Origin of the sequence: Curtobacterium sp. MCPF17_011, assembly GCF_003234145.1 — a bacterium.
GTDB lineage: Bacteria > Actinomycetota > Actinomycetes > Actinomycetales > Microbacteriaceae > Curtobacterium.
The window spans coordinates 276,368-332,924 of record NZ_QKSK01000003.1 but is presented as its reverse complement, the minus strand read 5'-3'; the positions used below and the strand labels follow the sequence as shown (position 1 = coordinate 332,924).

At 71.0% G+C, this 56,557-nt stretch carries 51 protein-coding genes (1 of these 51 only partly in view); 25 read left to right on the top strand and 26 right to left on the bottom strand.

Annotated elements, in window-relative coordinates; all coding sequences use genetic code 11:
- The first annotated feature begins 43 nt into the window (after positions 1–43).
- From DEJ25_RS05990 to DEJ25_RS05970, 5 genes are all read left to right on the top strand, one after another.
- Entirely contained in the window at positions 44–1,849 is a 1,806-nt protein-coding gene (locus tag DEJ25_RS05990) for a dihydroxyacetone kinase family protein (protein ID WP_111044081.1), read from the top strand.
- Positions 1,846–2,307 (top strand): ribose-5-phosphate isomerase, encoded by a 462-nt coding sequence (locus DEJ25_RS05985; RefSeq protein ID WP_110904378.1) that lies wholly within the window; start codon positions 1,846–1,848, stop codon positions 2,305–2,307. The genes DEJ25_RS05990 and DEJ25_RS05985 overlap by 4 nt, the downstream gene beginning before the upstream one ends.
- A 127-nt stretch (positions 2,308–2,434) precedes the next feature.
- Positions 2,435–3,502 carry an outer membrane lipoprotein carrier protein LolA gene (locus tag DEJ25_RS05980; RefSeq protein WP_181421631.1) on the top strand — a complete coding sequence of 356 codons (1,068 nt, stop codon included), beginning with the start codon at positions 2,435–2,437 and terminating at the stop codon, positions 3,500–3,502.
- A complete protein-coding gene (locus tag DEJ25_RS05975; protein WP_111044080.1) occupies positions 3,499–4,506 on the top strand; it encodes an ABC transporter ATP-binding protein in 1,008 nt (335 codons plus the stop codon). The genes DEJ25_RS05980 and DEJ25_RS05975 overlap by 4 nt, the downstream gene beginning before the upstream one ends.
- Positions 4,493–5,389 carry an ABC transporter permease gene (locus DEJ25_RS05970; RefSeq protein ID WP_258366432.1) on the top strand — a complete coding sequence of 299 codons (897 nt, stop codon included), beginning with the start codon at positions 4,493–4,495 and terminating at the stop codon, positions 5,387–5,389. Before DEJ25_RS05975 ends, DEJ25_RS05970 begins: the two co-directional genes overlap by 14 nt.
- A 67-nt stretch (positions 5,390–5,456) precedes the next feature.
- Here DEJ25_RS05970 and DEJ25_RS05965 read toward each other — a convergent pair whose 3' ends face one another.
- The gene (locus DEJ25_RS05965) at positions 5,457–6,536 is read right to left on the bottom strand and encodes an NADP-dependent oxidoreductase (protein ID WP_111044079.1); all 1,080 of its coding nucleotides are present in this window, start codon (positions 6,534–6,536) and stop codon (positions 5,457–5,459) included.
- Positions 6,537–6,766: 230 nt separating this feature from the next.
- On the bottom strand, positions 6,767–7,678 hold the full coding sequence (locus DEJ25_RS05960; protein ID WP_111044078.1) for a metallophosphoesterase: 912 nt from the start codon (positions 7,676–7,678) through the stop codon (positions 6,767–6,769).
- A 59-nt stretch (positions 7,679–7,737) separates the two neighbouring features.
- Between DEJ25_RS05960 and DEJ25_RS05955 the strand changes: the two genes are divergently transcribed.
- The 3 genes from DEJ25_RS05955 (at position 7,738) to DEJ25_RS05945 (ending at position 11,019) form a co-directional block, all read left to right on the top strand.
- Complete coding sequence (locus tag DEJ25_RS05955; RefSeq protein ID WP_111044077.1) at positions 7,738–8,736, top strand: low specificity L-threonine aldolase; 999 nt, start codon at positions 7,738–7,740, stop codon at positions 8,734–8,736.
- Between the two features lie 91 nt (positions 8,737–8,827).
- Positions 8,828–9,802: an ABC transporter ATP-binding protein gene (locus tag DEJ25_RS05950; RefSeq protein ID WP_375334538.1), complete on the top strand. Its 975-nt coding sequence runs from the start codon at positions 8,828–8,830 to the stop codon at positions 9,800–9,802.
- Positions 9,799–11,019, top strand: coding sequence for an ABC transporter permease (locus DEJ25_RS05945; protein WP_111044076.1), 1,221 nt, complete (start codon positions 9,799–9,801; stop codon positions 11,017–11,019). The genes DEJ25_RS05950 and DEJ25_RS05945 overlap by 4 nt, the downstream gene beginning before the upstream one ends.
- Positions 11,020–11,053: 34 nt before the next feature.
- Here DEJ25_RS05945 and pnuC read toward each other — a convergent pair whose 3' ends face one another.
- Positions 11,054–11,719 (bottom strand): nicotinamide riboside transporter PnuC, encoded by a 666-nt coding sequence (pnuC, locus tag DEJ25_RS05940; protein WP_110904371.1) that lies wholly within the window; start codon positions 11,717–11,719, stop codon positions 11,054–11,056.
- 400 nt (positions 11,720–12,119) lie between these two features.
- On the opposite strand from pnuC, the gene DEJ25_RS05935 reads away from it, so the two are divergent.
- From DEJ25_RS05935 to DEJ25_RS05920, 4 genes are all read left to right on the top strand, one after another.
- A complete protein-coding gene (locus DEJ25_RS05935; protein ID WP_110904370.1) occupies positions 12,120–12,680 on the top strand; it encodes an alternate-type signal peptide domain-containing protein in 561 nt (186 codons plus the stop codon).
- Between the two features lie 115 nt (positions 12,681–12,795).
- A complete protein-coding gene (locus tag DEJ25_RS05930) occupies positions 12,796–13,389 on the top strand; it encodes a TasA family protein (RefSeq protein WP_111044075.1) in 594 nt (197 codons plus the stop codon).
- Positions 13,386–14,273 (top strand): hypothetical protein, encoded by an 888-nt coding sequence (locus DEJ25_RS05925; RefSeq protein ID WP_110904368.1) that lies wholly within the window; start codon positions 13,386–13,388, stop codon positions 14,271–14,273. Before DEJ25_RS05930 ends, DEJ25_RS05925 begins: the two co-directional genes overlap by 4 nt.
- Positions 14,270–14,971 (top strand): signal peptidase I, encoded by a 702-nt coding sequence (locus DEJ25_RS05920; RefSeq protein WP_258366431.1) that lies wholly within the window; start codon positions 14,270–14,272, stop codon positions 14,969–14,971. Before DEJ25_RS05925 ends, DEJ25_RS05920 begins: the two co-directional genes overlap by 4 nt.
- Here the strand turns inward: DEJ25_RS05920 and DEJ25_RS05915 are convergent.
- Positions 14,938–16,548: a Mur ligase family protein gene (locus DEJ25_RS05915; protein ID WP_111044074.1), complete on the bottom strand. Its 1,611-nt coding sequence runs from the start codon at positions 16,546–16,548 to the stop codon at positions 14,938–14,940. The genes DEJ25_RS05920 and DEJ25_RS05915 overlap by 34 nt on opposite strands.
- 200 nt (positions 16,549–16,748) lie before the next feature.
- On the opposite strand from DEJ25_RS05915, the gene DEJ25_RS05910 reads away from it, so the two are divergent.
- The gene (locus DEJ25_RS05910; protein ID WP_111044073.1) at positions 16,749–17,288 is read left to right on the top strand and encodes a hypothetical protein; all 540 of its coding nucleotides are present in this window, start codon (positions 16,749–16,751) and stop codon (positions 17,286–17,288) included.
- A gap of 177 nt (positions 17,289–17,465) precedes the next feature.
- Here DEJ25_RS05910 and DEJ25_RS05905 read toward each other — a convergent pair whose 3' ends face one another.
- The gene (locus tag DEJ25_RS05905) at positions 17,466–18,512 is read right to left on the bottom strand and encodes an NAD(P)-dependent alcohol dehydrogenase (RefSeq protein ID WP_111044072.1); all 1,047 of its coding nucleotides are present in this window, start codon (positions 18,510–18,512) and stop codon (positions 17,466–17,468) included.
- A 201-nt stretch (positions 18,513–18,713) separates the two neighbouring features.
- Between DEJ25_RS05905 and DEJ25_RS05900 the strand changes: the two genes are divergently transcribed.
- Positions 18,714–20,042, top strand: a complete 1,329-nt coding sequence (locus tag DEJ25_RS05900; protein ID WP_110904364.1) for a GNAT family N-acetyltransferase — start codon at positions 18,714–18,716, stop codon at positions 20,040–20,042.
- Positions 20,043–20,231: 189 nt separating this feature from the next.
- Here the strand turns inward: DEJ25_RS05900 and DEJ25_RS05895 are convergent, their stop codons facing one another.
- From DEJ25_RS05895 to DEJ25_RS05850, 11 genes are all read right to left on the bottom strand, one after another.
- Positions 20,232–21,230 carry an ABC transporter permease gene (locus tag DEJ25_RS05895; protein WP_111044071.1) on the bottom strand — a complete coding sequence of 333 codons (999 nt, stop codon included), beginning with the start codon at positions 21,228–21,230 and terminating at the stop codon, positions 20,232–20,234.
- On the bottom strand, positions 21,227–22,165 hold the full coding sequence (locus tag DEJ25_RS05890; RefSeq protein ID WP_110904362.1) for an ABC transporter permease: 939 nt from the start codon (positions 22,163–22,165) through the stop codon (positions 21,227–21,229). Before DEJ25_RS05890 ends, DEJ25_RS05895 begins: the two co-directional genes overlap by 4 nt.
- Positions 22,162–23,961, bottom strand: coding sequence for an ABC transporter ATP-binding protein (locus tag DEJ25_RS05885; RefSeq protein ID WP_111044070.1), 1,800 nt, complete (start codon positions 23,959–23,961; stop codon positions 22,162–22,164). The genes DEJ25_RS05890 and DEJ25_RS05885 overlap by 4 nt, the downstream gene beginning before the upstream one ends.
- Positions 23,958–25,625, bottom strand: a complete 1,668-nt coding sequence (locus DEJ25_RS05880) for an ABC transporter substrate-binding protein (protein ID WP_111044069.1) — start codon at positions 25,623–25,625, stop codon at positions 23,958–23,960. The genes DEJ25_RS05885 and DEJ25_RS05880 overlap by 4 nt, the downstream gene beginning before the upstream one ends.
- 184 nt (positions 25,626–25,809) lie before the next feature.
- The gene (locus tag DEJ25_RS05875) at positions 25,810–26,697 is read right to left on the bottom strand and encodes a cation-transporting ATPase (RefSeq protein ID WP_111044068.1); all 888 of its coding nucleotides are present in this window, start codon (positions 26,695–26,697) and stop codon (positions 25,810–25,812) included.
- A gap of 112 nt (positions 26,698–26,809) precedes the next feature.
- Positions 26,810–26,980 (bottom strand): hypothetical protein, encoded by a 171-nt coding sequence (locus DEJ25_RS16600; RefSeq protein ID WP_181427357.1) that lies wholly within the window; start codon positions 26,978–26,980, stop codon positions 26,810–26,812.
- Positions 26,981–27,429: 449 nt separating this feature from the next.
- Positions 27,430–28,707 carry an FAD-binding protein gene (locus DEJ25_RS05870; protein WP_258366430.1) on the bottom strand — a complete coding sequence of 426 codons (1,278 nt, stop codon included), beginning with the start codon at positions 28,705–28,707 and terminating at the stop codon, positions 27,430–27,432.
- A gap of 28 nt (positions 28,708–28,735) precedes the next feature.
- Positions 28,736–30,265 carry an L-arabinose isomerase gene (gene araA / locus DEJ25_RS05865; protein WP_111044066.1) on the bottom strand — a complete coding sequence of 510 codons (1,530 nt, stop codon included), beginning with the start codon at positions 30,263–30,265 and terminating at the stop codon, positions 28,736–28,738.
- Positions 30,262–30,963, bottom strand: coding sequence for an L-ribulose-5-phosphate 4-epimerase (locus DEJ25_RS05860; RefSeq protein ID WP_111044065.1), 702 nt, complete (start codon positions 30,961–30,963; stop codon positions 30,262–30,264). Before DEJ25_RS05860 ends, araA begins: the two co-directional genes overlap by 4 nt.
- Entirely contained in the window at positions 30,960–32,633 is a 1,674-nt protein-coding gene (locus tag DEJ25_RS05855; protein WP_111044064.1) for a xylulokinase, read from the bottom strand. Before DEJ25_RS05855 ends, DEJ25_RS05860 begins: the two co-directional genes overlap by 4 nt.
- A gap of 102 nt (positions 32,634–32,735) precedes the next feature.
- Complete coding sequence (locus DEJ25_RS05850) at positions 32,736–34,649, bottom strand: glycoside hydrolase family 127 protein (protein WP_111044063.1); 1,914 nt, start codon at positions 34,647–34,649, stop codon at positions 32,736–32,738.
- Between the two features lie 156 nt (positions 34,650–34,805).
- Between DEJ25_RS05850 and DEJ25_RS05845 the strand changes: the two genes are divergently transcribed.
- On the top strand, positions 34,806–35,249 hold the full coding sequence (locus tag DEJ25_RS05845; protein WP_111044062.1) for a helix-turn-helix domain-containing protein: 444 nt from the start codon (positions 34,806–34,808) through the stop codon (positions 35,247–35,249).
- A gap of 27 nt (positions 35,250–35,276) precedes the next feature.
- Positions 35,277–35,876: a PIN domain-containing protein gene (locus DEJ25_RS05840; RefSeq protein WP_111044061.1), complete on the top strand. Its 600-nt coding sequence runs from the start codon at positions 35,277–35,279 to the stop codon at positions 35,874–35,876.
- Positions 35,877–35,882: 6 nt separating this feature from the next.
- Here DEJ25_RS05840 and DEJ25_RS05835 read toward each other — a convergent pair whose 3' ends face one another.
- Positions 35,883–36,941, bottom strand: a complete 1,059-nt coding sequence (locus tag DEJ25_RS05835) for a substrate-binding domain-containing protein (protein WP_146240622.1) — start codon at positions 36,939–36,941, stop codon at positions 35,883–35,885.
- Positions 36,942–37,126: 185 nt separating this feature from the next.
- Between DEJ25_RS05835 and chvE the strand changes: the two genes are divergently transcribed.
- The 3 genes from chvE to mmsB all read left to right on the top strand — a co-directional run bounded on the left by chvE (position 37,127) and on the right by mmsB (position 41,086).
- The gene (chvE, locus tag DEJ25_RS05830) at positions 37,127–38,257 is read left to right on the top strand and encodes a multiple monosaccharide ABC transporter substrate-binding protein (RefSeq protein WP_181427356.1); all 1,131 of its coding nucleotides are present in this window, start codon (positions 37,127–37,129) and stop codon (positions 38,255–38,257) included.
- Positions 38,258–38,367: 110 nt separating this feature from the next.
- Positions 38,368–39,918: a multiple monosaccharide ABC transporter ATP-binding protein gene (mmsA, locus tag DEJ25_RS05825; RefSeq protein WP_111044059.1), complete on the top strand. Its 1,551-nt coding sequence runs from the start codon at positions 38,368–38,370 to the stop codon at positions 39,916–39,918.
- The gene (gene mmsB, locus DEJ25_RS05820) at positions 39,905–41,086 is read left to right on the top strand and encodes a multiple monosaccharide ABC transporter permease (protein ID WP_111044058.1); all 1,182 of its coding nucleotides are present in this window, start codon (positions 39,905–39,907) and stop codon (positions 41,084–41,086) included. Before mmsA ends, mmsB begins: the two co-directional genes overlap by 14 nt.
- Positions 41,087–41,230: 144 nt before the next feature.
- Here mmsB and DEJ25_RS05815 read toward each other — a convergent pair whose 3' ends face one another.
- Complete coding sequence (locus DEJ25_RS05815) at positions 41,231–42,607, bottom strand: alpha-amylase family glycosyl hydrolase (protein WP_111044057.1); 1,377 nt, start codon at positions 42,605–42,607, stop codon at positions 41,231–41,233.
- Between the two features lie 92 nt (positions 42,608–42,699).
- Here DEJ25_RS05815 and DEJ25_RS05810 point away from each other — a divergent pair, with 92 nt between their 5' ends.
- Positions 42,700–43,098 (top strand): DUF3253 domain-containing protein, encoded by a 399-nt coding sequence (locus DEJ25_RS05810; RefSeq protein ID WP_111044056.1) that lies wholly within the window; start codon positions 42,700–42,702, stop codon positions 43,096–43,098.
- An 87-nt stretch (positions 43,099–43,185) separates the two neighbouring features.
- Here DEJ25_RS05810 and DEJ25_RS05805 read toward each other — a convergent pair whose 3' ends face one another.
- From DEJ25_RS05805 to DEJ25_RS05795, 3 genes are read right to left on the bottom strand one after another with little or no spacing between them, the layout of a single operon-like run.
- Positions 43,186–43,554 carry a hypothetical protein gene (locus DEJ25_RS05805; protein WP_111044055.1) on the bottom strand — a complete coding sequence of 123 codons (369 nt, stop codon included), beginning with the start codon at positions 43,552–43,554 and terminating at the stop codon, positions 43,186–43,188.
- A 41-nt stretch (positions 43,555–43,595) separates the two neighbouring features.
- Positions 43,596–44,189, bottom strand: a complete 594-nt coding sequence (locus DEJ25_RS05800) for a nucleotidyltransferase domain-containing protein (protein ID WP_110904348.1) — start codon at positions 44,187–44,189, stop codon at positions 43,596–43,598.
- Positions 44,190–44,239: 50 nt separating this feature from the next.
- Complete coding sequence (locus tag DEJ25_RS05795; protein ID WP_111044054.1) at positions 44,240–45,313, bottom strand: spore photoproduct lyase family protein; 1,074 nt, start codon at positions 45,311–45,313, stop codon at positions 44,240–44,242.
- 60 nt (positions 45,314–45,373) lie between these two features.
- Between DEJ25_RS05795 and DEJ25_RS05790 the strand changes: the two genes are divergently transcribed.
- Both DEJ25_RS05790 and DEJ25_RS05785 read left to right on the top strand, forming a co-directional pair.
- On the top strand, positions 45,374–45,685 hold the full coding sequence (locus DEJ25_RS05790; RefSeq protein ID WP_111044053.1) for a biopolymer transporter Tol: 312 nt from the start codon (positions 45,374–45,376) through the stop codon (positions 45,683–45,685).
- Positions 45,686–45,855: 170 nt separating this feature from the next.
- Entirely contained in the window at positions 45,856–46,161 is a 306-nt protein-coding gene (locus DEJ25_RS05785; protein WP_110904345.1) for a hypothetical protein, read from the top strand.
- Between the two features lie 70 nt (positions 46,162–46,231).
- Here DEJ25_RS05785 and DEJ25_RS05780 read toward each other — a convergent pair whose 3' ends face one another.
- The 4 genes from DEJ25_RS05780 to DEJ25_RS05765 form a co-directional block, all read right to left on the bottom strand.
- Positions 46,232–48,064 carry a beta-galactosidase family protein gene (locus DEJ25_RS05780; RefSeq protein ID WP_111044052.1) on the bottom strand — a complete coding sequence of 611 codons (1,833 nt, stop codon included), beginning with the start codon at positions 48,062–48,064 and terminating at the stop codon, positions 46,232–46,234.
- A 96-nt stretch (positions 48,065–48,160) separates the two neighbouring features.
- On the bottom strand, positions 48,161–49,495 hold the full coding sequence (locus tag DEJ25_RS05775; RefSeq protein WP_111044051.1) for a sugar ABC transporter substrate-binding protein: 1,335 nt from the start codon (positions 49,493–49,495) through the stop codon (positions 48,161–48,163).
- A 139-nt stretch (positions 49,496–49,634) separates the two neighbouring features.
- Positions 49,635–50,612: a carbohydrate ABC transporter permease gene (locus DEJ25_RS05770; RefSeq protein WP_110904342.1), complete on the bottom strand. Its 978-nt coding sequence runs from the start codon at positions 50,610–50,612 to the stop codon at positions 49,635–49,637.
- Positions 50,609–51,556 carry a carbohydrate ABC transporter permease gene (locus DEJ25_RS05765; RefSeq protein WP_111044050.1) on the bottom strand — a complete coding sequence of 316 codons (948 nt, stop codon included), beginning with the start codon at positions 51,554–51,556 and terminating at the stop codon, positions 50,609–50,611. Before DEJ25_RS05765 ends, DEJ25_RS05770 begins: the two co-directional genes overlap by 4 nt.
- A gap of 197 nt (positions 51,557–51,753) precedes the next feature.
- Here DEJ25_RS05765 and DEJ25_RS05760 point away from each other — a divergent pair, with 197 nt between their 5' ends.
- On the top strand, positions 51,754–52,791 hold the full coding sequence (locus DEJ25_RS05760; protein WP_375334540.1) for a LacI family DNA-binding transcriptional regulator: 1,038 nt from the start codon (positions 51,754–51,756) through the stop codon (positions 52,789–52,791).
- 349 nt (positions 52,792–53,140) lie between these two features.
- On the opposite strand, the gene DEJ25_RS05755 is transcribed toward DEJ25_RS05760, so the two are convergent.
- Positions 53,141–54,643 (bottom strand): alpha-N-arabinofuranosidase, encoded by a 1,503-nt coding sequence (locus DEJ25_RS05755; protein ID WP_111044049.1) that lies wholly within the window; start codon positions 54,641–54,643, stop codon positions 53,141–53,143.
- A 228-nt stretch (positions 54,644–54,871) separates the two neighbouring features.
- Here DEJ25_RS05755 and DEJ25_RS05750 point away from each other — a divergent pair, with 228 nt between their 5' ends.
- Together DEJ25_RS05750 and DEJ25_RS05745 are read left to right on the top strand one after the other, a co-directional pair.
- The gene (locus DEJ25_RS05750; RefSeq protein WP_111044048.1) at positions 54,872–56,233 is read left to right on the top strand and encodes an extracellular solute-binding protein; all 1,362 of its coding nucleotides are present in this window, start codon (positions 54,872–54,874) and stop codon (positions 56,231–56,233) included.
- A gap of 69 nt (positions 56,234–56,302) precedes the next feature.
- On the top strand, positions 56,303–56,557 hold the 5' portion of the coding sequence (locus tag DEJ25_RS05745) for a carbohydrate ABC transporter permease (protein ID WP_110904337.1). The gene runs 711 nt beyond the window's last position; the window shows 255 of its 966 coding nt (coding positions 1–255); it begins with the start codon at positions 56,303–56,305; the stop codon falls past the right edge of the window.

Below are 56,557 nucleotides of genomic sequence, written 5' to 3'. Positions count from 1 at the left end.
GATGTGTATAAGAGACAGACGCGTCCCCGAGGAGGACCCCACCATGACCACGATCTGCGACGACCCCGAGGACTTCGCCGAGGACCAACTCAGAGGCTGGCTCGCCCTGTACGCCGACCGGGTGCGCGGCGTCACCGGCGGGGTGGTGACCCTGCCGACCGCCGGTGCGTCACCACAGGTCGCAGTCGTCGTGGGCGGAGGCTCGGGGCACTACCCGGCGTTCAGCGGGCTGGTCGGACCCGGGCTCGCGACCGGCGCCGTCGTCGGCAACGTGTTCACCTCGCCGTCGGCCGCGCAGGTGTACTCGGTCGCGAGGGCCGCCGACCAGGGCCGCGGGGTCGTGCTGTCCTTCGGCAACTACGCCGGAGACACGATGAACTTCGGGCTCGCTGCGGAGCGGCTCCGTGCGGCCGGCATCGACACCCGGATCGTCGTCGTCACCGACGACGTCGCCTCGGCCGACGAGGCCGACCGTCGCCGCGGCATCGCGGGCGACTTCGCGGTGTTCAAGGCGATGGGTGCCGCCGCGGCCGCGGGCGCGTCCCTCGACGAGGTCGAGCGGATCGGTCGGCACGCGAACGGACGGACCCGAACCATCGGCGTCGCCTTCTCCGGGTGCACCCTGCCGGGTTCGGCCGGGCCGCTCTTCACCGTGCCGGCCGGACACCTCGGCCTCGGGCTCGGCATCCACGGCGAGCCGGGCATCCGGGACGTCCCGTTGCTCCCGGCACGAGCCCTGGCCGAGTTGCTCGTCGAGCGTCTGCTGGTGGAGTCCCCGCTCGACGCAGCGGTACGTGACTCGACGGCGCCCCGTCGGGTCGCAGCCGTCCTCAACGGCCTGGGGGACACGAAGTACGAGGAGCTGTTCCTGCTGTGGGGCCGGATCGCTCCGCTCCTGACGGCCGCGGGGGTCGAGGTCGTCGAACCCGAGGTGGGCGAACTCGTGACGAGCCTGGACATGGGCGGCTGCTCGCTCACCCTGCAGTGGCTCGACGACGAACTCGAGCGCCTCTGGCGGGCCGATGCCCACACGCCGGCGTACCGCAAGTCCGCCGCACCGGTCGCGGCGCTGGTCCCGGCGGACGTCGCGACCGAGGCGGCGACCACCGCGTCCGTCGTCCCGGACGCGACCCCGGCCTCCCGTCGAGCGGGCGAAGCAGCACGCGCCGTGGTCCGGGCGATGGACGGACTGCTCCGCGAGCAGGAACACGAACTGGGTCGCATCGACGCGGTGGCCGGTGACGGGGACCACGGACGCGGGATGGTGAAGGGCGCCGGCGCCGCTCGCCGGGCAGTCGAGGGCATCGACGGGTCCGCCGGGGTCGGCTTCCTGCTCGGACGCGCGGGAGAGGCCTGGGCGGCCGAGGCCGGCGGGACGTCCGGCGTCCTGTGGGGTGCGGCGCTCGAAGCGTTCGGCGCGTCGATCGGAGACGACGCCGACGAGGTCACCCCACCGATGGTGGTCGACGCCGCGGCGGCGTTCGCGGAGGCGATCGTCCAGCTCGGGCGGGCGCAGCGCGGGGACAAGACGCTCCTCGACGCACTGTTGCCGTTCGTCGACGTGCTCGACGAAGCGGTCGCGGCTGGACGACCGCTCCCCGATGCCTGGGCCGCCGCCGCCGAGGTCGCCGTCCGGCAGGCGGTGGCGACCGCTGCACTCACTCCGCGGGTCGGCCGCGCCCGCCCGCTCGCCGAGAAGAGCCTCGGGACGCCCGATGCCGGTGCCGTCTCGATGGGGATGGTCCTCACCCGGATCGGCGAGGTCCTGACCAGCCGGGTCGAGCAGCCCGACACCACCGCCAGCACCACCACCACCACCACCACCACGAACAGAGGAGTGCACGCATGACGTTCCGCATCGCGATCGGGTCCGACGACGCCGGCTTCACGCTGAAGGAGGTGCTGCGCGCCGACCTCGCCGCCGACCCGCGCGTGGCCGAGCTCACCGATGTCGGGGTCGACGCCGACGGCCACACCGCGTACCCGCACGTCGCCGTCGAGGCGGCCCGCCTCGTCGCCGCGGGCCACGCCGACCGGGCCCTGCTGGTCTGCGGCACGGGCCTCGGCGTGGCGATCAGCGCGAACAAGGTGCCGGGCATCCGAGCGGTCACCGCACACGACCCGTTCAGCATCGAGCGCTCGGTGCTGTCCAACGACGCCCAGGTGCTCTGCCTCGGGCAACGCGTGATCGGGTCCGAACTCGCCCGACGCCTGGTCCGGGAGTGGCTCGGGTACACGTTCGACCCCACCTCGGCGAGCGCCGGGAAGGTCGACGCGATCCGGTCCTACGAGCGCTCGGACGACTGAGACCACGGACGCTGTGCTCCGGCCGCAGGGGCGGCCGGAGCACAGCGTTCTGTCGGCTGTCGGACGTACGGTTCTGCCGACTCCGATGCTCCACCGAGGTCTGCCGTTCCACCGAGGGGATCGACCCATGAAGAAGTCCGCCTGGCTGCCAGCCCTGATCGCACCCGTCGTCGTGGCCGGTGCCGTCGCCGCTCCCGTCATCGCGCAGGCCGCGTCCACCCCGATCGCCGGCGACGACCCGACCGCGGCGGCCGTCATCGCCAGCATCGCGAAGTCGTCCGACGCGCAGTACTCGGGCAAGCTCGCACAGACGAGCGACCTGGGACTGCCGGAACTCCCCGCCGGTGCCGGCGGCTCCTCGCTCGAGGGCGATGCCTCGGACGCCCTCAGCCTGCTCACGGCATCGCACACCGCCCGCGTCTACGTCGACGGACCGAGCAAGCAGCGCGTGCAGGTCACCGAGCAGCTCGCCGAGCAGGACCTGATCCGCAACGGCAGTACCGTGTGGACGTGGGACTCGAAGGAGCGCGCGGCGACGAAGACCACGCTGCCCAGCCGGTCGGCCGAGTCCCCCGCCAGCGGCACGGCCACTCCGACGGACGTCGCCGAGCAGGCCATCGACGCGATCACGCCGACCACGACCGTCTCGAAGCCCGTCGTGGTCTCGGTTGCGGGGCACGACGCCTGGTTGCTCACCCTCACCCCGAAGTCCGCGGACACCCTGGTCGGTTCGGTCCAGCTCGCGGTCGACCAGCAGACCGGGCTCCCGCTCCGCGCGGCCGTCACGGCCACCGGCGCGGACGAACCGGCGTTCCAGGTCGGGTTCACCAGTCTCGAGTACGGTGCACCGGCAGCGCGACTGTTCGACTTCACCCCGCCGACCGGTGCCGACGTCCACTCGAAGGACTTGTCCGACGCCCGCCCGGGCTCTGGTGCGCGCCACCACGGGTCTGACGGCGCCGATCGCCCGACCGTCTCCGGCAGCGGCTGGGACACCGTCGTGGCGCTGCCCGCGGGGAGCGCCGACCAGGCCGGCCTCGGGTCGGACGCGTCGGGCCTCCTCGACCAGCTGACGACCGCGGTGGCCGGCGGTCGAGCTGTCCAGACCTCGCTCGTGTCGGTCTACCTGACCGACGACGGCCGGGTCCTGGCAGGCGCGGTGCCGGTCACGGCCCTGGTCGCCGCGGCGAAGTGACGACGGGTACGGACGCAGCCGCGGCGCCGCAGACCGGCTCGGCAGCGGCGGCGGGACCGGAGACCGTCACCGACCTCGCGATCCGCACCGACGGACTCCGCAAGGTGTTCCACAAGCAGCGGGCGGTGGACGGCATCGACCTGGCCGTCCCCCGCGGTTCGGTCTTCGGGTTCCTCGGGCCGAACGGCTCCGGCAAGACCACCACGATCCGGATGCTCCTCGGGCTCTCCAGCGCGACCGGAGGCACGATCGAGGTGCTCGGCGAGTCGATGCCCGCGGCGCTCCGCTCGGTGCTCCCCCGCGTCGGTGCGCTCGTCGAGGGTCCGGCCTTCTACCCCTACCTGTCGGGCCGCGCGAACCTGTCCCGGTTCGACGCCGCCGACCCGACCTCGGACCCGCGCAGCCGGAAGGACCGGGTCGCGCACGCACTGGACCGCGTCGGCCTGACGCATGCCGCCGACAAGAAGGCGCATGCGTACTCACTCGGCATGAAGCAGCGCCTGGGTCTGGCGAACGCCCTGCTCACCCCCCGCGAACTCCTGGTCCTCGACGAGCCGACGAACGGGCTCGACCCGCAGGGCACGCGCGAGGTCCGCAACCTGATCCGTTCCCTTGCCGACGACGGCACCACGGTGTTCGTGTCGAGCCACCTGCTGGCGGAGATCGAGCAGGTCTGCACGCACGCCGCCGTGATGCGGACCGGGCAGCTCGTCGCGCAGGGCACGCTCGACGACCTCCGCTCCGCCGGTGCCCGCACCGTCACGGTCCGCACCCCGGACGCCGGACAGGCAGCGGTCGTCCTGGGGCGCCTCGGTCTGGCACCGCGACGGGACGGCGGGTCGGACGTCCTCGTCGCCGACCTGGTCGCCGACGTCGCACCCGAGACCATCACCGCGGAACTCGTCCGCGCCGACGTCCGGGTCCGGGGCCTCGCCGTGGGTGGCGGGACGCTCGAGGACCTGTTCGTCGCGCTCACCGGAGAGGGATTCGATGTCGCTGGCTGACCCCACCCCGACCACGGCCGAGCGACCGTCGACGGCCGGCGGCGTCTCCGCTCCCGCCCCCGTGCGACGGACGCGTGCCTTCGCCCTGCTCGGCTCCGAGCTCGCGCTCGTCTTCCGACGCCGCCGTAGCTGGGCGATGCTCGGTGCGCTGGCGGCCGTGCCGATCCTGATCGCCGTCGCCGTCCGCCTGACCACCGGCGAGGACAGCGGCGGCCCGGCGTTCCTCGGCGACATCACGAACAACGGCCTGTTCGTCGCCTTCACCGCCCTGACCGTGTCGATCCCGCTGTTCCTGCCGCTCACCGTCGGCGTCGTCGCGGGCGACACCGTGGCGGGCGAGGCGAGCCACGGCACCCTGCGGTACCTGCTCGTCGCGCCGACCGGCCGGGTGCGTTTCATCCTGGTGAAGACCGCCGGCGCGATCGCGTTCTGCCTCGCCGCGACCCTGCTCGTCGTGCTCGTCGGTGCGGCGATCGGAGCGGTGCTGTTCCCGATCGGTCCGGTGACGCTGCTGTCAGGCACGCAGGTCGGCGGCTGGTCGTACTCCGCACGCGCCCTGCTCCTCGCGCTCTACGTCACCCTGTCGATGCTCGGACTGGTCGCGATCGGGCTGTTCGCCTCGACGCTGACGAACGTGCCGGTCGGGGCGATGGCGGCGACCGTGGTGTTGGCCGGCGTCTCGCAGGTGCTCGACCAGCTGCCGCAGCTGGACTGGCTGCACCCGTACCTGTTCTCGCACCTGTGGCTCGGGTTCGGCGACCTGCTCCGCGACCCGATCTCGTTCGACTCGTTCGGCAGCAACGCGCTGCTGCAGCTCGGCTACCTGGTCGTGTTCGGCGCGCTGGCGTACGGCCGCTTCGCCAGCAAGGACATCCTCAGCTAGGCGCCCGAGTACGGAGGCGCCCGAGGACGCCCTCCGCTCCACGGCGAGGGCGTCCTCGATCGGCACGTCAGCTGGTCGAGACCGCGCCTTCGGCCCCGCGGGACGCCGGCGAGCCGCTCTCGAGCGTGCCGTCGGACTTCTCCTCGGCGTACCGGTCGCGCAGATCGCGGGCCTTCTCGGACCGGTACCAGTCCTGACGGGCTCCGGTCTCGACCGGCTGCATGCCGACGACGACCTTGCCGCGGGAGTGCATCTCGGCGAGGTCCTCGTACGCGTCCACGATGTACTCGAACGGGTAGAAGCCCGAGATGAGGATCTGCACGCGGCGGTCCTCGACGGCCTTCGCCAGGAACAGGATGAGCTCCTTCGCCTCCGGGTCGGACGCGGGAGCGCGGAGGAACCGCAGCTCGGCGTCTCGCCGGGCCTCGGACGAGACGAAGCGCTTCTCGTCCACGCCCAGGCGGAGGGCCAGTTCGTGCGCGGCGTCGTCACCGTGGTTGTCGATGAACGCGGTGATGGGTCGGCCGTTCGCGATCTCGGCGATCCGGGCCTCCTCACCGTCCCCGTAGGCGACGGGCAGGATGCCGATCTGGCGGAGGTAGTCGTGGTTGCGCGGGCTGCCGAGTCCGATCACAGTCGCGCCGGCGTCGCGGGCGAGCTGGCACTGGATGTGGCCGACACCACCGGCGGCGGCGCTGATGACGACGGTGTCGTCCGGGCCCAGGCGGAGCTTCCGGACCACGTCGACGGCGGTGCAGCCCGCCAGGTAGAGCCCGCCGGCGACCTCCCACCCGACGTGTGTGGGCTTGATGACGACCGCTTCACGGGGCACCACGACCCATGTCGCGTGCGAACCGCCCTCGGGTGCGTGGCCCATGACCTCGTCGCCGACACGCAGGTCCTTCACGCCGTCGCCCCGGGCGCGGACGATGCCGGCCAGGTCGACGCCCTGTCGCGCGGGGAAGTCGACCTGGACGTGGTCCTGCAACCTGCCCTCGCGGAGGAACCGCTCGATGTGGTTGAGGCCGGCGGCGATGACCTCGACGACGACCTCTCCGGGTCCGGGCTCCGGCCGTTCCTGTGACACGACCTCGACCACGTCGAAGTCGCCGTACCGCTGGTACTGCACTGCGCTACCGGTTCGCATGAGACCCTCCTCGGGACGTCGTGCGTTCCGTCCTACTCGCCTCAGCCACGGCTCCGTCCGCGGATGTGGGGTACTCGCAGGGACCGGCCCGGATCCGGGGACCGGCCGTGGACGGCGGGACGTCGGGAAGGCGGACGGGACGACCGGGAGGCGGACGGGACGGCCGGGAGGCGCCGGGCGGGGCCACCACGTGCCTCCCGGCCGTCAGGTGGTTCGTCCGGACCTGCCGGTCACGACAGGCCGAACGCCTCCGCGATCCGGGTCGCGGCGGCCGCGTCGAGGTGCAGAGCCCGCTGGTCTGCGTCGGCGCGGGGCACGCGGACGGGCGTCGACCAGAGCGAGCCGTCGGCTGCCAGGTCGACCACGAGCGCACCGGTGCCGATGAGCGCGGTCTCCTGCTCGTACGGTCCGGCGACGTCGTTGTCGTTCGCGACACCCGGCGCCACGAGCACCGGCACCCCGCCGATCGACCCGGCGAAGTGGTGGTGGTAGTGACCGCCGAGCACGACGCGGACGTCGGTCCCCCGCAACACGTCGGCGAGGTCCTGCGGGTTCCGGAGCTTCAGGGCGTCGTGCAGCGCGGTCGGCGCGGGCAGTGGTGGGTGGTGCAGGACGACGACGGAACCGTGGTCGGACGGCTCGGCGAGCGCGGTGCGCAGGTGCTCGAGGACGGAAGCGTCGAGTTCACCGTAGCCCGCCCCCGGCACGCTGGTGTCGACGGTGACGACGCGCCGACCGGCGACGATCGACCGACCCCGCACCGGCACCGACGGGTCGTGGTGCTCCATGGTGTGCATGAGCGGCTGTCCGCCCTCGCCGAGGACGTGGCCGTCCACCAGGACCTGCCGGAAGCCGACGCGCTGGTCGTGGTTGCCGGGCACGGTGACGAACGCGGCACCGTGCCGTTCGGCCCAGCTGCCCACCGTCTGCCGGACCGTCTCGTAGGACTGGGGCGAACCGTCCTCGGACACGTCGCCCGAGATCACCACCAGGCCGACGCCCGGAACGGTGTCCAGGTGCTCGAGCAGCGCACGGAGCGCCGCCGTCGTGTCGACCGTGCCCTGGTGCAGGGTGCCGTCGCCCGTCAGGTGCGTGTCCGACAGGTGCAGGATGCGGAGTGTTCCGGGTGCGGGAGGCTGCATGTCGCACACCGTAGCCGGGCCGTGCACCAGCGGACCGTCGGCAGGGTTACCGTTGTCCGGTGATCGACCTGCGCTCCGACACCGTCACCCGTCCGACCCCGGCGATGCGCCGTGCGATGGCGGAGGCCGAGGTCGGCGACGACGTGTTCGGCGAGGACCCCGAGACCACCCTGCTCGAGCAGGAGGTCGCGGAGCTCCTCGGGCACGAGGCCGGCCTGTTCACCCCGTCCGGCTCGATGGCGAACCAGCTCGGTCTGCGGCTGCTCGTCGGTCCGGGTGAGGAACTGCTCGCCGACGTCCAGGCCCACGTCGTCCGCGCCGAACTCGGGGCGGCGGCGGTGTTCTCCGGCATCACGACCCGGACCTGGGCCTCGGAGCGGGGCCGGCTGGTCGCCGAGTCCGTGCAGGAGATCGCCGAACCGAACGCGGGCGCCTACTCGGTGTCCACCACGGCGATCGCGGTCGAGAACACCCACAACTTCGGTGGCGGCACCGTCCAGCCGCAGCTCGAGGTGCGTGCCGTGCAGGACTTCGGTCGCGCGCACGGCATCGGGCTGCACCTGGACGGCGCCCGGCTGTGGAACGCCCACGTCGCATCGGGCACCTCGTTCCGTGAGCTCGCCAGCGGCTTCGACACCGTGTCGGTCTGCATGTCGAAGGGTCTCGGCGCGCCGGTCGGGTCGGTGCTCGTCAGCACGGCCGAACGGATCGCGGCTGCCCGCATCTGGCGGAAGCGCTACGGCGGGGGCATGCGGCAGACCGGCATCCTGGCCGCCGGTGCCCGGTACGCCCTGCACGAGCACGTCGACCGCCTGGCCGAGGACCACGCGAACGCCCGGACGATCGCGGCAGCGCTCGACGTCGACCCGGCCACGGTGGACACGAACATCGTCTTCGCCGAGGTGTCCGACCCGGCGGCCTTCGTCGCGGCTGCAGCGGCGGCCGGTGCCCGGGTGATGCAGCTCGGGCGGACGACGGTGCGGATCGTGACACACCTCGACGTCTCGGCCGAGGACGCCGAGCAGGCGGCCCGGGTGCTGGCCGCACTCCCCCGCTGAGGCGCGACCGCGTACCGCTCGCGGTCAGCGACGCCGGCGGCCGGTCCGTCAGACGGCCTCGGTAGGGTCGGCACGTCGGAAGGGGTCCACCGTGGCCGGAGCAGGCATCAGCGTCCGCGACTTCGTCATGCGCTTCGGCGACCGCAACGTCGTCGACGGGCTGACGTTCGACATCGCCCCCGGTGAGACGTTCGGCCTCCTCGGCAGCAACGGCTCCGGCAAGACCACGACGATCCGCGCGCTCCTCGGCATCACCGCCCCGACCGCCGGCACCCTGACGATCGACGGCGAACCCTACCGGCCTGCGACGGGCGGCATCGGGTACCTGCCGGAGGAGCGCGGGCTCTACCGGAAGGAGACGGTCATCGACGTCATGACGTACTTCGCGGCCCTCCGCGGCATGCCCCGCGGCCCGGCGACCCGGTGGTCGACGGACTACCTGGAGCGCGTCGGTCTGGCGGACAAGGCGAAGGTCCGCATCGACAAGCTCTCCGGCGGGCAGCAGCAGAAGGTGCAGCTCGGCATCACGATCATGGACCGGCCGCGGCTGCTGATCCTCGACGAGCCGACGAAGGGCCTGGATCCGGTGAACCGCCGGCTGCTCCTGGACCTGGTCGACGAGCGGAAGGCCGACGGCGCGACGGTCGTCCTCGTCACCCACCACATGGACGAGGTCGAGCGGCTCTGCGACCGGATCCTGCTCCTCAAGGACGGGGTCGCCGCCGCGTACGGCACGATCCCCGAGGTACAGGACGCCTTCGGCGGCGCCGTCGCGAAGGTCGCCCTCAGCGGGCCGGTCCCGCGGTCCGACCGCTACCGGCTCGCCCGCCACGAGGGCCACGTCGCGTACCTGGTGCCCACCGCGGCGGCGGCGGCCGACGGGTCGGACATCCTCGCCGAACTCGTGGCCGCCGACGTCCACGTGACCGGCTTCGAGATGCGCCGGATCCCGCTCGACGAGATCTTCGTGCAGCTGTACGGGCACGACGCCGACGCGGACGCTGCCCGCGCCGACGGCCGGACCGGCGGGGCCGCCCGAGCCGTCCCGGTCGGAGCAGCGCGTTGAACCGCCTGGGCACGGTCGTCCGGTTCGAGTTCGTCCGCGCGGTGAAGAAGCCGGCGTTCTGGATCGGCACCCTCGCCCTGCCGCTCGTCGTCATCGTCGTGTCGCTGCTCGTCGGCGTCGGGCAGGCCGCCGGCACGGACTCCGCGATCTCCAGCGGCTCCGCCGCCCGTACACCGTTCCACTACCTCGACCGGTCCGGGCTGGTGTCCGAGACGGTCGCGGCGAAGTGGGGCGGAACCCCGTCCACCGATCCCGCTGGGGACCGGGCAGCCGTCCGCGCCGGACACCTCGACGCGTTCATCGAGTTCCCGACGCGGCCGTCCACCACCCCCGTCACCGTGCTCGGAGCAGACCGTGGGCTGTTCGCCAACACCGGGTACGCGGCCCTGGCGGAGCGGGTGCTCGAGCAGAGCGTCGCCGCGCAGGTCGACGACGCCGAGGCCGTGCACATCCTCCGGTCGCCACCGGACGCGACGGTCACCACCTACGCCGACGGGCGGGTCGCGCCGGGCTGGCTGTCGATCGTGCCGCCGCTGCTCTACGTGGCGGCGTTCTTCGGGCTGGTGATCCTGCTCGCCGCCCGCATGGTCACCGTCGTGGTCGAGGAGAAGGAGAACCGGATCTCCGAGATGATCCTGACCACCGTCACGGCTGGCACGCTGATCCGCGGCAAGGTCATCGCGATGCTGCTCGTGGGCCTCGTGCAGGTCGGCGTGTTCCTGGTGCCCGGGCTGCTGTCGCTGGCCGTCGTGCTGCCGTTGGTCGCCGGTCGGGTCGGCACCGTCGCGCTGGACCCCTGGCGGATGGTCGCGGGGGCGCTGCTGCTCGTCGGCGGGGTGCTGCTGGCGTCGGCGCTGTTCGTGGCGGTCGGCGCGTCGGTGCCGACGATCAAGGACGCGTCGACGCTGCAGTCGGCGGCGCTGTTCGCGGTGATCATCCCGCTCTACGCGGCGTTCTTCGTGATGACGACACCCTCGTCGCCCGTCGCCGCGTTCTTCACGTACTTCCCGACGTTCACGCCGGTGACGGCCATGGTGCGGAACGCCGTGGGGTCCCTGTCGGTCGTCGAGACCATCGCGTGCATCGTCGAGGTGTTCGTCGTCGCGGGCGTGCTGCTCTGGTTCGCGGAGTACCTGTTCCGGCACTCGGTCGCCCAGTACGGGTCGAAGGTCAGCCTGAAGCAGATCGCGGGCTGGCGGCGGACCCGCGCACGCTGACGCCCGTCTCCGTGAGGCGCCCCCGGGCCTCCCGTCAGCCGACGGTGACGGGAGCGGCGGAGGGCTTTCGGCCCTGTGCCATCCAGACGAAGAACCCGGCCAGGGTGAAGGCGCCGTAGACGACGTACATCAGGCCCGAGGCGTAGTACCCGGCGGAGAACAGCAGCGGCACGCCGACCAGGTCGACCGCGACCCAGATGAGCCAGAACTCGACCCAGCCCTTCGCCATGCCGTAGGTGGCCAGGAGTGATCCGACGAAGATCCACGCGTCGCTCCACACCGGCTCGTACGAGCCGAGGGCGCGGAACACCGGGGTCAGGACCGCGGTGCCGCCGACCAGCGCGACGACGAGCAGTGCGCGGGACCGCCAGGAGGCCCACTTCGGCTCGAGCACGGTGGTCGCCTCGTCCGCGCGGTGCGTCCAGCGGTACCAGCCGTAGACACTGACCAGGATGAACATGACCTGGCGCCCGGCCTGGCCGAGCAGGTTGACGGGGTTCGGGGTGTCGAAGAGCGCGCCCATGAAGACGGTGAAGAGGAGCGCGTTGCCCGCGATGCCGACCGGCCAGGCCCACACCTTGCGGCGCATCCCGCCCAGGGCGCTGAGCAGCCCGAAGACGTTGCCGATCACCTCGCGCCAGAGCACCGTCTGGTCGCCGATGACGAGCTGCGCGTCGAACAACCACCGCACGATGCCCATGTGACCTCCTCGATCCGACTCGATGCAACTGCACAGACCTCGTCGGCATTCCGGCACAGACCTCGGCGGCATTCCGGCACAGACCTCGGCGGCATTCCGGCACAGACCTCTTCGGAAGCGGGGTACAGGAGTGTCCGCCGCGCGGAGGACCGAGAACCCCCTCGTTCTGGGGTGGATGCTTTCGTACATTCTCCTGTCCGCAGTTTGGGGGACCCGGTACGTTCGTCCACAGGACAACCCAGCCCGAGCATCCCTCACTCCTGGGCACACGGGTCGTCCTCCGGCACCGGTCAGCCGCGTCCTCCCGCCAGCACGGGAGGTCGGTGACAACCGTCCCGTCGGGCTCTCCCGAACGCCCGAGACGACTGCAGCGCTGCCCAGCGCAGGAACGGACAGAACAATGCACAAGATCGTGACCGGCACCATCGCGAGCGCCGCGGGTGTCGCACTGCTGCTCGGCGGAGCGGGCTCCTTCGCCCTGTGGAACGCGAGCGCCAGCAGTGCCGCCACGGCCGTGTCCTCCGGCACCCTGACCCTGACGGCGAACGACGACGGTGCGTGGACGGACGTCACCAACGGCCGCTCGGACGCCATCGACCCCGCCTCGGTCCTCATGGTCCCGGGCAACACCTACCGGTTCACGCAGACGCTCGTGATCGAGGCGACCGGCAAGGACCTCCGCGCGGAGCTCACCTACGCGAAGCAGAGCATCACCGGGGACGCCGATCTGGTCGCCGCGACCGAGAAGACCCTCGACGTCACGTCGTCGACCGCGTCGGTCGCCGAGACCGCGGACCCGACCGTCTTCACCGTGACGCCGTCGGCGAGCACCTCGACGGTCCGTGTGACCTTCACGATCACCCTGCCCGAGTCCGCCACCACCGGCCAGGACGGCACCGTCGACGTGGGCGCCCTCGCGTTCACCCTGACGCAGACGGCCATCGGCTCGACGGGTTCCTGACCCGGCTCCGACCGACGGACGGCGGGCCCCTGATCCGCTCGTCGTCCGTCACCACGCGCCCGGCACCGGGGCACCGGGGCACCGAACGAGGACCACGACGTCCAGGGGGACGCGCATGACGAGGACCACGCCGACGACGGGACGCCACCGCGCGCCCCGTCGACGGCGCTGGGCCTGGCCACTCGGTCTCGGACTGGTGCTCGCCGTCGCGGCCGCGGTCGTCGGGAGCGGCGGCACCTACGCGCTCTGGAACAGCACCTCCGAGACGCCGGCATCGACGGTCCGCTCCGGCACGGCCGCACTCGCCGTGGCTCCCCTGACCGCGATGTACAGGACTCCCCTGGCCCCGGGACGGAGCACGACCGGCACCTTCTCGGTCCGGAACAGCGGGTCGGTGCCGCTCGCCATCCGGATGCAGGTGACGACGCTGCACGTCGCCTACGCCTCGGTCCCGGACAGCGCGGTCCTCGACGAGCTGACGCTCCGTCTGGCCCCGGTGGCACGCGCGGCGGACTGTCGGCCAGGCCTCGGCGGCTACGCCGCCCGCCCGGCCGCGTTCGACACCGGCAGCGGGCACTTCACGCTCCCCATCGGTGCCTCGGCGACCGGTTGCCTCGAGATGGTGCTCGACGCCGACGCACCCCAGACCGTGTCCGGCGCGGTGACCGACTTCACCGTCACGATCACCGGGACGCAGGTGGCACCGTGAACGCGCGCGTCCGGTCCCTGCTGGCCGTGCTGCTCGTCGCCGTGTTCGTCGGCGGAGGGTCCTCGGTCGCCTGGGCACTGTGGACCACGACCGGGACCGCCGCGTCGAGCGCCACCAACGGCAAACTCGCGGCGGCGATCTCGGGCACCACGGCGATCACGACGACGTTCACCGCCGGGGCCCCGACGGTCACCCGGCCGGTGACCCTCACCAACGCGGGCAACATCCCCGGCACCACCGCGACGACCGCCGTCGTCGCCGACGGTTCGACGGCGCTCGCCCGGGCCGTCGACGTCGCGGCCTGGCCCGTCCCGACGACCGCCGACTGCACGGACTCGGCCGCCGTCGGCCCCGGGGGCGTCAGCGGCACCTGGGCCGCACTGCCGAGCCTGACGTCGGCGCTCGCGCCTCGGACGGCCGCCGTCTGGTGCATCCGGTCGACCCTCGTCGCCGGCGCCCCGACCTCGGCCACCACGAACATGCACCTCGCCCTCACCACGACGAACGCCAGCTGGGTGTCGTCGACGGTCTGGGGCGGGTTCTACCTCAACTCCGGCCAGGACCTGCCGTCCCTGACGTGCACCGACCCGACGCAGGGCTCCAACTACGTCGAACTCACGTGGGACCAGGGTGACCGCGCGGTGGGCACGGTCTACGCCGCCTTCGTCGGCGACGAGCAGGTGGGTGACCGGCAGACCGGGGACTACCCGCACATCACCCTGGCTCCGGAGCAGGTCACCCCGAGCGCTCGGGGCGCTGCCACCGTCACCGTCGTCGTCCGCGCGCTCGACGCAGCCGGGCAACCGACCGCGGACGTCGTCGGCAGCGGTCAGGTGACCCTGTTCACGCTGGACACCGGCCCGAAGATCCGGTGCGGCGCATGACCATGCTGACCTCGGACGCCCCCCGCCGGACGGGAGGCACGTCCCACTCCCGCCACGCGGCCCGCCCGGTCGCGCCACCCGCCCGGAGCGGCCTGCTCGCGGCCCTCCGCGCGCTCGGGATCGGAGTCACCACGGGCCTGGTGCTGCTGGTCGCGGGGCTCGCCGTCGTGCTCGTGGTGCTGCCGAAGGCAACCGGTTCGGTGCCGCTGTCGGTGCTCACCCGGTCGATGGAACCGACCCTGCCGCCCGGCACCCTCGTCGTCGTCCGACCGGTCGCCGCCGCGGACGTGCGGATCGGCGACGTCGTCACCTACCAGATCGAGTCCGGTCGGCCCGAGGTCGTGACGCACCGGGTCGTCGCGATCGGCTCCTCGTCCGACGGCACCCGACGGTTCGTGCTCCGCGGCGACGCGAACGACGCCGTGGACCCTGCCCCCGTCATCCCGGCGCAGATCCGCGGCGAGGTCTGGTACAGCGTGCCGTGGCTCGGGACGGTCAACCAGGTGGTGAACGGCTCGCGGACCTGGCTCCTGCCGACCGTCGCCGGGCTGCTCCTGGCGTACGGCGTCGTCATGATCGCGACCGGCACGGTGTCGGTGGCGCGCCGACGACGCCGTCGGGCGCGCCGTCGGGAGCGCGGGGTGGACCACGTCCGCCGTCACGATCAGCAGGCGGAGACGGCCTCCCGCGCCGGATGACCCGCCTCGGCGAGCGCCGCCTGCGCGTCCCGGAAGGACGAGTACGGCACGTGCACGCCGCGGACGTCCCGGTAGTCGGTCAGTCCTGGTCCCGCCCAGTAGACGACGCCGTCATCCCCGACCGCGGCCAGGGCATGGCGGATCGCCTGCGCCGGGTCCGGCAGTTCCACGACCCGTGCCGTTCCCGGGACACCGCGCGCGCCGCGGAGGATCGCGGCACGGATGCCGTCCGGGTCCTCGAACCGCGGGTGGTGGTCGGCGACCACGACGACGTCCGCCAGTGACGCTGCCGCCGTGCCCATGGCCTCCCGTTTGCTCGGGTCACGGTCGCCGTCGGCGCCGAGGACGATGCCGACCGGCCCGGTGGTGAAGGCACGGATCGCCTCCAGGCTCTTCGCGAAGGCGTCCGGGGTGTGGGCGAAGTCGACGAAGACCCGCGGTCCGGTCGGGCTCGACGCGTCGGCCATCCGCCCTGGGACGACGACGTCGAGCGAGCCACCGGCCGCCGCCACGAGGTCGGCGGCCGGGATGCCCGCGGCACGGAGCATCGCGACGGCGAGACCGACGTTCGCCGCCATGTGCCGGCCGAGCAACGGGACCACGGTCGTCATGCTGACGTCCGGGCCGTCGATCCGGAACCGTGTGCCGTCGGCGTGCTGGTCGAGGACCGTCACGTGCCAGTCCGCGACCGTGCGGGGTTCGCTGGTGATCGTCTCGACCGGGATCCCGGCCTCGGCGACGACCGCGCGACCGGCGGCGGAGTCGAGCGAGACGACACCGCGGGCGGCACGGTCCGGGCGGAACAGCCGCAGCTTCGCGCGGAGGTACTCGTCCATGTCGGCGTAGTCGTCGAGGTGGTCGTGGCTGAGGTTCGTGAACCCGGCGACGTCGAAGTGCACGCCGTCGACACGGTGCCGCGAGAGCCCCTGGGCGCTGACCTCGATCGCGGCGCCGTCGACGGAACGCTCCCGGGCCCGGGCGAGGAAGGCGTGCAGCTCGGTGGCCTCGGGGGTGGTCAGGCGGCTCGCAACGACCTCGTCCGCGATCCGACGCTCGGCCGTGGACGTCATCGCCGTCGTCCACCCGAGGCGCCGCATGATGGCGTCGAGGACGGAGACGGTGGAGGTCTTGCCGTTCGTACCGGTGACGCCGAGCAACGGGAAGCCGAGGTCCGCGGTGACGGAGACCGTCCGGGCGACCGCTCCGAGGACGGCTCGTGGGTCGCGGACGACCACGGTCGGCAGACCCGAGCGGGTCGCTTCCCGGGCCCCGGCCTGGTCGGTCAACACCGCGACCGCACCGCTCGCGCGGGCTGCACTGACATGACGGACCCCGTGCCCGTGCCGACCGGGCACCGCGACGAAGAGCCACCCGGGGCGGAGGTCCTCGGTGGCGACGGCTGCCCCGGTGACGTGCACGTCCGCGAGCACCGACGGCAGCGGACGGGCTCCGGCCGCCGCAGCGACGTCGGTGAGTCGGATCAGCTGCGGGCGGACGGGATCGAAGGCGTGCGACACGGGGTCCTCCTCGTCGGGCTCCACGGCCGTCGGGACGGCGGTGGTCGGGTCGACGAGCATCGGGTCCGACGGACGTCGCGGGTGCGGATCGTCAGGGTGCCGATCCACCGGGCGACGACGTCGGCTGTCGCAGCGCGGCCGTGACCCGGAGGACCAGTCAACGCGCTGTGCACCGAGCGACACCACAGGCACCCGTACCCCGGTGGTGCGCGGGTGGTGGCGGGTCGATCCGGCGCCGGTCGCGGTCTAGGCTCTGGCGGGTGACGGACGGTCGGGTGGACGGGGTGCAGTGCGCACGCTCCCTGCTCGACGACGCGACGGCACGACTCGCGGCGGCGCGTGCCCGGGACGAAGCGCTCGGGGAGTACGTCGAACCGAAGCCGGTGCTCGGCATCCGACGGGACCCGACCATCCGCTCCCTCGGACGGGTCTGGCGGGTCGGTGCACTGCTGCTCGGGTCCTCACCCGAGACCGCCGGCCAGGTCTGGGCGACGGGATCGATCACGCGTGTGACCGAGGCCGGGCGGTCCCAGTTCGTCTCCGTCTCCGCCGAGGTCCGTCGCGCGTACCGGGCGGCTGCGGCGAAGGGGCACTTCGCGCCCGGGGACACCGTGAACCACAGCGTGACGCCGATCCCGCTCGACGCCACGCTCGTCGGTGCGGACACGGCGCTGTTCGTGCGTGACGACGAGCCCCGCGTGCGGTGGTCCGCGACCGCCGGCACCGACGTGCCACTGGCCGACTACCTCGCCGACCGGGTCGGCCTGCTCGTGGACCCGCCGCCCGGCGCGACGGACTAGCGGCGCCCGCCACGGCGCGTGGCTTCCGGGCGACACACCCGGCAACGACTGGTCACTGACACATGGCCCTGGACATCAGAGCCAGCCGCTTCCAGCGCGGACTGGAGGGACGGTGCAGGGCCGCTCCGTTCCTCCAGTCCTGTCGCTTGCTCGCTTGCTCGCTTGCTCGCTCGCTCGCTACGGGACGATCACCGCGCGCCCGCGGATGGTGCTGGCGGCGAGGTCCTCGTACGCCTTGGGCCCGTCGTCGAGGGAGTACGTCTGCACCTCGACGTCGACCTTGCCGGCACGGGCGAGGTCGAGCACTTCGATGAGCTCGCTCCGCGATCCCCAGTACGGCACGCGGACAGCCGCGTCGTAGGCGATCGATCCGAAGCCGAACGAGGCGGTGCCGCCACCGATCCCGACGATCGTGACGTCGGAGTCGAGTCCCGCGACCGCGATGGCCGTCGCGATCGTCGGGTCGGCGCCCACGAAGTCGAACACCGCGTTCGCACCGAGGCCGCCGGTGATCTCACGGATCTTCCCGGCCGCGGACGCGTCGCTGATCAGCGTGACGTCTGCGCCGACGTGCTTCGCGAGCTCGAGCTTGTCCTCGTTGACGTCGAGCACGATCACGGTCGCGCCGGACAGTGCCTTGAGGATCTGGATGCCGACGTGGCCGAGCCCGCCGGAGCCGATGACGACCGCGTACGTGCCCGCACCGAGTTTCGGCAGGGACCGCTTGATGGCGTGGTACGGCGTGAGTCCCGCATCGGTCAGCGACACGTTCTGCACGGGGTCGAGGTCGCCGAGCGGCACGAGGTGCCGCGGGTCGTCGACGATCATGTACTCCGCCATCGAGCCCTGGTTGCCGAGACCGGGCGGACGGATGCCGAGGGCGTCTGCGTTCGTGCAGTAGTTCTCGCGTCCCGTCGAGCAGTTGTGGCAGTAGCCGCATCCCCACGGACCGTAGACCGCGACTGCGTCGCCGACCTGCAGGGCCGTGTCGACGCCCTCGCCGAGCTCGTGGACGACACCGGCGCCCTCGTGGCCGAGGGTGAGCGGCAGTGGGTAGTGCTGGTCGCGGTAGGCCTGTTCGGGCAGGCTCATCACGTAGTCGTCTGAGTGACAGACGCCCGCGGCAGTGACCTTGAGCAGCACCTGGCCAGGGCCGGGGGTGGGGATCGGGATGTCGACGACCACCGGCGGCTTGCCGACCTCGACGTATCGCAGTGCCTTCATGTGGGGACCTCCTCCGCGGGAGCGAGTGGCCTCCGTTGACCGACACGTGTCGCTCGACGCGCGGATCCCATGATGCTCCGCCCCGGTGCCTGAGGCTCGGAGGTGCACCGCTCCGGAGCGTTCCCGCCATCACACGGGTCTCCCGGGGTGTGGATGCGGCATGCCCGTTGTCCCCGGCCGGCTCCCCGGTAGGGTCTGATCGTGGCTCTGATCAACGACGAATCCACCGACCGCTACGACCTCCGCGAGTTCCGCCCGCGGACCGACGACCAGGGGGCGCCGGACGCCACCACCCGCGCCTGGATGGACGCCGTGGGCGTCGGTTTCCACGAGCCTCCGGAGTCCGACGAGGGCGCCGCCCGGATGGTGTCGCACTTCGTCGCCGACCAGGAGACGTTCCTCGGCGTGTACGTCAACCGGCCCGTCGCCGGGTCCGTCGACGAGACCTGGCCCGCCGGCACGTTCACCTGGTTCCCGAAGGACCTCAGCTGGGGAGACGGGACCGCGATCCGGACCCAGGCCGTGTCCGCCGTGACGGTCCGCCCGACCGAACGTCGCCGCGGGATCCTCCGCCGGATGATGACGCGTGCGCTCGAGCGCGGGGTCGAGGAGGGCTACGCCGTCGCCTCGCTCACCGCCTCCGAGGGCACCATCTACCGCCGCTTCGGATTCGGCTGCGCCATCCGTGAGCGCGCCGTGCACGTCCGACGTGACCGGGCGCTGCCGTTCCTCGCCCCGACCACCGGCACGGTCGTCATGGTCACCACGCAGTGGTTGGCAGACGGCGTCGGCCAAGAAGTCTTCGCCCGCTTCCATGCCCGCACGCCGGGCTCGATGGTGCGCAACACCGGCACCTGGCCGATCGTGTTCGGGGAGCTCGGTCCCGACGGTCAGAAGGCCAAGGACGTCCGGGCCGCCGTGCACCGCCCCGACGACTCCGACGAGGTCGACGGCTACGTCACCTGGCGGGTCGTCGAGGGCAAGACCGGCGAGGACACCCGCGTCGAGATCGTCGACCTGGTGTACACGACCGACGCCGCGTACCTGTCGCTGTGGGAGTTCCTGCTCTCCATCGACCTCAACGACGTCGTCGTCTACAAGCGGTCCCGCTCGGACGACCCGATCGTCGCCGCTCTGGCGGACGCTCGCTCCTACGACGTCGACCACGAGGAGGACCACGTCTGGCTCCGCGTCCTCGACGTCGCCGCGGTGCTGCAGTCCCGCCCGTACGCAGCCGACGGCTCGCTCACCATCGCGGTCACCGACTCGCTCGGGCACGCGTCCGGCACGTACCGGCTCGACGTCCGGGAGGCACGTGGCACCGTCACGCGGCTGGCATCCGACGCGGACGTGGCCGGCTCCGACATCGCGCTCGACGTCGCCGACCTCGGGGCGCTGCTGATCGGGTCGGTGTCGCCGGTGACGCTCGCGGCGGCGGGGCTGCTGCGTGCGGCAGACCCGGCGGCGCCGGTGCTCCTCCGCGCGATGCTCACCCCGCCCCGGACCCCGCACGGCATCACGTACTTCTGACGCGGGCGGCGGCTGCGCGGCCGGTCGGCCGCGGCCGGCCGGTGTCGCGTCGCGTGGCGTGGCGTGGCGTCGCGTGGCGTCGCACAACAGCATCCGGCCCGAACCACGGGATCTCGTGGTTCGGGCCGGTTCCTGTTGTGCGGGTCCGGCCTGCGCCACGGGCGGGCAGCGCAGGACGGGAGGCTCGCCCTACGTCCGGCGGCGCACTCGCGGGTCGACGACGGCGTAGACCAGGTCGACGACGACGTTCGCGGTGACCACCAGGAACGCCGAGAACACCGTGAAGCCGACGACGACCTGCAGGTCCAGGGTGTGCACCGCGTCGATGAGCAGCGCCCCGAGCCCCTGCATCGAGAACACCTTCTCGGTGATGACCGCGCCGCCGAGCAGGGTCCCGAGGTCCAGGCCGAACAGCGTCACCACGGGCAGGATCGCCGTCCGCAGCCCGTGCCGCACGACGACCTGGCGCTCGCGCAGGCCCTTGGCACGGGCCGTCCGGACGAAGTCCTGCCCCATCGCCTCGAGCATCTCGCCGCGGGTGAGCCGGGCGTAGATCGCGGCACTGATGAACGCGAGCACACACCACGGCAGCACCAGGTGCGTCAGCCAGCCGACCGGGTCCTCCGTCAGCGGCACGTACCCACTCGTCGGCAGGATCCCGAGCACGAACCCGAACAGCAGGATCGACAGCAGCCCGATCAGGTACGCCGGCGAGGACACCCCGGCCACCGCGATCGTCATCAGGGTGCGGTCGAGAGCCGAGCCGGGTCGGAGCGCCGAGACGGTCCCACCGAGCACACCGGCGACGAGCCAGAGGAGCGCGGCACCGATCGCGATCGACGCCGTCACCGGCAGCCGGTCGACGATGAGCGTGGTGACGCTCTCGTGCAGCTGGAAGGAGTACCCGAAGCAGGGCGCGGCGCACTGCACGGCCGAGACGCCGCTGCCGAACGACCGACCGGTGAAGATCCCGCCGAGGTAGGCCGTGAACTGCAGGATCCACGGCTTGTCGGTTCCGAGGAACGCCTGCACCTGCGCCAGCCGGTCGGGGGTGCAGGGCTTGTCGCAGATCGCCCGCGCCGGGTTCGTCGGCAGGAGCATGAACAGGGCGTAGGTGATCGCAGCGACGACGAGCAGCACGACGACGGCGCCGAGCACGCGGAACAACACGAAGCGCAACGCGGTCATCGGGTGCCTCCTCTCGGGTCCAGTGCGTCGCGGAGGGCGTCGCCGAGCACGTTGAATGCCAGGGTGACGAGGAACAGGGCGGCTCCGGGGAAGACGAGGTACATCGGGTCGGTCTGCACCCATCCGACGGCGTCGCCGATGCTCCGCCCCCAGGACGGCGTCGGCGGGGTGACGCCGACGGCCAGGAACGACAGCGCCGCCTCGGCACCGATCATCGACGGGATCGAGATGGTGGCGTAGACGGTGATCGTCGCGGCCAGGTTCGGCAGGAGCTGGGTCCGGATGACGTGCCAGCGGCCTGCCCCCATCGCCGTTGAGGCGACGACGTAGTTCCGCTCGCGGAGGGACAGGGTCTGCCCGCGGATCACGCGAGCGACCGCCGGCCAGCCGAAGAACCCGATGACGAGCACGACCAGCACGGGCTTCGGGAACGAGGTCGGCACGATCGCGGTCAGGGCGATCATGAACACCAGCGACGGGAAGCCGAACATCACGTCGACGACCCGGCTGAGCACCCGGTCGTACCAACCGCCGAAGAAGCCGGTGGTGACGCCGACGAGCACGCCGATGACGAGCGACACCACGGTCGCGGCGAGCCCGATGCCGAGCGACGTCCGCGCGCCGTAGGTGACGATCGCGAAGAGGTCCCGACCGGTCAGCGGTTCGACGCCGAACCAGTGCTGCGCACTCATCCCACCGAGGGGACCGCGGGGTGCGCCGAAGTCGTTGAGGGCGTCGACGTGGTAGCCGTACGGGTCCTGCCCACTGATCCGGGCGATGAGCGGCGCGGCGAGGGCGACCACGACGAAGACGGCGATGACGACCGCGGAGACCACGGCCCACCGGTCACGACGGATGCGGCCGACGAGGGCACGGAAGCCGGTGCCGGAGCCCGGAGCCAGACGGACCGGACGGTCGACGACGTTCGCGGTCATGCGACCACCCCTTCCCATCCGCGCCAGGCGCGGCGGCGTTCCGCCTGCCGGGCGGGGTCGGCGACGGGTGCGGCGGCGAGCAGCATGCGGGTGTAGTCCTCCTGCGGGTCGTCGAGGACGGCCTGGGTCGTACCGTGTTCGACGATCCGCCCGTGGTGCAGCACGGCCACACGGTCGGCGAGCTGTCGGACGACGGCCAGGTCGTGGCTGACCAGCAGGCACCCGAACCCGAACTCGTCCTGCAGGTCCCGGAGCAGGTCGAGCACCGCTGCCTGCACGGTCACGTCGAGCGCCGAGGTCGGTTCGTCGGCGATGAGCAGGGCCGGCCGGAGCGCCAGGGCCCGTGCCACGGCGACGCGCTGTCGCTGCCCGCCGGAGAGCTGGTGCGGGAACCGCTCGGCCCACGACGGGTCGAGCTGCACGGCCTGGAGCAGTTCCCGGACGCGTGCCGGTCGGTCGGCGCTCGGCTCGTGCACCAGGAGCGGCTCGGCGATGCTCCATCCGATGCTCTGCCGGGGGTTCAGCGACGAGGCCGGGTCCTGGAACACGATGCCGACGCGCTTCCGGATCTCGCGGAGACGACGGCCGCGGGCGGTGCGGAGGTCCTGCCCGTCGACGTCCACCGTCCCCTGGACCACCGGGACGAGGCCGGCCAGGGCACGACCGATCGTGGTCTTGCCGGAGCCTGACTCCCCCACGAGCCCGAGGGTCTCGCCGGCGTGCAGCTCCAGGTCGATGCCCGAGACGGTGGGCTCGCCGCGGCGCGAGTACCGCACGCCGACGTCGCGCAGGCGCGCGACCACCGGCCGGGAGGCGCGCCCCGCGTCCTCGATCGGCACCGCGCCGAGTCTCGCGTCCGCGGACAGATCGTGGCTCCCCGGGGCCGCGTCGTGTCCGCCAGAGCGAGTCTCGGCCGAGGTGCCGTCCGTGGCGGAGGTGGGACGCGCCTCTCCCCGCGAGCTCGGCCGCCCCGCCGCTCCGCGAGCTCCGCGGCGCGGCGGGACCGGCACGAGGGGGCCCAGGGCGGGCACGGCGGCGAGGAGCGCACGCGTGTACTCGGCCTGCGGGTGCGCGAACAGCTCGACGACCGGGCCGTGCTCGACGGGGTCGCCACGGCGCATCACGAGCACCTCGTCGGCGACGTCCGCCACCACACCCATGTCGTGCGTGATGAGCAGCACCGCGAGCCCGCGGTCACGGCAGAGGGTCCGGAGCAGGTCGAGGATCCCCGCCTGCACGGTGACGTCGAGCGCTGTGGTCGGCTCATCCGCGATGAGCGCGACCGGGTCACCGGCCAGTGCCATCGCGATCATCGCGCGCTGCAGCTGCCCGCCGGACAACTCGTGCGGGAAGGCCTTCCGGATCCGCGCCGGGTCGTCGAGGCCGGCGGACCGGAGGAGCTCGTCCACCCTCGCAGACACCCCTGCGCGGTCGAGGGACGTCGAGTGCGCCCGCACCGCTTCGGCGATCTGGGTCCCGATCGACAGCACCGGGGTGAACGAGTTCATCGGTTCCTGGAACACCACGCCGATGCCGGCACCGCGGACCTGGCGGAGTTCCTCGACGGGTGCACCGACGAGCTCCTCGCCGCGGAACCGGGCGCTGCCCTCGACGCGCGCCTGCGGTGGCAGGAGTCCGAGCACGCTCATGGCACCCACGGACTTGCCGGAGCCGGACTCCCCGACGAGCGCGAGCACCCGTCCGGGCGTCAGGTCGAAGGAGACGTCACGGACGACGGGCTCCGCGTCGCCGAACGCGACGCGGAGCCCACGGACTTCCAGGATGGGACCGGTCACCGCTTGAGCGAGACCTTGAGGTAGTTCGGGTACGCCGGGAAGTCGGCGATCTGGAAGTTCTGGACGTCCGAGCCGGCCAGGAACGACTGCTTGGCGTACATCAGTGGCACGACCGGGGCGTCGGCCATGATCGTCTTGTCCGCCTTCGCCCAGGTCTTCTGCGCGTCGTCCTGGTCGACCGTGGCGCTGGCCTTCGCGATGAGCGCGTCGACCTCCGGGTTGCTGTACTTCGAGACGTTGTAGCCACCGCCACCGATCTGCGACGAGTCGTAGAGCGGCTGCAGGTTGGCGTTCGCGCTCGGGAAGTCGGGCTGCCAGCTCGACAGCGACAGGTCGAAGTCGGTGCCGTTCGTGGTGGCCTGCGTGAACGAGTCGTAGTCGAGCGGCTTCAGCGTGACCGTGATGCCGGCGCGCTTGAGTCCGGCCTGCAGGGCCTGTGCCTGGGCGAGGAACGTCGGGTCGTTCTGCGTGACGAGCGTCAGCTTGAGGTCCGAGACACCGGCCTGTTCGAGCAGGGACTTCGCCTTGTCGACGTCACCCGTGGCGCTCGTCTTGTAGAGGTCGTAGTCCTGACGTCCGGCGATGCCCGGCGTGATCAGCGTCGAGGCGTAGGTGCCGGCGAGGGCACCGCCCGCGGCGATCCGGAACGACTTCCGGTCGACCGCGTACTGCAGGGCCTGACGGACCTTGAGGTCCTTGAGTTCGCCGCGCTGCGTGTTGATCGCCATGTAGCTGATCGGCCCGGCTTTCGACGTGGCGAGGCGGTCCTGCGCGGACGGGTTGCTGCGGACCTGGTTGAGCTCGGCGGCACCGAGGTAGATCGCACCGAAGGAGCTCTTCGCGTCACCGTTGTCGGCGATCAGCGTCTGCGTGACCGTGGACGGGTCCTGGCTCTCCTTGAAGACGATCTTCGAGGGGCCGGCGGTGCGGACCTCGTCGGTCTTCGCGGACCAGGCCTCGTTGCGGACCAGGGTGACCTGCGAGCCCTGCTGGTTCGACTGCACCTGGTACGGGCCGGACGCGACCGGCTTGAGGTCGTACGCACCGGTGTCGGTGCCCTCGCCCTCGGGGACCGGGGTGAACGCCGGCATCGACGCGAGCCACGGCCAGTCGCCGTACGCGTCGTTGAGCTTGAAGACGATGGTCTTGTCGTTCGGGGTCTCGATGCTGTCGAGGCTCTTGCCCTCGAACGGCCCCCGGTAGTCACTGCCGCCCACCAGGAGGGACTTGTGGTAGCTGAGGCCACCGGACAGGGTCGGCGCGAACGAGCGCTCGATCCCCCACTTGATGTCCTTCGTCGTGATCGGCGTGCCGTCCTGGAACTCGACGCCGTCCTTCAGCGTGTACGTCCAGGTCTTGCCGCCGTCGCTCGCGACGCCGGTGTTCGTGGCGAGGTCCGGGACGACCTTCGCGGTCTTGCCCGGCTCGACGTCCCACGTGGTGAGGCGACGGGCGACGAGGCCCATCGAGGTGATGCCGAGGCTCTGGCTCGTCGCGGGGTCGAGGTGGAACGCGGTCTGGGACGTGAGGATGTTGAGCGTGCCGCCCTTGTCCGTCCCGCCGCTGGCGTCGTCGGAGGCGTCGCCGCCCGAGCAGCCCGTGAGGACCAGGGCCGCTGCGGCGGCGACAGCCGCGGTGATGGTCAGGCGCTTCGGACGTCTCATGACGACGGGTCTCCTTGTTCGGGGGTGCCGGGTGGGCGGCGTCCATCCTGGCACCGCGCCCGGATCCGTTCCGAATCCCGCGCGTGCGGGACGACGCACGACGAAACACTCCAAGTCGTCGGCGTCGTCCGCCATTCCCGAACGGTGGTCGCGATCTGGGGACCGTGCGGTCTCCAGAGACGGCTCAGCGGTCGAAGAAGTCGCCGATCCCGGGCCACTGGAAGCCCTCGCCGAGGTTCCCGACCTGTTCGCCGAGACCACCGAGCGCCTGCTCCCCCTGCGCTGCGACACCCTCGACGCTGCCACCGAGGTCGCCGAGGTCGCCGAGGTCGCCGAGACCGCCGCCGACCGTGTCGCCGAGGCCGGCCGCGACACCCTCGAAGTCCACGCCGAGGTCCGCCGCCTGTGCCAGCACCGGTCCCGCGGCCGCGCTGATGACCGCACCGCCGGCGACCGCGACCGCGAGACCGCCGACCGCCAGAGCACCGCCACCGATCGCTGCGCCACCGAGCACCTTCCGCATCGTGCCCGGTCGGCTCGTCTCGCCCCGGGTCGCGGCTCGGGCGAGGCCAGCCGCGGACGCGTCGGTCGACCGGTCGTGCTGCGGGACCTCGGCGTTCAGCCGCTGCAGGACCTGCTGCCGCTGCTCCGGGGCGAGTCGGGCGAACGCGTCGTGGTGCGCCTGCTCGAGGCGCTCGGGGTCGGCGGTCTTCAGCAGGTAGTCGTACTTCGCGATCGCAACGCGGTCGGCCTCGTTCGCGTGGGCGCGGCCCTGCCCTGCGCCCGGCTGTTGCGGCGCGGATCGCTGCTGCTGGCCGTACGGCTGCTGCTGGCCAGAGCGCGGGTGGCCCGACTGCTGGTGCTGCTGGCCCCCGCGGTCGTCGCCCGTCAGCTTCTCCGCCGCGGTGCGCACCAGCCCCCGCCAGTCCCTCCCGCCGGGTCGGCCGGGCTGCCGGTACTGCTGCACACCCCCGGCCTGCTGCCCGCTGCCGGGCTGCTGGCCGGAGCGCTTCTGGAGCTGCTTGTCGATGACCTTCGAGGCCATGCCGAGGATGCGGTTCAGGTTCGCCATACCTGACCTTTGCGTTCTCACATGTACGGTCCCGGCGACGACCCGGTGGACCAGCGGTGCAGTCCCCCGACATCCCCTGTGAGGACCGCCGCGGTCCCACTCGTGAACCTCCTCACTCCGTGTCGACGTCTTCCGGCGCCGTCAGTCCCACGCTGCCGGCCTCGTCCCGGCACGGTCGCCGGAGCGGCGCGGTGAGTTGCCAGGCGAACACGCCGCAGAGCCCGACGGTGCTGAGCAGGACGAGCGCGAGGAACGGTACGAGATGCGATCCGATGACGTCCATGCCGCTGTGCCCTCCGAGCCGTGATGCCACTGGAATACGTGTATCACGCCGGTAGGCTTGTCGTCGAGCGCGCGACCGCCGGACCGCGCTCAGAGCGGACGAGTGAAGCCCGGGACTGCGACAACAGTCCCGGGCTTCGGTTCGCTCTCCGAGTGGAGGGCCAGGGGAAGCGCACTTCCCCCGAGTTCAGCACTCGGGCGCAAGTGTAGCCGAGCCCGCTCGGCGGCACACCCCTGGCCTGACGCTCCTCGTGTCCGCCGGCGATGACACCAGGAGGTCTCGATGTCCCACGACGACGAGCGCCGGCCCAGGCGTCAGGTCCCGTGGCTGGGGATCGCGAGCTTGCTCGTGACCCTCGCGCGGTTCCTGCACGACCTAAGCCGCAAGGGCCAGTGACGAGGGCGCCCCGCACCGCACCCAGCGGCGCGGGGCGCTCCCGTCCGACGGGGTCAGCCGAGCACACGCTCCAGGAACGGGTTGCGGAACCGCCCCTGCGGATCGAGGTCCCGCGCCAGCGCCGCGAACGCGCCGAGCTGCGGGTAGACCTGGTGCAGCCGCTCCGAGCTCGCCGCGGTGACCTTCCCCCAGTGCGGGCGGGGAGCGAAGGGCGCGAGGGCGTTCTCGATGAGGGGCAGCGCGACGGCCACGTCCTCGGTCCGCCGACGGAACGTGAAGTGGAACGCGACGGAGTCCTGCCCCGAGCTCGGCGCGAGCCAGGCGTCGTCGGCGGCGATGCGCCGGATCTCGGAGACGAACAGCACGGGTGCGATGGCGTCCCCGATGCTCCGGAGGGCCTGGATCGCGGGCACGGCGTCGCTCGCGGCGATCATGTACTCGGCCTGGATCTCCTGGCCCGCGGACGGCGTGAACGACGACCGGAAGTGCGGCAGTCGCTCGTGCCAGGGTCCGGGCACGCCGCCCTGTTCGGTGACGCCGACGGTCTCGCTGCCGGGCACGGGGTGGATCGGTTCGGCGCCGGCGACGGCACCGAGGGCGGCGAGGTCGATGACCGCGTCGTCGCGGTCCTCGCGTCGCTTCGTCCAGATCTGCCGGATGCCGTCGTCGGTGTACCCGGTGAACATGCTGACGCTGTAGCCGGCCGACATGATCGACTCGAACTGCGCGTCGACGACGTCCCAGCCGACGCCGGTGTGCACGGTCTGCGCGACGCGGTAGGTCGGTTCGATGGCCAGGTGCACCGCGACGACGACTCCGAGTGCGCCGAGGGCGACCCGGTGCGCGTCGAGCCGCGGGTCGTCCGCACCGACGACCTCGACGTCGCCGGAGGCCCGGACGATCTCGAGTCCGACGACGGACTGGGCGAGCGACGCGTTGCCGACGCCGGAACCGTGGGTGCCCGTCGCGACGGCGCCGGCGACGGAGATGTGCGGCAGGGACGCGAGGTTCGCGAGGGCCCAGCCACGGGCCTCCAGGCCGACGGCGACCTGCGCGTGCGTGAGACCGGCGGCGACGCGGGCCACGCGCCGGTCCGAGTCCACGTCGAGTTCGGGCGGGAGGCCCGTGAGCGTCACCTGCACCGCGTCGGTGTCGGCGATGGTGTTGAACGAGTGGCGTGACCCGAGCGCCGTCAGGCGCGGGGTCGAGGCGACCAGCCGCTGGAGTTCGTCCACGCTCGTCGGTTCCGCCAGGCGGCTCGCCGAGTAGGTGACGTTCCCCGCCCAGTTGGTGCGGGTGGGGGCTGCAGTGGTGGTGTCGTCGTCGATCACGTCGCTCATCGTAGGCCTCCCGACCGGCTCAGAAGCCGCGGTCGAGCCGGTGCCAGGTCTGCTGCGTGCGGACCTCGTCGCGGAAGCCGCGCAGCGTGGTGTGCTCGTCGATGACCAGGAACTCGGTGCCGATCATGGTGGCGAGGTCCTCGATCACCTGGATGCCGACGGCCGTCGTCATCACGGTGTGGTGCGCGGCACCGGCGGTGAGCCAGGCCTCGGCGGACACGGGGAACGAGGGCTGCGGCTCCCAGACGGCCCGGCCGACGGGCAGGTTCGGCAGCGCCTCGGTCGGCGGGACGACCTGGACGACGTTGGCGGTGAGGCGGAAGCCGTCGCGGGTGTCGCTCAGTGCGGCGACGACCGCGGGGCCGGCGTCCGCGGTGAAGACCAGGCGCACCGGGTCGTCCTTGCCGCCGATGCCGAGCGGGTGGATCTCCAGCGTCGGCGTCGCGCTGGTGAGCGTCGGGGAGACCTCGAGCATGTGGGCACCGAGGATCTTCTCCGCGCCCGGCGTCAGGTCGTACGTGTAGTCCTCCATGAGCGAGGCGCCGCCGGGGAGTCCGGCGCCGGCGACGTTCATCGCGCGGACGAGGACGGCGGTCTTCCAGTCCCCCTCGGCACCGAAGCCGTAGCCGTCCGCCATCAGCCGCTGGACCGCCAGGCCGGGCAGCTGCTTGAGCGTGCCGAGGTCCTCGAAGTTCGTGGTGAAGGCGGCGGAGCGGTTCTCGGCGAGCAGGGCGCGGAGGCCGAGCTCGATCGCGGCGCCGTCGCGGAGGGACTGGCGTCTCCCACCGTGGGCCCGGAGCTCCGGCACCAGGTCGTAGGCGCTGTCGTACTGCGCGACGAGCGCGTCGACGGCGGCGGTGTCGGCGGTGGCGGTCTCGACGGCTGCGACGAGGTCGTTGACGCCCCAGGTGTTGACCTGCACGCCGAGTTCGATCTCGGCCTCGGTCTTGTCGCCCTCGGTGACGGCGACGTAGCGCATGTTGTCGCCGAAGCGGGTGAGCTTGAGCTCGCGGATGGCGGCGGCCCCGGCAGCGGCGCGGGTCCAGTCGGACACCCGCTGCTGCACGCGCGGGTCGGACACGTGCCCGACGGCGGTGGCGTGCCGGACACCCATCCGTGCCAGGGCGTACCCGAACTCACGGTCGCCGTGCGCGGCCTGGTTGAGGTTCATGAAGTCGAAGTCGATGTCCGCCCACGGCAGCGCGACGTTCGCCTGCGTGTGCAGGTGCAGCAGCGGTTTCGTCAGCGCGTTGAGCCCACCGATCCACATCTTCGCCGGGCTGAACGTGTGCATCCACGTCGTCACACCGATGACCTTGTCGTCGGCGCTGGCCTCGATCAGGGCTCGACGGATCCCGTCGGCGTCCTTGAGGACGGGCTTCCAGACGAGCGTCACCGGCAGCGCTCCCGCAAGGGCCTCGTGCACGGCGCGGCTCTGCTCCTCGACCTGGCGGAGGGTCTCCTCGCCGTAGAGGCCCTGTGAGCCGGTGAGGAACCAGACCTCGTAGCCGTCGAGTGTGGCCTGGGGGTCGACGTTGTCCTGCGTCATCGCATGGCTCCTTCAGGGTTCTGTCCGTAGACGTTCTGGTATCGGTCGAACAGGCGGTCGATGTCCTCGGGCGCGATCGGCACGAGGTCACCGCCCTGCTTCGCGATGTGGACCGTGCGTGCGACGTCCTCGCACATCACGGCGGCCTTGACCGCGTCCTTCGCGTCCTTGCCGATCGTGAAGACGCCGTGGTTCTGCATGAGGACTGCCCGGGAACGATGTCCGCCGAGGGTGTCGACGATGCCGCGGCCGATCGAGTCGTCGCCGATGATCGCGAACGGGCCGACCGGGATCGGCCCGCCGAACTCGTCCGCCATCGCGGTGATCACGCACGGGATCTCCTCAGCGCGGGCGGCCCACGCCGTGGCGTACGTCGAGTGGGTGTGCACGACGCCGTTCACCTCGGGCATGTTCCGGTACACGAAGGCGTGCGCGGCCGTGTCGGAGGACGGGCCGTGCTCGTTGCCCCAGCCCTCGGCCGGAACGCCGTCGAGGGTGCAGACGACCTGGTTCTCCGGGGTCAGGTCCTCGCTGACGACGCCGCTCGGCTTGATGACGAACAGGTCGGTGCCGGGCACGCGCTCGGAGACGTTGCCGCCGGTCCAGATGACCAGGCCGTAGCGGACGAGTTCGCCGTGCAGTCGGGCCACGCGCTCACGCGCTGCGGCGACGGCCGCTCGGGTGGTGTCGTCGGTCATGAGTTCACGTCCTGTTCCTGCTGGTGTTCGGTCGGGAGGCCTGGGCCGGCTGCCGTCGTCGGCTCGCCGCTCGACGTCGCCGCGTCTCGGGCGCCGGGGACCGCGGCGGCGATCGCCTGGATCGGCAGCGCCGCGCGGAAGCGGTCGAGGTACACCGTGAACCCGTCGACGTCGCGCTGGTCCGGGTCGACGACGTCCGAGGCCGCCGTCCCGAACACGGTCGTGTCGAGGTACTCGGCGAGGGAGGTGCCGGCGGCGTGCTCGAGGTAGGCGGCGAGGACGGCGATGCCCCACGCCCCGCCCTCGCTGGCGGTCGCCTCGAGGGCCACGGGCACGCGGAGTGCGGCGGCGAGCTGGCGCTGCGGCAGCCCGGGCGTCCGGAAGAGCCCGCCGTGCGCGGTCATCCGGTCGACGGTGACGCCCTCGCCGTGCAGGACCTCCATACCGATGGCGAGCGTCGCGAAGGCACCCATCAGTTCGGCGCGGACGAGGTTGCCGAGCGTGAAGCGGGCGTCGGGCGCGCGGAGGAGCAGCGGGCGACCGTCCTCGACACCGGTGACCGGTTCGCCGGCCAGGTAGTTGACCGCGAGCAGGCCGCCGGCGTCCGGGTCGGCGGTGGCGGCCTCGTCGAGGAGCGTGCGGAACACGGAGTCGGCGTCCGCCGGGCTGCCGGCGGCCTCCGCGAAGCGGCCGAACACGCGGGCCCAGCTGCCGATCTCGCTGGCGCCGTTGTTGCAGTGCACCATCGCGACGGCGTCGCCGGCGGGGGTGGTGACGACGTCGAGCTCCTCGTGCGGGGTGTCGAGCGGGCGCTCGAGCACGACCATCGCGAAGATGCTCGTGCCGACGCTGACGTTGCCGGTGCGCTGGGCGACCGCGTTCGTGGCGACCATGCCGGTGCCGGCGTCACCCTCGGGCGGGCAGAGCGGTGCGCCCGGCTGCAACGTGCCCGTGGGATCGAGCCAGGCGGCGCCCTCCGTGGTCAGGGTTCCGGCGTCCTGGCCTGCGACACGGACCTCGGGCAGGAGTGCGCGGAGGTCGGGGACGCCGATCAGGTCCTGCGCGGTGCTGAGCATCCCGGCGTCGTAGTCGCCGGTGGCGGGGTCGATCGGGAACATGCCCGATGCGTCGCCGACCCCGAGGACGTCCTGCCCGGTGAGCTGGCGGTGCACGTACCCGGCGAGCGTCGTGATGCCCGTGGTCTGCGCGACGTGCTGCTCGTCGTCGAGGACGGCCTGGTACAGGTGCGCGATCGACCAGCGGAGCGGGATGTTGAAGCCGAGGGCGTCGCTCAGTGCAGCCGCAGCGGGGCCGGTCGAGGTGTTCCGCCAGGTGCGGAACGGCACGAGCAGCTCACCGTCGGCGTCGAACGGCAGGTAGCCGTGCATCATCGCCGAGACGCCGACGGCGCGGAACGTCGTCGGCACCGAGCCGTGCTGCTCCTGCAGGTCCGAGACGAGTGCGGCGTACGCGGCGCGCACGCCGGTCTCGACGGCGGCCAGCGGGTACGTCCAGCGGCCGTCGACGAACTCGTTCTCCCACTCGTGGGAGCCCGCGGCGATGACCGTCAGGTCCTCGCCCACCAGACACGCCTTGATCCGGGTCGACCCGAGTTCGATGCCGAGGGTCGTGCGGCCGTCCGCGATCTCGCGGGTCCGGTCGTCGCTCATGGTGGGCCTCCTGCTCTCGCCGTCGAGTGAGCGCTCACACCGTAGCGCGTGAGCGCTCACCCGACAACTCGTCCGGCCGTGTCGCGGCGGGAGCGACCCGGGTCAGCCGACGGGCAGGAACACCCGCATCGTGGACGGCCCGCGGTTGCCCCACGTCGCGTACGGCACGAGCCGGACCGTCTCCGGCTCGGTCTCCTGCACGTCGGGGTCGCCGTACGGCAACGGCCCGACACGGTGCACCGTGCGCTGGCGCACCCGCATGCGCACCGCGTCCGGTCCGTCGTCGAGCGGGTCCGACCCGGGCTGCACCACGACGTCGCCGACGTCCCGACCGAGGTCCGTGGACTCCAGGGCGTACACGAGCGGGCCGCGCTCGACCGCGACCGTGCCGCGGACCGCATCGATCCGCGGGTCCGGCACCGTGAGCCGAGCGGCGACCGGCACCGTGAGGGTCACGCGGTCCCCGACGGCGAAGGTCCGCACGACGGTGACGGTGTCCTCCCCGTGGACGGACCGGGTGCCGTCGACCGACCGGGTGCCGTCGGGGGTCTCGAGGACGGCCTCCGACGCCCAGGACGGCACCCGGAGGCGCAGCGCCACCGGGGTCCCGCTCGCCGCGGTCGCCTCGACCGAGACCGTGCCCGCGGCCGGCCACCCCGAGCGCACCCGGAACGCGGCCGTGGCGCCGCCCGGCAGGGTGGTGTCGACGTCGTAGTCGCCGTACTGGTGCAGCTGCAGGCCGTCGTCCGTCATGGTGGCGAAGACCGACTCGACGCTGGCCAGCGTCCGGGCCAGGTTCGTCGGGCAGCACGAGACCTCGAACCAGGGCGCCCGCAGGCTCGACAGCGCCCGCGCGCTGAGGTCGTCCTCGGGTGGGGCAGCACCCTCGACCCGCTGGTGCATGGTGTTGGCGTAGAAGAACGCCCGCCCGTCCTCGCGCGGTGCGACCATCATCGCGTTGTACAGGGTCCGCTCGATCAGGTCCGCGTACTTGGACTCCCCCGTCTCGAGCAGCAGGCGCCAGGACACCATGTTCGATGCGATCGCCGCGCAGGTCTCGCCGTACTCGCGGTCCGGCGGCAGCTCGAAGTCGGCGCCGAACGACTCGTCCTGGTGGTGCGACCCCATCGCCCCGGTCAGGTAGGTGCGGGTCGCCACGGTGTTCGTCCACTGCCGTTCGACGGCCGCGACGAGTTCGGCGTCGCCAGTCTCCACGGCGACGTCGACCGCGCCGGCCGCCAGGTACATCGCCCGGACGGCGTGCCCGCGCCAGACGCCCGCCTGGCGCACCGGCAGGTCGTCCTGGAAGTACTCCGGTCCGAACGCGATCGGGCCGAGCAGCCCGTTCCCCCGGCGGTCGATGAACAACTGCGCCAGCCGGACGTACCGGTGGTCGCCGGTCGCCCGACCCAGCTCGACGAGCGCCGGTTCGATCTCCGGGTGGCCGCACACCGCCTCCCGTCCGCCGTCCCCGAACACCCCGACCAGGTGGTCGGCGACGCGGACGGCCACGTCGACCAGTCCGCCGCTGCCGGCGGTGCGCAGTCGCGCGACGGCGGCCTGGATGAGGTGCCCCATGCAGTAGAGCTCGTGGCCCCATTCGAGGTCGGACCAGCGCGGACGCTGCCAGGGGCGACCGAACGCGGTGTGCAGGTAGCCGTCGTCGTCCTGTGCGGCAGCGACCCGGTCGACGAGCCGCTCGTACCGCTCCGCGAGCTCCGGGTCCCCGGTGCGCCCGAGCTCCCACGCCATCGCCTCGAGCAACTTGTAGACCTCGGAGTCGACGAACTCGATACCGGCGTGCGTGAACTCCTCGCCGGTCGCGGCACCGTCGAAGTTGCCGGCCCAGCCGATCCGCTCGATCCAGTCCTCGCAGTGCCGCAGGACGACGCTGCCGTTCCGCTCCTGCCACTCGCCCCAGTAGCCGCCGGTGAGCCGCAGCGCACCGTGCGGCAGCGGGCGGAGTCGGGAGGTCGTGGGCGATACCGGGCCGGTCGAGGGAGACGTCGTCGTCATGTCGAGAGGCTACGCCGGGCGGCGCTGTCCGACGCCGGACAGCGTGGCCACGCGCTGGCGACTTGCCGGATCACCGGTCATCACCCGCGCCACGGGGTTGCACTTGTAAGTGCAACCCCGTAGCGTCAAGGGGAGTTCCAGCACTCGGGAGGCACCATGACACCGTCGACGACGCTCGCGATGACGCAGGGCCTCGCTGCCGACCCCACCGTCCGACGCGATGCGGTCCAGGTCATGGAGGACACCGCAGACCGCGTGGTCGAAGCGGTCCTCCTGCAGCTTGACGACGGGACGAGCGCACGGGTGCCGGCGTCCCTCACCGGAGCCCTGGTCGCGTTCATGCAGGCCGCAGCCGATGGATCCGAGATCAGCATCCGCCTGATCGCATCGGAACTCACCACGACCGGCGCGGCGCAACTCCTGGGCGTCTCGCGGCCGACGGTGATGAAGATGGTCACCCGAGGGGACCTCGCCGCGCATCGCGTCGGCACCCACACACGGCTTCGTCGTGACGACGTCCTGGCACTCCGGGACCGGCGCCAGGCGGACCGAGCGGCAGCGGCGGACGAACTGCTCGCGGCAGGCGAACCCTTCGACTGACATGTGACATGGGGGTATCGTGGGAAGATGCCCAAACGCGTGTTCGTCGACGCCAACGTGCTGGTCAGCAGGACGCTCCGCGACTGGGTGTGCCTGCTCCGCGCCGAGATTCCGTGGATGTTCCAACTCCACACCACAGAGGACGTCCTCGCCGAGACGATCGCCACGCTCCGAGCCCTCCATCCGCAGCGGGACGGCGGCGCCACCACTCGCCTCCGGGCAGCGATCCTCGGGAGCATCGACGAACTCGTCGCCGACTTCCCGGGAGACGTGCCGTGGAGCGGAACGGACCCGAAGGACCGCCATGTGCACGCCCCGGCGCTCTCCGCCCGAGCAGAGGTGTTGCTGACGGAGGACCGCGGATTCCATGCCCTCGACGACCTCCCGTACGAGGTCATGTGCTGCGACCACTTCTTCGTCCTCGTGGACGACACGTTGCCGTGGGGCGTCCGCGCGACCGTTCGCCGGATGAACGGGTACTGGGCGAGCCGACCCGGACCGCACGCCGGTCTGGTCACGGCGCTCGTCCGGGCGGGTTGCCCGGCCTTCGCCCTCAGGGTGGCGGACCATCTCCGAGCAGACGACGGCGTGCCAGGTGGACGATCGGATGTCGTCGTCATCGACTGACGCCGATCACGCCGAGCGCCGCACCACCAGCTCGGGCTGCAGGAGCGCGTCGTCGTGCAGCCCGCCCTCGAGCAGCGCCCGCGCCGAGGCCAGCACCCGCTCCCCCATCGCCTGGAAGTCCTGCCGCACGGTGGTGAGCGGCGGCGTGAAGTGCGCGGCCTCCGGCACGTCGTCGAAGCCGATGACGGCGATGTCGTCCGGCACGCGGAGCCCTTCTTCCGCGAAGGCGTGCAGGACCCCGAGCGCCATCTGGTCGTTGCCCGCGAACACGGCGTCGACCGTCGCGGCGTCCATCGCCCGGCCGGCCGCGAACCCGCTGGCCGGCGTCCAGTCCCCCTCGTACACGACCGGCGTCAGGCCCCGGGTGCGCATGATCCGCTCGTAGGTCGCGCGGCGGACCTCGGCCTCCTGCGAGACCGTCGGCCCGGCGATGTGCACGATCCGACGGTGGCCGAGGTCGAACAGGTGCTGCAGCGCCAGGGTCGCACCGGCCGCCTGGTCGATCGCGACCGCGGAGATCGTCGCCCCGCCGCTCCCGGGCACGACCAGATCGGTCGGCAGGGCGTCCCGTTGCACCGCGTTCGCGACGACGACGGGCACCGTGACCGGCAGCGTCAGCGACGCGAGGGCGTCGAGCACCCGGTTGTCGGCGGCGACGAGGACCACGGCGGCGACGTCCTGCGCCAGCAGCGTGGACAGCGCCTCGGACAGGTCGAGGGGCTTCGGGTCGTCCGGCAGCGTCGAGAGCAGCACGTGGTACCCCGCGGTCCGGGCAGCACGCTCGAAGCCGATGGCGGTGCTCGACGGTCCGTAGAGCGCATCGCCCGCGCTGACCAGGCCGAGGGCGCGGCTCCGTCCGCCGGCGAGTGCCCGCGCAGCAGCCCGGGGCCGGTACCCGAGGGCGGCGACGGCGTCGGTGACCTTCGTCCGGAACTGCTCCCGGACCGTCGGGTCCCCGTTGATCACCCGGGAGACGGTCTGGTGGGAGACGCCCGCCCGCTCGGCGACGTCGAAGATCGTCGGGGCCTTGCGTCCCCTGCCGTTCGGCGTCGCGGTCGTCGTCATCCGGTCACCGTACCGCGACACCAGTTCGGGGACGCGACATCCCGATCTGGTCTCGACGAGTTGACACCACCCCACCGAGCCCACATGATGTGAGCGCTCACTTGGAGCATCACATCCCCAGCGGGACACAGCAGCCCCGCACCTGAACGCGTCGATGCCGACGCGAGAGGAACAGAGGTACTTCGATGAAGAAGCGCAGGATCGTCGCGGGCGCAGCAGCTCTCGGTCTCGCCCTCTCCCTGGCCGCCTGCTCTGCCGGCGGCCGTGCCTCCACCGACAACGGTGGCGGCAGCACGGACAACAAGGGTGCCCTCGTCGGCGTCGCGATGCCCACCAAGGTGTCCGAGCGCTGGATCAAGGACGGCAACGCCGTCAAGAGCGACCTCGAGAAGGCCGGTTACAAGGTCGACCTCGAGTACGCGGACAACAAGATCCCGCAGCAGGTCCAGCAGGTGAGCAACATGATCACCAAGGGCGCGAAGGTCCTCATCGTCGCCTCGATCGACGGCGGCTCGCTCTCCGACCAGCTCGACGCCGCCGCCAAGGCCGGCATCAAGGTGATCTCCTACGACCGCCTGCTCACGGGCAACAAGAACGTCGACTACTACGTCTCGTTCGACAACTACAAGGTGGGCGTCGACCAGGCGAACTCGCTCCTGACTGGTCTCGGCCTCCTCGACGAGGACGGCAAGAAGACCAACGAGAAGGGTCCGTTCAACATCGAGGTCTTCGCCGGCTCGCCCGACGACAACAACGCCACGTTCTTCTTCAACGGCGCGATGGACACCCTCAAGCCCTACCTCGAGGACGGCACGCTGAAGATCGGCTCCGGCCAGGACGGCTTCACCCAGGCCGCGACGCAGCAGTGGGACCCGGCGAAGGCCCAGTCCCGCATGCAGAACCTGGTCGCCAAGTCGTACTCCGGCGGCACCAAGCTCGACGGCGTTCTCTCGCCCTACGACGGCATGTCGATCGGCATCATCTCGGCCCTCCAGGGCGCCGGTTTCGGTTCCGGCGACCGCCCGCTCCCGACCATCACCGGTCAGGACGCCGAGGCCGCCTCGGTGAAGTCGATCGTCGACGGTCAGCAGTACTCGACCATCTACAAGGACACGCGTCAGCTGGCCGAGAAGTCGGCGAGCATGGCCGAGGACCTGCTGTCGGGCAAGAAGCCCGAGGTCAACGACACCAAGACCTACGACAACAAGGTCAAGGTCGTCCCGACGTACCTGTTCCAGCCGACGGTCGTCACGAAGGACAACTACGAGAAGGTCCTGATCGACTCGGGCTACTACACCGAGGCCGACCTCAAGTAGTCGCAACCCCCTGACGGACCGGGAGGCGCGGTGCACGCCCGCACCGCGCCTCCCGTCCTGTCTCCCCTCCACTCGCGCGCCGTCCCGGCGCCCCAACGGAAGGCGGTCCCGTGGCGGACACCATCCTCGAGATGCGCGACATCACCAAGACGTTCCCCGGCGTCAAGGCCCTGCAGAACGTCTCGCTCCAGGTCGAACGGGGCCAGGTCCACGCGATCTGCGGTGAGAACGGCGCGGGCAAGTCCACGCTCATGAAGGTCCTGTCGGGCGTCTACCCGACCGGCACCTTCGACGGCGAGATCCTGCTCGACGGCGAACCGGTCCGCTTCTCGAACATCAACGACTCCGAGGCAGCCGGCGTCGTCATCATCCACCAGGAGCTCGCACTGAGCCCCTACCTGTCGATCGCCGAGAACATCTTCCTCGGCAACGAGCGCTCCAAGGGCGGCTTCATCGACTGGAACAAGACGAACCTCGAAGCCGCCAAGCTCCTGCAGCGCGTCGGCCTCAAGGACAACCCGATCACGAAGATCGTGGACATCGGCGTCGGCAAGCAGCAGCTCGTCGAGATCGCGAAGGCGCTGTCGAAGAAGGTGAAGCTCCTCATCCTCGACGAGCCCACCGCAGCGCTGAACGACGACGACTCCGCGCACCTGCTCGAGCTCATCCGCTCGCTGCAGGACGAGGGCATGACGGCGATCATCATCAGCCACAAGCTCAACGAGATCAAGGCGATCGCCGACAAGGTCACGATCATCCGCGACGGCCAGACCATCGAGACGCTCGACATGCACGCCGGCGAGGTGTCCGAGGACCGCATCATCCGCGGCATGGTCGGCCGTGACCTCTCCACGCGGTACCCGGAGCACGAGTCGAAGATCGGCGAAGAGCTCCTGCGCATCGAGGACTGGACTGTCCACCACCCGCTGGACGCCTCCCGGGAGATCATCCACCAGGCGAACCTCAACGTCCGTGCCGGTGAGATCGTCGGCATCGCCGGACTGATGGGTGCCGGTCGCACCGAGCTCGCGATGAGCGTCTTCGGGCACTCGTACGGCACCGGCATCAGCGGCACCGTCTACAAGCGCGGGACGCCGATCAAGACGAACACGGTCACGGCGGCCATCGACAACGGTCTGGCCTACGCGACCGAGGACCGGAAGCGCTACGGCCTCAACCTGATCGACGACATCAAGCGGAACGTCTCCGGCTCGGCGCTCGGCAAACTCGCCAACTGGGGCTTCGTCAACGGTTCCGAGGAGACCACGATCGCGCGCAAGTTCCTCAAGGACCTGAACATCAAGGCCCCGACGGTCAACGCGATCACCGGCAAGCTCTCCGGCGGCAACCAGCAGAAGGTCGTCCTGTCGAAGTGGATGTACTCCGACCCCGACGTGCTCATCCTCGACGAACCGACCCGAGGCATCGACGTCGGCGCGAAGTACGAGATCTACACGATCATCAACGCGCTCGCCGACCAGGGGAAGGGGATCATCGTGATCTCCTCCGAGCTCCCCGAGCTGCTCGGCATCTGCGACCGCATCTACACGCTCTCCGAGGGCACCATCACCGCCGACGTCCCGCGCGCCGAGGCGTCGCCGGAAGTCCTCATGCAGTACATGACCCAGGAACGGGAGACCCCAGTCAATGAACGCGCTTAAGTCCGCCGCCAGCTACCTCACCGGGCAGCTCCGACAGATCGGCCTGTTCATCGCGCTGATCGTCATCGTCATCTTCTTCCAGGTGACGACGAACGGCATCACGCTGGCCCCGATCAACGTCTCGAACCTGATCGTCCAGAACAGCTACATCCTGATCCTCGCGATCGGCATGGTCATGGTGATCATCGCCGGCCACATCGACCTCTCCGTCGGTTCGGTCGTCGCGTTCACCGGCGCCATGGCCGGTGTCATGATCACCCAGTGGGGCATCCCCTGGCCGATCGCCGTCGTCCTCTGCCTGGTCCTCGGCGCGCTGGTCGGTGCGTGGCAGGGCTTCTGGATCGCCTACTTCGGGATCCCGGCGTTCATCGTGACCCTGGCGGGCATGCTCGCCTTCCGCGGTGCCGCCCAGATCGCCCTGCAGAACCAGCAGATCTCGCCCTTCCCGGACGGCTTCCGCTCGCTCGGCTCCGGCTTCCTGCCCTCCTTCGGCACCTCGGGCTACGAGCCGCTGACGATGGTCCTGGGGCTCGCCGCCGCGGCGATCCTCGTCATCACCGGCTTCCGTGGTCGTGCGACCCGTCGCAAGTACCAGCTCGAGGACGAGCCCTTCGCCTGGTTCATCACCAAGATGGTGTTCACCGTCGCGCTGGTCATCTTCATCGCGCTGCTGCTCGCCAGCTACAACGGCACCCCGATCGTCCTCGTGATCCTCGGCGTCCTGGTCATCGTGTACTCGATGGTCATGCGCAGCGCGGTGTTCGGTCGACACATCTACGCGATCGGCGGCAACCCGCTCGCCGCGCAGCTGTCCGGCGTCAAGACGAAGCGCGTCACGTTCCTGCTCTTCGTCAACATGGGTGTCATCTCGGCCCTGGCCGGCGTGGTGTTCACGGGGCAGCTCAACCTGGCCTCCCCGAGCGCGGGCAACGGCTTCGAGCTCGACGCCATCGCGGCCGTGTTCATCGGTGGCGCTGCGGTCACCGGCGGCATCGGCACGGTGCCGGGTGCGATCGTCGGTGGTCTCATCATCGGTCTGCTCAACAACGGCATGTCGATCCTCGGTGTCGGGTCCGAGTTCCAGCAGCTCATCAAGGGCCTGGTGCTCCTGGCCGCCGTCGCGTTCGACGTCTTCAACAAGCGCCGCGCGGCCAGCAGCCGCAAGTAGGACGGGGTCGGTCGTACGACCGGTCCCCGAAAGCGACAGATCTCCGTCGGAACTCGACGGAGATCTGTCGCTTTCGCATTGCGGTCGCGGGCTGCGGCTGGGGCGCTGCGGGCTGCGGGCTGCGGGCTGCGGTCGCGGGCTGCGTCAGCGGGACAGGACGGCCCAGCCGGCGGCCGGGAGGCGCAGGGTCCCGTCGCGCAGTTCCCCCGCGCCCGCCTCGACCCGGGTCGCGTCGGCTGCGGGCAGGACCACCGGTTCGGGCGAGAGGTTCAGGGCGGTGACCACGGCCTCCCGGTCGGTCGCCGTGCGGAGGACGAGCGCCGTGTTGTCCAGGTGGACCACGTCGGTGTGAGCGCGGTGCAGCCACGGGCGCCGACGGCGGAGTGCGACGAGCGCCTGGTGGGCGTGCAGCACCTCGGCCGCCGTGCCGGTGACCTCCGTCGGACCGGCGGGGAAGGCGGGCCGCACGGCGTCGTCACCGCCCTCGCGTTCCTCCTTGACCCCGGCCCAGGCGAACTCGTCGCCCGCGTAGACCGAGGGGGTGCCGGCCACCGTGAACAGCACCGCGATCGCGTGTCCGACGAATCCCTCCCCCACGGCCGAGGCGATCCGCGTCACGTCGTGGTTGCCGACGAACGTGCTCGGGGCGAACGTCGCCAGCAACTCGTCGTGCCGTTCGATCGCGTGCGCCAGCTCGTAGCAGTTGCGGTCCGCGATGCCGTGCCAGATGCCCTGCCAGAGCTCGTACTGGGTGGTGGAGTCCATCGTCGACGCGCGGACGATCGCGGCGGTGTCGCCGTGGATGACCTCGCCGGAGAACCACGCCTCGGGGAAGCGCTCCCGCACGCGCGGCAGCACGCGCGCCCAGAACGCCGGCGGGACCGCGTACGCGGCATCGAGCCGCCACCCGTCGATGCCGCGCTCGAGCCAGTGCGTCATGACCTGGACGACCAGGTCCTCGGTCGCCGACGAGGAGTGGTCGAGCGCCACCAGGATGTCGTGCCCCTCGAAGGAACCGACCGGCACCGGCTGCCCGGGCTGCCAGCCGTCCCAGTCGACGGCGAACAGCGGAGCGGTCTCGGCGTCCGGGCCCTGCTCGGCGAGTGCCCGGAAGGCCGGGTGCTGGCGCCCGACGTGGTTGAAGACGCCGTCGAGCAGGACCCGGATGCCGCGTCCTCGAGCTGCAGCCACCAGACGGTCGAAGTCGGCGTCGTCGCCCAGGCGCGGGTCGATCCGGAAGTGGTCGACGGTGTCGTAGCCGTGCGTCGAGCTCGCGAACACCGGCCCGAGCAGCAGCCCGTTGAGCCCGAGGTCGACGACGTGGTCGAGCCAGGCTTCCAGGCGCCCCAGGCGGTGCTCGACCGGGCGGTGCTCCACAGCGCTGTCGGGGCTGCTGCTCGGTCGGATCTCCGCACCGACGAAGCCGAGCGGGTAGACGTGCCACCACATCACGTGCTCGACCCAGGCGGGCTCGCCTGTCCTGGTCGTCGGCTCCGGGGTGCGGTCGGCGTCGTGGTCCATCCCTGCATGCTGCCAGCCGGCCCTGGTCAGAACCGCCGATCGGGGTACCGCCAGCCTGGATGCGCGTCGGTGGCGCGGACGATCATGGGCCCATGGGACGAGCCATCCGCACCGAGGACGACGCACGCCGACTCGACGCCGCACACGCTGAACGCACCTGCGCATCCTGCGGGCGGCGCATGCCCGCGTCGGCGGACACGGACACGAAGTGGTGCTCCGACGCCTGCCGTCGGCACAAGCTCGACGACACCGACCGGACGCTCGAGCGCACCATCGACGAGCTGCTCGACGCCCGGGCCACCACGTCGAGCATCTGCCCGTCCGACGCTGCCCGGGCGATCGGCGGCGAGGACTGGCGTGACCTGATGGAACCCGCCCGACGTGCTGCCCGACGCATGGTCGCCCGTGGCGAGGTCGAGATCACCCAGGGCGGGTACGTCATCGACCCGTCCACCGCCAAGGGGCCGATCCGGATCCGACGCCCGCGCTGAGCGACCTGTCTGGACCGCCGCTCGGGATCGTCGGGGTACAGCACGATCGACCCTGCCGTGAGCCCGACCGACGCCATCGTGGATCGGTCAGCGGCTCGGGTCGGTCTTCTGCCGCATCGCTGCGATGAGGCGTTCGAGCGCGAGCACGAGACGACTCGTCTGCTCGCGGGTCACGCGAGCAGACGAGTACTGGAAGTTCGTCTTCTCGTCGGTCAGACGTTTGAGTTGGTTGCCTGGCTGTCGGTCAGGTGAGCAAGCCGTGTCGAGCAGGCGTCGGGCCTGCGCGTGGTCCTCGCCGACGTGGTGCTGCCCGAGGACGGCCCCGCAGATCGCGTCGGCCGCCGCGATCCCGCCGAGGACGGCGTTCGAACCGGCGGCCTTCCAGTCGGCATGCGAAGTCGAGCCGGCACAGAGAACCGCTACCTCGTAGTACGCCTCAGCCTCGTCTCGTCGCATCCGGACTGCTGTTGCATCCATCACGCGCGTCCGGAGGGGCATCAGACGAGCGATCGGATGTCGGACCCGTACACGGTGTGCGCGTCGGCGCGCCACGAGCCCACGAGTGGATCCCCTTCGGTGGCGTACCGTTCGAGGTCAGCACGAGTGACGTCGAAGACCTGGCAGTCGTTGCCGGTCCAGCGCTGCACGAGATCGCCGAGACGGACGACCACATCGACGTTCGTCTCCGCAGCGAACACCACGAGCAGGTCGACGTCCGATTCGTCAGTGGCCGTTCCTCGGGCGAGCGATCCGAAGATCGACACGGACAACACGTCGACTTCGCTCCCCGCGATGAAGTCGTGGATGCGGCGCTCCAGTTCCGTTCGCGCGCCGAGCACGAGCTCGACTGCTGGCCACAGCAGGTGCTCGCGGTTGACCTGGTAGGCGGAGTGCTGCAGACCGCGCTCCACACGCACGAGTCCGGAGTGCTCGAGTTTGTCGAGTGCACGCTTGATGCCGGTGTGCTGTGCCGCCCCAGCGACCCTGGCGACCTGGCGTCCGGTCATGGCCGCGTCAGTCCGAGCGAGGACGCGGAGTGCGTCGGCCTGCGTGGGGCCGACGAGCGTGGCGAGGGGAGCGGCGAGTTGCATTCACCGAGTGTACCGCAGATCGGTACACGTGTACACAGACCGTGTACACGTCAGAAGGCATACCGGATCCGGCAGGACGGCAGGTCGTCGGCCACGAGCTGTCGGAAGCGCTCGATGTGCTGCGCTTTCATCGCTGCGCGGTACCGGATGTTGACGGCACCGTTCTGGGAGAGCTTCTGCTCCTGCAACTCGGGCCGCCACAGCAGGTCCTCCGCCTTCGGGTGCCAGCCCAGGTTCACCTCGTGCAGCTGCTCGTTGTGGGTGAGGAAGATGACCTCGGCTGCGAGCTGCGCCTTCGCGGCCGGGGACAGCACGTCGTCGACCTCCCGCAGCATCGCGGCCCAGTCCGCTTCCCACGTCGGGGTGAGGATCACGGGCGAGAAGTTCAGGTGCACTTCGTACCCGGCCTCGACGAAGTCGTTGACCGCCGCGATCCGTTCGGCGATCGGCGAGGTGCGGATGTCGGTCACCTTCGCCGTCTCGTGCGGCATGAGCGAGAACCGGATCCGGGTGCGGCCCATCGGGTCCCAGTCGAGCAGGTCGCGGTTGACGTACTTCGTGGCGAACGACGCCTTCGCCGTCGGCGTCATCCGGAAGAGATCGCAGAGGTCGCGCACGTTGTCGCTGAGCATCGCGTCGACCGAGCAGTCGCTGTTCTCGCCGATGTCGTAGACCCATGCGTCCGGGTCGCACTGGTTCGGTTCGGTCTTCGGACCCTGCTTGTGGATGTTCCGGGCGAGGTGCTTCGTGATCTGCTCGATGTTCGCGAAGACCGTGATCGGGTTGCTGTAGCCCTTGCGTCTGGGGACGTAGCAGTACGCGCACGCCATCGCACAGCCGTTCGCGGTCGAGGGAGCGATGAAGTCCGCCGAGCGACCGTTCGGGCGCGTCACGATCGACTTCTTGACGCCGAGCACGAGCGCCTCGGTCTTGATCCGGACCCACCGGGCGACGTTGCGCTCGTCGCCGTGCACCTCGGGGATCTGCCAGTGCGACGCGACCGGGACGATCTCGGCGTCCGGCCAGCGCCCGATGATCTCCTGTCCGCGCGGCAGTTCGAGCGCCGCGGTCTCGGCGTAGATACGCGTGACGTCGAGCAGGGGGCGCACGCGGGAGTCGGTCATCGCCCTCCGTTCTACCCGTCACCACCGACAACTCGGACGTCGCTCGGGCAGACTCGGAGCATGACCGCCGGTGTGGAGGATGACCACTTCTTCGTCGTGGGCGGTCGGCGGTGGCGGCGGATCGACCCGGCGCTCCCCGAGGACCTCGCCGCTCGGCTCCGGTCCCACCTCGGCCGCGGCCGGAACGGGGTGAAACTGGCGAAGCGGGCCGGGGACGAGGACGCCGTCGCCCGGGCCCGAGACCGGAACGGCCTCGCCAAGCACGGACTCGGCGAGCGCGGGCCCGAGTGGTGGACCCGACCAGTGCCCGAGCGGATCGCGCAGGCCGAGCAGGCCCTCGCCGACCTCGACCGGCTCGACGAGTCGCCGTGACCGACGACACCCGTCAGCCGAAGCCGCACGACGGCCGGCGGAAGGTGCGACCGCCGGTCACCCGTCCGATGGACGTGGCTCGGACGGTTCCCCACCTTCCGGATGAGGCGCGAGGGATCCTCGCGGCCGTAGGCTCGTCGCGGCGAGGACGCCGAGGAACGAGGGGGACCATGAACGACATCGTCACACACACGGGCGCACTGGTGGGGCTGCGCACCGGCACGAGCACGGCCGGCGGCCCGGCCGGCGCCAGGGTCGGCGTCCTGCTGGAACTCTGCTCCGAGGACAGCGCCGGGGTCCGCCGTCCGTGGGAGCTCCTGGTCACACCCGCCCAGGCCGCCGCACTCGTCGAGGCCGAGCGGACCGAACCCGGGGTGCTCGTCCGCTTCGCCGGCGAACGACTGGGCGACCGCGGCGGTGTCCCGGTCGTGCGCGTCGGCCGGATCGCGGTGCTCGTGCCCGAACCGACCTGCTGACCGACATCGGCTGACCACGACGTGACGAACGGCCCCGGGTGCCCCCGGGGCCGTTCGCGGTGCAGGCGGGTCAGGCCTCGGTGTGCCCGAGCGCCGGCTCGACGCACATGCAGACGGTCCGGGACGCCGATGCGTGCACCTCGAAGACGACGACCTCGTTCCGTCCGGGCCGGAGCACGGGTCCGGGGACGGCGAGCGTCGCCTGTGGGCCTCGTGACCAGTACCGGCCGAGACAGAACCCGTTGACCCAGGCGACGCCCTTCCGGAACCCGTCGAGCGCGAGGTAGCGGTCGAGGTCCGCGCCGCTCTCGGCCAGGTCGAACGACCCCATGGCGAACGCCGGACCGGCCAGGGTCTCCCCCGCCGACGTCGCCGCGGTCCGCAGGGCGTCGAGCGCGTCCTCCGGCACCGGGTCGAGTGCCAGGGGCGAGACGGTCCAGCGGGACAGGACGTCGTCGTCGATCCGGACCGCTCCGATCAGTCCCTTCGGCTCGCCGATGCGCGGCCCGTAGTCGACGCGTCCCTGGTCCTCGACGAGCAGTTCCAGGAGGCCCGTCACCGGTGGCAGGGCGATGGCACGGTCGTGGTGCTCCCGCTCCAGGACGCCGACGGTCCGACCGTCGACGCGGACGAGGGCACGGTCGCGGACCTCTTCGGCGACGGTCAGCACGCCACCCTCGGGCAGGTCGACCTCCGTCCGGTACAGGACGAACCCGGAGGCGGCGCCCAACTCGTCGAACGTCGGCGGCGTCTCGTGCGTGGTCCAGGACGTGATCGTCGGCAGGAGGCCGGCGAGCGGGAGGACGCGGTCCAGGCGGACGGCGACGTCCGAGGCGGGGGTGGGGCGTGCCTCCAGGCGGGCGACGGCGTCCGTCGTGAGCCGACCGGACCCGCCGGGCTGCATCGACGCGGGCAGGTCGGGGACCGGAGCGTGACGGGCGATGACCTGCCGGAAGGCGTGGAACTTCTCGGTGGGGCGACCGGCCTCGTCGAGCGGGGCGTCGTAGTCGTACGACGTCGCGATCGGCCGGTACACGCCCTTGTCGTTCGCGCCGTTGGTGAACCCGAAGTTCGTGCCGCCGTGGAACATGTAGACGTTCACCGAGCCGCCAGCGGCGAGCAGGTCGTCCAGGTCCGACGCCGAGGCTGCGGCCGAGGTGGTGTGATGGTGCTCGCCCCAGCTGTCGAACCAGCCGTCCCAGAACTCGGAGCACATCAGCGGGCCGGTCGGCTGCGCCTGGCGGAGGCGTGCGAGACGTTCCGTGGAGCGGGAGCCGAACGAGCCGGTCTTGTGCAGCGACGGCAGCGACCCGTCCTCGAGCATCGAGCCCATCGGCTGGTCGACGCTCGTGAACGGCACGGTGAGCCCGATGTCGCGGTGCATGCGCTCGAGCTTCTCGAGGTAGACGGGGTCGGACCCGTACGCGCCGTACTCGTTCTCCACCTGCACGAGCACGATCGGGCCGCCGGCGTCGATCTGCCGCGGAACCAGGATCGGGGCGAGGGCGTCGAGGTAGCGGCCGACCGCGGCGAGGAACTGCGGTTCGTCGCGGCGGATCCCGACCGTGCGGTCGGTGAACAGCCAGAACGGCAGGCCGCCGTTCGTCCACTCGGCGCAGATGTAGGGGCCGGGCCGGACGATGGCGTGCATGCCCTCGGCGGCGACGAGGTCCAGGAACCGGCCGAGGTCGAGCCCTCCGGCGAAGTCGAAGGTGCCTGGGGTGGCCTCGTGCGCGTTCCACGCGACGTAGGTCTCGACGGTGTTCAGACCCATGAGCTTGGCCTTGCGGATCCGGTCGGCCCACAGGTCGGGGTGGACGCGGAAGTAGTGGATCGCACCGGAGAGCACCCGGTGCGGCTGCCCGTCGAGCAGGAAGTCGGTGTCGCCGATGGCGAAGCGCATGTCACGTCTTTCTGGTGGGAACACGTCTGGTGGCGACGCGTCTCGTGGGAACGCGGCCGTGCGGAGAACCCGCACGGCCGCGTCGATGTGGTGGGGCTACTTGGTCGAGACCGTGAAGCCCTGGTCCTTGCCGTACTTCACGAGGGCGTCCTGCCAGGCGGACAGACCCGACTCGAGCGACGTGCCCTTCTCGTACGACTGCCCGACGGTGTCGGCGTAGACGCTGTTCGCGTACACCTGGTACGGCAGGTAGGTGAAGTCGTTGTCCGACGCCTCGGACGCGTCGACGAGCACCTTGTTGATCTGCTGGCCACCGAAGTAGTCCGGCTTCTCGTCGAGGAACGCGGACGACTCGAGGTCGGCGGTGGTGGACGGGAAGCCGCCGGACTCCATGAAGACCTTGGTCGAGGCCTTCGACGAGTTCAGCCACTTGAGGAAGCCGGCGGCGAGGGCCGGGTTCTTCGACTGCTTCATGACGACCTCGGCGCTGCCGCCGTTGTTCGCGGTGGCCGCGGTGCCGCCGTCGTAGGTCGGCATCGGGGCGACGCGCCAGTCACCCTTGGCGTCCGCGACGCTGGCCTCGAGGTTGCCGGGCATCCAGGCGCCGGTGATCAGCGTGGCGATCTGGCCGTTGCCGAGCTGCTTGTACCAGTCATCCGTCCAGCCGACGGTCTTGGACAGGAGCTTCTGCTCGACGAGCTCGTCCCAGGTCTTGGTCCACTTCTTGGTGCCCTCGTCCTGCAGGTTGATCGTCACCTCGTCACCGTCGGTGGTGAACGGGGTGCCGCCGGCCTGGGCGATCATGCTCGTGGTGAAGCCCGCGTCGCCGGAGTCGGCCGCCAGGTACTTCTCGGGGTCGGCCTGGTGCAGCTTCTTGGCGGCTGCGACGTACTCGTCCCACGTCTTCGGCACCTCGATGCCGTACTCGTCGAAGACCTTCTTGTTGTAGAACATGGCCATGGGGCCCGAATCCTGGGGCAGCCCGTAGACCTTGCCGTCCATCGAGACCGAGTTCCAGGTGCTCGCCGCGAACTTGCTCTTCAGGTCGCCGAAGCCGTAGTCGGACAGGTTGAGCAGCGACTCGGAGAGGGCGAACTGCGGGAGCGCGTAGTACTCGACCTGGGCGACGTCGGGGGCGCCCGAGCCGGCCTTCACGGTGTTCTGCAGCTTCGTGTACTGGTCGGCGCCGGTACCGGCGTTGACGAGCTTGACCTTCACCTTCGGGTAGGCCTTCTCGAACGCGGCGACCTGGTCCTTCGCGGAGGGGGTCCACGACCAGTAGGTCAGGGTGCCGCCCTGATCGAGGGCCTTGTCGATGTCCGAGGCCGAGCCGCCGGAGCCGGAGCCGCCGGACGCGCAGGCGGCGAGGGCCATCGCGGCGGTGACGCCGATGGCGAGGGCGCTGAGCCCGCGCCGGAGACGCTTCTGCATGGTGGTGCCTTTCACTTCATCGTGAAGAAGGTGCTTCTTCGTGGAGGAGGGACTGCTCGGTGCCGGTGCGGTCCCCGCGGGGCCGCGCCGTGCCTCCCGGCCGGGGTCCGGTGCTGCTGACCGGGGCCGGAGGGCGGGATCAGGCCTTGACGGACCCGGCCGCGAGGCCGGACTGCCAGAAGCGCTGGAGGAAGAGGAACGCCACCACGATCGGGATGATCGTGAGGAGCGAGCCGGTGACGACGAGGTTGTAGATCGGCTGCGCACCGGAGCCGGTGGCCTGCGCGTTCCACTGGTTCAAACCGACGGTCAGCGGGTACCACTTCGGGTCGCTCAGCATGATGAGCGGCAGGAAGTAGTTGTTCCAGGTGGCGACGACCGCGAACAGCAGGACCGTGACGACACCGGGTGCCAGGAGCTTCAACGCGATGGTGAAGAAGATCCGGAACTCGCCGGCACCGTCCATGCGGGCGGCCTCGATGAGTTCGGTGGGGATCGCCTCGACCGCGTAGGTCCAGATCAGGTACATGCCGAACGGGCTGATCAACGAGGGCAGGATGATCGCCCACGGGGTGTTCGTCAGGCCCACCTGCGAGAAGAGCAGGAAGGTCGGGACGGCCAGGGCGGTGCCCGGGACGGCGATCGCGCCGAGGACGATGGCGAACACCGCGCGACGGCCGGGGAACTGGAACTTGGCCATGCCGTAGCCGGCGACCGTCGCGAGCAGGGTCGCTCCCCCGGCACCGACCACCACGTAGAGCAGTGTGTTGCCGAGCCACTGGACGAAGATGCCGTCGTTGTAGGTGAGCGTGTCGACGATGTTCTGCCACAGGTTGAAGTCCCCGCCGAACCACAGGCCGAAGGTGGAGAGCAGTGACGCCTGCGTCTTCGTGCTGTTCACCAGCAGGTAGAACAGCGGCGCGAACGAGTAGACGACGAACACGACCATGACCGCGGTCAGCAGACCGGAGCGCTTCACCCTGCGTCCGTCGACGGGCTGCGCAGCCTTCCGGGAGGCTCGGGTGCGGCGTTCGCGCGGGTCACCCTGCGTCGTGGTCGCCTCGGTCACCGTGGCCGGCCCGGCGGGACCGGTGGCGGGGTGCTGCAGGGTGCTCATCGGTTCTCCTGTCGGGTGCCGCGGACCTGCACGACGTAGGCGATGACTGCGGTGATCACGCCCATGACGATCGCGACGGTGGCGGAGTAGTTGAACTGCTGGCCGCTGAAGGACAGCGAGTAGGCGTACATGTTCGGCGTGAAGGCGCTGCCGATGACGTTCGGGGCGAGGGTCTTCAGCAGGTTCGGCTCGTTGAAGAGCTGGAAGCTGCCGATGATCGAGAAGATCGTGGCGATGACCATCGGGCCGCGGAGAGCCGGGAGCTTGATCGAGAAGACGGTGCGCATCGGGCCGGCGCCGTCGAGCTCGGCGGCCTCGTACAGGTCGGCGGGGACGGTGCGGAGGGCGGCGTAGAAGATCAGCATGTTGTAGCCGAGGAACTCCCACGTGACCACGTTGCCGATGCTCGTGAGGACCCACGACGAACTGAACGGCTGCAGCAGGTCGATGCCGAGGGCGTCGTTCGCCGCTCCGGTCAGGCCGAACTGGTTGCCGTAGATGAAGCCCCAGATCAGGGCTGCGACGACCCCGGGGACGGCGTAGGGCAGGAACACCGCGATGCGGAAGAACCCGGTGCCCCAGAGGCGGGCGCTGTCGAGGGCCAGGGCGGCGACGAGGGCGAGGCCCAGCATGATCGGCACCTGCACGACGAGGAAGATCGCGACCCGTCCGAAGCCGGACCAGAACTTGGCGTCCTGGAAGAGCTGGACGTAGTTGGCGAACCAGACGAACTGGTTGCCGCCGATGAGCTGGTCGCGGAACAGGCTGAGCCAGAGGGCGTAGCCGATCGGGACGATGAGCATCAGGACGAGGACGGCGACGAACGGGCCGACGAAGAGCCAGCCGGTCATCCGCCCCCGGGGCTTCCCACGGCGACGCGGTGCGGGCGTGGTGCCCGTGCGTCGCGGCGCGGCCTCGGGGCTCCGCGCGGTGAGCGTGCTCATGTGACTCCTTCGTCGTGTCCTGACTGACGTCGACGGGTCTCCCAGCGCCGGTGGTCGTGCTGCGACCGGCCTGATGTTGACGTCAACATCGAACGCTGGCGACCATAGCATGGCAACGTCAACATGCACTAGCGTTCGCAGGAGTGGCCGTGCGCAGGCGCCGACCCGAACCGTTCCGAGGAAGGCTGCGTGTGACCATCTCGACGACCACGGACGCTGCGGCCTCCGCCCGCCGCGCCCCGTCGCTCGCCGCCGTGGCCGAGGCTGCCGGTGTCTCGATGCAGACCGTCTCCCGGGTCGCCCGCGGCTTCGACAACGTCAGCCCCGAGACCCGCACCCGCGTCCAGCAGGCGATGGCCGAGCTCGGCTACCGCCCCAACCGTGCCGCGCGGGCCCTGCGCTCCGGACGGTTCCGGACCATCGGCGTGATCATGTTCACCCTGGCGTCCTACGGCAACATGCGCACGCTCGAGGCCATCGCCGACGCCGCAGGGGTCGCCGACTTCACCATCACGCTGCTGCCGATGGCATCGCGGACCGAGGAGGGCGTCCGCTCCGCGTTCTCCCGCCTGCACGAACAGGCCGTCGACGGCGTGGTCATCATCATCGAGTCCCACGTGATCGACACCGCCGAGGTCGAACTGCCCGACGGTGTCCCGATGGTCGTCGTGGACTCCACCGGCACGACCGACCACCCGGCGATCGACACCGACCAGGCCGACGGTGCCCGACTGGCGACCCAGCACCTGCTCGACCTGGGGCACGACACGGTCTGGCACGTGGCCGGCCCCGCGTCGTCGTACTCGGCGGCGAGGCGACAGGCCGCGTGGAGTGCCACGCTCACCGCAGCCGGACGGACGGTCCCACCCGTGCTCGAGGGCGACTGGAGCACGTCGTCCGGCTACCGGGCCGGCCTCGAGATCGCCCGTCGCCCCGAGATCACCGCGGTGTTCGCGGCGAACGACCAGACCGCGCTCGGGGTCCTGCGCGCCTGCCACGAGGTCGGCCGCGCCGTCCCGTCCACGCTCAGCGTCGTCGGCTTCGACGACTCCCCCGAGTCGGACTCGTTCTGGCCGCCGCTCACCACCGTGCACCAGTCCTTCGACGAGGTCGGGCGCCGCGCGGTCGCCACCCTCCTGCGGCAGATCGAGGGCGGTGCCGCCACGGCGGCGACCGACCTGGTGCCGGTGCGGCTCGTCGTGCGCGCGAGCACGGCCGCGCCGGCGCCGCGCTAGCCGCGGCGGCACGGCCGGCACCGGCGGGCTGGCGGCCGCCGGTCCAGTCCGCGAAAGCGACAGATCGCCGCGGTCCGCCTGCGCACATGTGTCGCTTCCGCGCCCATGTCGCTGCCGGGAGGCGCGGTGCGGGCCCGCCACGTGCCTCCCGGCTGGCCGACGGAGCGGCAGGCGGGGCAGGCGGTTGTGCGCGCGAAAGCGACAGAAAGCGGCCGACGAGACGCGCACATCTGTCGCTTTCTCGAACCGGACTGCTGCGGCACCACACGAGAAGGACGCCGGGCCCCCGAAGGGACCCGGCGTCCTCTGCTCACTCGACGCTCGCCGCACGCAGCGCGCGCCGAGGCGTCTACCCGATCGAGAGCGCCGTCCAGGAGACCGGCGGCAGCTCGATCGTGATCGTGTCACCCTCGCGGCGGACGGACTCGTTGGTCCGCAGTCCGACCCGGGAGGTGTTCGACAGGTCGTTCACGGCGTGCAGGTCATCGTCCCAGATGCCCTCCGCGTGCACGTCACCGTCGACGTCGAGCCCGGACAGGTCGATGGTGACCGTGGTGCTCTCGGTCTGGTGGCGGTTGACGAGGAACACCGCAGCGCGGCCGTCCTCGACCGTGGCGGCCGAATCGACGACCGGGACGGTGCCGTGCTTCCCGCCGTCGACGGTGTCACCCGAGGCGACGACGTTGAGCGAGGTCCCATGGGCCAGGCGCGAGGTGACCGAGAACGGGAAGAACGTGGTCTGCCGCCAGGCCTCGCCACCGGGCTCGGTCATGATCGGGCCGATCACGTTGACGAGCTGCGCGATCGACGCCGACGCGACTCGGTCGGCGTGCCGCAGGAGCGAGATGAGCAGCCCGCCGAGGACGACGGCGTCCGCGACGGTGTAGACGTCCTCCAGGAGGCGCGGGGCGACCGGCCAGTCCTCGAGGGTGAACGTCTTGGCCATCGCCTCCCACTTCGTGATCGACCAGACGTTCCACTCGTCGAACGAGATGTCGATCCGCTTGTCGGAGCCCTTGTGCGCCTGCACGTGGTCCGCGGCGGTCGTCACCGTCTTGATGAAGTGGTCCATGTTGGCGCCGGAGGCGAGGAACGAGGTGAGGTCCTGGTCCTCCTCGTAGTAGGCGTGCGCCGAGATGTAGTCCACGTCCTCGTACGCGTGCTCGAGGACGGTGCGCTCCCACTCGCCGAACGTCGGCATCGACGCTCCGGAGGACCCGCAGGCGACGAGCTCGAGGTCGGGCTGGATCTGCCGCATCGCCTTGGCGGTCATCGCGGCGAGCTTGCCGTAGTCCTCGGCGTTCTTGTGGCCGAGCTGCCACGGGCCGTCCATCTCGTTGCCGAGGCACCACATGGTGATGCCGAAGGGCTCCTCGCGGCCGTTGGCCTTACGCTCCTCGGAGCGGGCGGTGCCACCCCGGATGTTCGCGTACTCGAGCAACTCGATGGCCTCGGCGGCCCCGCGGGTGCCGAGGTTCACGGCGAGCATGAGCTCCGAGCCCACCGAGTCGAGCCACTGCTGGAACTCGTGCAGGCCGACCTCGTTCGTCTCGGTCGAGTGCCACGCCAGGTCGAGTCGGCGGGGACGCTGCTCGACCGGGCCGACGCCGTCCTCCCACTTGTAGCCGGAGACGAAGTTGCCGCCGGGGTAGCGGATGGTCGTGACGCCGAGCTCCTTGACGAGTTCGATGACGTCCTTGCGGAAGCCGTGCTCGTCGGACGACTCGTGCGCGGGTTCGTGGATGCCGTCGTAGACGTGGCGGCCGAGGTGTTCGACGAAGCCGCCGAACAGTCGGCGTCGCACGGGGCCCACCGTGAACGCGGAGTCGAGGACGAGGTGTGTGCGGGGCATGGATCTCCTTCGATCAGGCTGTGCGTCGAGCACGGGTGTTCCGCGGTGTCACGGAAGTGAGCGCTCACCTACGGGAAACGGTATCGGGTGTCGACACGGGACGGAAGGGCTGGCGCGCAGGTCGGCGCGGCGCTAACGTGAGCGCTCACGGGGCACCGACGCCCCGCGATCGGGACGACGTCCACCCGGATGGAGTCCCGCTTCGGCCCGTCCCGATGGAGTGATGCCATGCCGAACCGATCCGTCCCACCCCTCCGCGGGTCAACGTTCACCCGCAGGAGCCTGCTCGCCGCCGGAGCGGCGGCCGCAACGGTCCTCCCCCTCGCCGCGTGCTCGAGCCCGCTCTCGGCCGGTCTCGCCGGCAGTGCCCTCAATCCCGAGACCCTGGTCTTCTGGAACCTCTTCGGTGGTGGCGACGGTGTCCGCATGCAGGCGATGGAGGACGGCTACGCCAAGCAGCACGGCGGCTCGTCCGCCCTGCAGGCGACCACGTTCGCCTGGGGCAACCCGTACTACTCGAAGCTGACACTCGCGACCGTCGGGAACAAGCCGCCGGACGTCGCGATCGCCCACCTGACCCGGGCGAAGCCGCTCTGGGACGGCGACCTGCTGGACCCGATCACGGCAGAGGACCTCGCCGGCGTGGGACTGAAGGCGAGCGACTTCAACCAGAAGGCCTGGGCCGCGCAGAAGACCGACGGCGCCAACATCGCGATCCCGCTCGACACGCACCCGTTCGTGCTGTTCTACAACGTCGATGTCTGCCAGGAGGCCGGGCTGCTCGACAGCAACGGCGAGCTGAAGAGCCTCGACGGCATGGACGCGTTCGAGAGCGCGCTGGCGGCCGTGTCGAAGGTCACCGGCGGCACCGCGCTCAACGTCGCGAACGTCGTCCCCGAGACCGCGACTCCGTGGCGGTTCTTCTGGACGATGTACAACCAGATCAACGGCGCGACACCGTTCATCAGCGACGGCGGCGGGAAGCTCACCGTCAACGAGGACGCCTACAACGAGGTCACCAGCCGCACGCAGAAGTGGGTGAAGCAGGGCTGGATGAACAAGGCCCTGGACTACGCCACCGCACAGTCGCTGATGTTCGACGGCAAGGCCGGCTTCTTCATGCAGGGCGAGTGGGAGATCAGCACCGCCCAGTCGATCAAGGGGCTGAAGTTCGGCATGGCGCCGATCCCGACGCTCTACGACAAACCCGCCACCCAGGCCGACTCGCACACGTTCATCCTGCCGAAGAAGGACCGCTCCCCGGCGCAGAAGAAGGCCGCCATGCTGTTCATCAAGCAGATGCTCGAGCAGAGTCTGACCTGGGCCGAGGGCGGGCACGTCCCGGCCTACATGCCCACGTTCGACAGCACCCAGTACAAGGACCTCAAGCCGCAGTCGAACTACGCCGCCGCCGCCGAGACCGCGGTCTTCGACGACGCCGCCTGGTACGGCGGGTCGGGCTCCACCTTCGAGGGCACGGTCGGCGCACAGCTCGCACTCGTCCAGCAGGGCAGCTCGAGTCCCGCGCAGGCACTCAGCGCGATCAAGAGCCAGCTGGCCACCTACCTGAACACCCCGAGCCCGCTGTGACCGGGCACGCGACCACCGGCCACCTGCACACCACGAACGACGTGAACACCGCGCGAAAGGCACGATGACGTGACCACAGCACCAGTTCTCGACCGGCCGACGGACGCGACCCTCGCGCCGCGGCCGCGCCGCTCATACCGGACCAGTCTCACCCGCGGGCAGGGCCGCAGCGGGTGGCTCTTCCTCGCCCCCTTCGGCCTGTTCTACGTGGCCTTCCTGCTCGGCCCGACGATCTGGATGATCGTCACGAGCTTCTTCAACACATCGACCGTCCGCACCGGGCTCGGCAGCTTCGCCGGGTTCGCGAACTACGCCGAGATGCTC

Excerpts from the sequence above, each read along its gene's own strand:
- DEJ25_RS05990 (WP_111044081.1), top strand. The coding sequence starts at position 44 with ATGACCACGATCTGCGACGACCCCGAGGACTTCGCCGAGGACCAACTC.
- DEJ25_RS05985 (WP_110904378.1), top strand. The coding sequence starts at position 1,846 with ATGACGTTCCGCATCGCGATCGGGTCCGACGACGCCGGCTTCACGCTG.
- DEJ25_RS05980 (WP_181421631.1), top strand. The coding sequence starts at position 2,435 with ATGAAGAAGTCCGCCTGGCTGCCAGCCCTGATCGCACCCGTCGTCGTG.
- DEJ25_RS05970 (WP_258366432.1), top strand. The coding sequence starts at position 4,493 with ATGTCGCTGGCTGACCCCACCCCGACCACGGCCGAGCGACCGTCGACG.
- DEJ25_RS05965 (WP_111044079.1), bottom strand. The coding sequence starts at position 6,536 with ATGCGAACCGGTAGCGCAGTGCAGTACCAGCGGTACGGCGACTTCGAC.
- DEJ25_RS05960 (WP_111044078.1), bottom strand. The coding sequence starts at position 7,678 with ATGCAGCCTCCCGCACCCGGAACACTCCGCATCCTGCACCTGTCGGAC.
- pnuC (WP_110904371.1), bottom strand. The coding sequence starts at position 11,719 with ATGGGCATCGTGCGGTGGTTGTTCGACGCGCAGCTCGTCATCGGCGAC.
- DEJ25_RS05935 (WP_110904370.1), top strand. The coding sequence starts at position 12,120 with ATGCACAAGATCGTGACCGGCACCATCGCGAGCGCCGCGGGTGTCGCA.
- DEJ25_RS05930 (WP_111044075.1), top strand. The coding sequence starts at position 12,796 with ATGACGAGGACCACGCCGACGACGGGACGCCACCGCGCGCCCCGTCGA.
- DEJ25_RS05920 (WP_258366431.1), top strand. The coding sequence starts at position 14,270 with ATGACCATGCTGACCTCGGACGCCCCCCGCCGGACGGGAGGCACGTCC.
- DEJ25_RS05915 (WP_111044074.1), bottom strand. The coding sequence starts at position 16,548 with ATGCTCGTCGACCCGACCACCGCCGTCCCGACGGCCGTGGAGCCCGAC.
- DEJ25_RS05905 (WP_111044072.1), bottom strand. The coding sequence starts at position 18,512 with ATGAAGGCACTGCGATACGTCGAGGTCGGCAAGCCGCCGGTGGTCGTC.
- DEJ25_RS05895 (WP_111044071.1), bottom strand. The coding sequence starts at position 21,230 with ATGACCGCGTTGCGCTTCGTGTTGTTCCGCGTGCTCGGCGCCGTCGTC.
- DEJ25_RS05890 (WP_110904362.1), bottom strand. The coding sequence starts at position 22,165 with ATGACCGCGAACGTCGTCGACCGTCCGGTCCGTCTGGCTCCGGGCTCC.
- DEJ25_RS05880 (WP_111044069.1), bottom strand. The coding sequence starts at position 25,625 with ATGAGACGTCCGAAGCGCCTGACCATCACCGCGGCTGTCGCCGCCGCA.
- DEJ25_RS05875 (WP_111044068.1), bottom strand. The coding sequence starts at position 26,697 with ATGGCGAACCTGAACCGCATCCTCGGCATGGCCTCGAAGGTCATCGAC.
- DEJ25_RS16600 (WP_181427357.1), bottom strand. The coding sequence starts at position 26,980 with ATGGACGTCATCGGATCGCATCTCGTACCGTTCCTCGCGCTCGTCCTG.
- araA (WP_111044066.1), bottom strand. The coding sequence starts at position 30,265 with ATGACGCAGGACAACGTCGACCCCCAGGCCACACTCGACGGCTACGAG.
- DEJ25_RS05860 (WP_111044065.1), bottom strand. The coding sequence starts at position 30,963 with ATGACCGACGACACCACCCGAGCGGCCGTCGCCGCAGCGCGTGAGCGC.
- DEJ25_RS05855 (WP_111044064.1), bottom strand. The coding sequence starts at position 32,633 with ATGAGCGACGACCGGACCCGCGAGATCGCGGACGGCCGCACGACCCTC.
- DEJ25_RS05850 (WP_111044063.1), bottom strand. The coding sequence starts at position 34,649 with ATGACGACGACGTCTCCCTCGACCGGCCCGGTATCGCCCACGACCTCC.
- DEJ25_RS05845 (WP_111044062.1), top strand. The coding sequence starts at position 34,806 with ATGACACCGTCGACGACGCTCGCGATGACGCAGGGCCTCGCTGCCGAC.
- DEJ25_RS05840 (WP_111044061.1), top strand. The coding sequence starts at position 35,277 with ATGCCCAAACGCGTGTTCGTCGACGCCAACGTGCTGGTCAGCAGGACG.
- DEJ25_RS05835 (WP_146240622.1), bottom strand. The coding sequence starts at position 36,941 with ATGACGACGACCGCGACGCCGAACGGCAGGGGACGCAAGGCCCCGACG.
- chvE (WP_181427356.1), top strand. The coding sequence starts at position 37,127 with ATGAAGAAGCGCAGGATCGTCGCGGGCGCAGCAGCTCTCGGTCTCGCC.
- mmsB (WP_111044058.1), top strand. The coding sequence starts at position 39,905 with ATGAACGCGCTTAAGTCCGCCGCCAGCTACCTCACCGGGCAGCTCCGA.
- DEJ25_RS05815 (WP_111044057.1), bottom strand. The coding sequence starts at position 42,607 with ATGGACCACGACGCCGACCGCACCCCGGAGCCGACGACCAGGACAGGC.
- DEJ25_RS05810 (WP_111044056.1), top strand. The coding sequence starts at position 42,700 with ATGGGACGAGCCATCCGCACCGAGGACGACGCACGCCGACTCGACGCC.
- DEJ25_RS05805 (WP_111044055.1), bottom strand. The coding sequence starts at position 43,554 with ATGCGACGAGACGAGGCTGAGGCGTACTACGAGGTAGCGGTTCTCTGT.
- DEJ25_RS05800 (WP_110904348.1), bottom strand. The coding sequence starts at position 44,189 with ATGCAACTCGCCGCTCCCCTCGCCACGCTCGTCGGCCCCACGCAGGCC.
- DEJ25_RS05795 (WP_111044054.1), bottom strand. The coding sequence starts at position 45,313 with ATGACCGACTCCCGCGTGCGCCCCCTGCTCGACGTCACGCGTATCTAC.
- DEJ25_RS05790 (WP_111044053.1), top strand. The coding sequence starts at position 45,374 with ATGACCGCCGGTGTGGAGGATGACCACTTCTTCGTCGTGGGCGGTCGG.
- DEJ25_RS05785 (WP_110904345.1), top strand. The coding sequence starts at position 45,856 with ATGAACGACATCGTCACACACACGGGCGCACTGGTGGGGCTGCGCACC.
- DEJ25_RS05780 (WP_111044052.1), bottom strand. The coding sequence starts at position 48,064 with ATGCGCTTCGCCATCGGCGACACCGACTTCCTGCTCGACGGGCAGCCG.
- DEJ25_RS05775 (WP_111044051.1), bottom strand. The coding sequence starts at position 49,495 with ATGCAGAAGCGTCTCCGGCGCGGGCTCAGCGCCCTCGCCATCGGCGTC.
- DEJ25_RS05770 (WP_110904342.1), bottom strand. The coding sequence starts at position 50,612 with ATGAGCACCCTGCAGCACCCCGCCACCGGTCCCGCCGGGCCGGCCACG.
- DEJ25_RS05765 (WP_111044050.1), bottom strand. The coding sequence starts at position 51,556 with ATGAGCACGCTCACCGCGCGGAGCCCCGAGGCCGCGCCGCGACGCACG.
- DEJ25_RS05755 (WP_111044049.1), bottom strand. The coding sequence starts at position 54,643 with ATGCCCCGCACACACCTCGTCCTCGACTCCGCGTTCACGGTGGGCCCC.
- DEJ25_RS05750 (WP_111044048.1), top strand. The coding sequence starts at position 54,872 with ATGCCGAACCGATCCGTCCCACCCCTCCGCGGGTCAACGTTCACCCGC.